Here is a 44,540-nt window from a genome sequence, read left to right as displayed (position 1 = left end):
GGCTTCGGGGCGATGGGGCCGGCGGGGGTGGGGTACGGGGGTGCGCGGGGGCGTGCTTGACGAGTTGGGGCGGGGCGAGGGCAACGCCCGTGCGGAGGAACGGCGCACGGGTGCGCTCGCCCGGTCGGGCCGGCCTCCGGTGCGACGAGATGACCGGAGGCCGCGCAGAACGTGGGCGCGGTCGCGAACCACCGGTCGGGCCGACCCTCGGGGCTGAAGGGGTGGCCGGGGTGTGCGCGGAGGAACGGCGCATCGTTGCGTTCACCCGGCCGGGCCCGCCCCGGGGCGAAGGAGTTGGCGAGCCCCGCCCGCGACGGCCGCACCCGCGATCCGGCGACGGCGGTGGCGCGGTCGGCGGGCGGGCCGTGTGGCCGAGGCGTCGGCTACCCGCCGGCGCGCATCCGTTCGAACAGGTCCGGGTCGTGCGCGGAGACGATCGCCAGGTCGGGGTCGGCCCGCCGGTGGAGTTCGGCGAGGCGGGCGTGGTTGTCGCGGACCCGCGCGCCGTCGAACGCGACGAGGGACTCCATCGCGCGCAGGGCGGCCGGCCCGCGGGAGCGGCCGTCGATCGTTCCGTGGTGGTAGAAGGCGTCGCCGCAGTGCAGCAGCCAGCGGGCGCCGGCGTCGACCGCGACGGCCGCGTGGCCCCGGGTGTGGCCGGGGAGCGAGACGAGGACGATTCCGGGAGCGACGGCGTCGAGTTCCCTGGCCGCCGCGAACCCCCGCCACTTCTCCCCGTCGGGGCGGTGCTCGACGATGACAGGCCCGTGCGCCCACTGCGCCGACCGGAACCGCATACGCTCCCGCCGGGACGGCGCGACCATCGCCCCGAAGACCTCGGCCGCGGTGACGTGGATCGTGGCGTGCGGGAAGTCGGACAGGCCCCCGATGTGATCGGCGTCGAAGTGCGTGACGACGATGTGCCGCACGTCGTCGCGCCGGAAGCCGAGCCGTTCGACCTGGTGGGCGGCGGTCTCCCGGACGTCGAACGCCGGTTTGACGACGTGCCGCATCGCCCCCAACCGCCGCGCGGGTTCCGCGATGTCGTCCAGCCCGTAGCCGGAGTCGACGAGCACCAGACCGCGGTCGGTCTCGACCAGCAGGACGTGGCACACCATGGGGGCGGTGGGCATGCGCATGGTCCCGCAGTTGAGGTGGTGGACTTTCACAGCAGACGTCCTCGCGGGCTCGGCCGGCCGGCGGCGCGGCGCCTCGCGCCGACGTCGTCCGCACCGCTGGGTCGGCGGCGGAATGATCCCGCAGTCTGACACGTCCGCCCGGCGCCTCGGCGGCCCTTCACCGGAACGGGCGGCCGAGGTGTTTCGGGCGGAACGCCGGTCGACGGCCGAGTCGCTCCGACCCGTGCCGACCTCCGGGCGACGCCGCCACCCCGCGCCGTGCGCTTTTCACACCGGGCGCCCCGCTCCCGCCCGGAAGCCGCGCACCCTCCGCACCGGGCGCCCCGCCTCCGCACCGCTCGGAAGCCGCGCCCCCTCCGCACCGGGCCACCCGCACCCGCTCGGGAGCCGTCCACCCTCCCCCACCGGAGCTCCCGCACCCCGCCCGGATCGCGGCACGCCCCGGCCCCTGCGGACGGCGGGGATCACGCCTACCCTGGGCATTGTGTCCGCCGCGTCCACTGTGTGGCGGTCGGCGGTCCGGCGGCCGCAGCGGTCGGCCGAAGGCGTCCGGGGCATCGCCTGGCGAGGACCCCGTGAACGACGTCGCCCCCGCGTGCGGCCCGGGCCTCATCACGACGAGAGGACGATCCATGGAGTTCCCGGAATTCGTTCAGTCGGTCGCCGCGCGCACGGGTCTGTCGCGCGAGGAATCCGCGGACCTCAGCCGGGCCACCGTCGAGTTGCTGGGGCACATGCTCAGCTCCGGCGAGGCGCGGGACCTCGCGCTCGAACTCCCCGCGGAACTGCGGGAGTACGCGCGCCAGGAAGCCGCGCACCGGGAACGGCTCGACTTCCGGGAGGCGGTCCTGCGCGTCCAGCAGCACACCGGACTGTCGGAGGCCGAGAGCGACCGGGGCGTCCGGGCGGTGCTGGCGACCCTCCGCGAGGCGGTCAGCGAACGCGAGTTCAGCGACGCGATGTCGCAGCTCGGCCACCGGTTCCTCCAGAAGATCCCGTAGGACCGGTCGGCGGGCGTCCACCCTGTGCGCCCGGGGCGCCGCTCCGGGGACCCGGTGTGACGCGTTCGGCACGGATCGTGAGAGGTCGGTGCCGGGATGCGCCGGGTGTGCCGGCCGGCACCCGCGGTGACGGTCCGGTCCGCGCGGCGCCCCGGGACCGAGGTCGTGGACGCCCGGCGGACGCCGGAAGGCGGAAGGCAGAAGGCAGAGAGCGGAAGGCAGAAACGCCGGAAGGCGGACCACCGTGATCGGTGGTCCGCCCTCCGGTCAGTGCGCCGCCGGGGTCACCCGGTGGTGTACGCCGCGACGTAGCCGACGCTCATCGTGCCGCCCGAGCTGGTGGAACCGCTCGGCGTGGTGCAACCGCACTGGCCGTTGGGGAAGCCGCCGCCCATCGCCAGGTCGAAGATGATCGACAGGTTGTGGTCGAAAGCCGCCTGCCAGGTGGAAGCGCCGACCTGGCCCTCGCTGACGCTGAAGTACTGGTTGCCGTCGAGGTAGAACGTGATGGACTCGTTCGAGGCGTCCGTACGGTCGAGGATCATCGAGTACGTGTGGAAGCCGGTCTGGCAGCCGCCGCACGCCTGAAGACCACTGCCGATGCCGTTGCCCTCGTTGCACGGGCCGCCCGGGTCGGTGCCGCAGTGGATCGTCCCGGCCACGTCGGAGAGCGAGTTGACGTCCTCCATGATGTCGATCTCGCCGTTCTCGGGCCACTGGCCCGGGCCCAGCATCCAGAACGCCGGCCAGTAGCCGGAGCCGCTGCCGGGGTTGGGCTGCTGGATGGAGGCGGTGACCTCCAGCTTGCCGCCGGCCGGCGCGCCGACGTTGGCGCTGGTGGTCTGGATACGACCCGACGTCCAGGCGCCGCCGTTGTTCAGGGCGGTGATGTTCAGGTGACCGTTGCCGTCGAGGTAGACGTTGCTCGACGAGTTGGTCATCGTCTCGATCTCACCGGTGCCGAAGTTCGAACCGGGGCCGGTGTCGTACATCCACTGGCCGGACGGCGCACTGCCCGACCCGCCGGCGAAGTCGTCACTGAAGACGGTGCTCCAGCCCGCGGGGGGACCGGGCACCGGATCGGCGCTCGCCGCGGTCGGGAAGGCCACGAAGACGGCGAGCAGGCCCACCGTGAGCAGGGCCGCCTGACGGCGGAAGGCTTTGAACGTCGAGCGCGCGCCGCGCAGCGTGCTCTTCATTCTGGGGTTGGACCTCATCTGCGACTCCCAAAAAATCCATCGACCGCCGGGCCGGATCACCACGACGACCGCTGAGTGATGCACCGCCGCCCGAACTGGAAAGCACGGCAACGGTGTTCAGCCTTTCGGGCCCCGGAATTCGCTGCTCGGCGGTGGGGGGAATTCCGGAAGCCGAGTAGCAGAAAGCCGGGAGACTGAGCATGAAGACGGTGGAGCGGTGTGCGCAGGAACGTAACCTTCGTCACAGGGCTTCGTTCCTCGGGAAGTATCGGTCTAGGCCAATGGGGGGTCAAGAGGTCCGCGCGAGCGCCGAATTGGGGTCATTCCCCCCTCGGCGGGCCGCTCCGGCACCGGATCGGAGACTCCACGCGCACCGATCCACCAGCGCGGCAGCCCCCGGGAACCACTCCCGCCCGGCCGAACGTGATCACGCGTGCGGACGTTCGCACGCCGCACGCCCTCCACCGAATCGGCACGGCCCGTGAGCGGAACCCCAAAGATTCCACATTCCATGCCGCGCATTCACCGATTCACCGCGCATTCGGCGCGCGTTTCCGGGTACACGTATGCGCTCGCAACCGTCCGACCGCGCGACCGCGCATTCGAGTCCGACGGGGCTCACGGGAGCACCTTAAGGGCTGCGGCGTCCATCGCGGCGTCGGGGGGCGTCGCGGCGGCGAGCCTCCGGCGGGGAGTTGGGTGGGGCGTCGCGGCGTTGGGCAAGCCTCGCGGGCGTTGAGTTGGGCATCGCGGCGGCGGATGTCAGGCGGAGAGTCGGGCGGATCATCGCGGCGCCGGCCGGGCTCGCGGGCGTTGAGCGGGGCATCGCGGCGAGCGGGCTCATCCGGGGGCTCAACGCCGCCTCCCCGCCGGCCCGGTCCGGCAGCCGCCCCGCGCCGAGCGCCGGCGGACCCCACACCGCACGGCGAGTCTCGCGGCGTGGCGGGCCTCGCACCGCCCGCCACGTCCCGCGACGCCGCAGCCCCTACACCGCCCGGCGAGTCCCGCGGCGCGGCGCCCCCGCCCTGCACCGCCCGGCGAGTCCCCCGGCGCGGCGCCCCCGCCCCGCCCCGCCTCAGTGGCCCCGGTCGATCCACTCCTGGAGGTGGGGGCGTTCGGCGGCGACCGTGGTGGTGTCGCCGTGGCCGGGGCGGACCAGGGTGGCGGACGGGAGGGGGAGCAGGCGCTCGCGGATCGAGTCGACGATGGTCGGGAAGTGGGAGAAGGAGCGCCCGGTGGCGCCGGGGCCGCCCTGGAAGAGGGTGTCTCCGGTGAAGACAGTGCCGAGGGCGGGCGCGTGCAGGCAGACCGCACCGGGGGCGTGGCCCGGGGTGTGCAGCACGGTGAGTTCCGTACCGGCCACCGTGATCACCTGACCGTCGGTCAGGTCGCCGTCGGGGGCGCGGTCCGGATGCGTGCGCTTCCACAGCGGGAGGTCGTCGGCGTGCAGCAGGACGGGCGCGCCGGTGCGGTCGGACAGCTCGGGGGCGGCGTCGATGTGGTCGTTGTGGGCGTGGGTGCACACGATGGCCCGCAGGGTCCGGTCGCCGAGGGCCGCCGCGATGGCGTCGGCGTCGTGCGCCGCGTCGATGACGATCGCCTCGGTGTCGTCTCCGACGAGCCAGACGTTGTTGTCGACGTCCCACGTGCCGCCGTCGAGCGAGAAGGTGCCGGAGGTGACGAGGTGTTCGACGCGCACGGCCATCAGCGCGTCACCGCCGGACGCGACGGGACCGCGGCCGGCCCGCCGGCACCGGCTGCCCGGCCGCCCGCCGCCGTCCGCCGGTGTGCCGGGGCGCAGGTCCGCACCCGCTCGCGTTCGTCCGCGCCCGGGACGGAGGCCCGGCGGCTTTCAGGGATCATCGCTCGGCACTCTTTCGTCGTGGTGTGTCGTTCGGTCGTGATCATCTGTACCAGGTGGTCCGCGCGGCCGTGAACCGGAACGGCCCGTCGGGGCGGCCCGCGCGGGCCCGGATTCGCCGCGTTCCGCCGTCCGGGGAGGGGCGGGGCACACCGCAGCGGGGACGCCTGAAGTATTTCCTGACGATGTGCTCCTCGCAGCATTGCTCTCATTGAGTGGCCTTGGCGGAAAGCTCTCGAAAAATAACGTTCGCAATGCCACTGTCTTGTTACTCCATCCGAGTCCGCTCGGTTCCGTTTGACGGGACCGGAAGGGAATGGCTGTGACCATCGCGCAGTGGCTCAAACAGAATGTGACCATCGACGACAGAGCACTCCGCTGGTACAGCGGACCGGAGTGCGAGGACCGCATTGTCCGCGCCTACCGGGAACTGCTGAGCGGCTATGAGGTGGACGCCTCGAAGATCCTCAAGACGACCTGTCTGGTGGAAGGGGAACACACCGGTGTCGTGCAGGTCCACGACAACAACTTCTTCTCCATCTGCGCCCACCATTTCCTGCCGTTCTTCGGAAAGGTGAGCATCTGGTACGTGCCGGGGGACCGGATTCTGGGTCTGGGGAAGTTCCCCCGCCTGGTCCAGGCGTACAGCCGGCGCTTCCAGATCCAGGAGTACCTGGTGAAGGAGATCGCCGAGGAGATCATGTCCTCCGGCGGCGCGCGGGCGGTGCGGGTGACGTCCAGCGGCAGGCACATGTGCATGTGCAGCCGCGGGCCGTCGGACCAGACCGCGATCACCGACACCTCCTACGTCGCCGGGGACCAGCAGCTCCTGGTCGGCTACGGCCTGGCCGGCTGACCGGGGCCGTCCGGCGGGAGCCGGAGCGCCCTCCCGCCAGACGTGGAGTCCTTGGGACACGGGCCGCCGACGGGGGAAGGCCGCAGGAGGGCCGGGCGGAAGCGACAGCGCCGACGACGGGCCGCTCGACGGCTGGGTGCCCCCGCTGCGCGGGGGTTGGTGAGAGGGAGAACCGAGTGCTCCGCAGGTCCGCAGGAAGCCGCGGCGAGGGCGGTTCCGCCATCGCGTGGCGGCAGGTGGGGGTGACCTGGCTCGCCGGGGTTCAGGCGGCGGTGGGTCTGGGGGCGGTCTCACCGGTGAGTTCCGCCGTCCGCTCGTCGCTGGGCCTGTCGCTCGGCACGGTCGCCTGGGCCACGTCGGGCATGACCGTGGTGGGGGCGGCGTTCGGCATTCCGGCGGGACGGTGGATCAGCCGCTACGCCGCCCGTGACGCGCTGGTCCTCGGCCTGCTGGTGATCGCGGCGGCCGCGGGCGGCAGCGGGCTGTCCGGCTCGTGGCCGGCGCTGCTGGGGTCGCGGGTGCTGGAGGGCGCCGGGTACCTGCTGGTCTTCGTGGCCGGGCCCACCGTGGTCGCCCGGCTGACCCGGGGCCGGGCCAGGACGGCGGCGCTCGCCGCCTGGGGCAGCTGCGTGCCGGTCGGGCTCGCCCTGGCCACCGGGGTGGGCGGCGCCCTGGCCCCCGGACCGGCCTGGCACCGCTGGCTGGCGGTCACCGGCGTCGGTCCGCTGCTGGCGGCCGGTGTGCTCACGTTCGTCCTGCCGCGACTGCCCGCCCCGCCGGTCACCGGGCGGTCGGTGGCCGGCGGCACGCTGACCCGGTCCCTCGGCCCGGCCGGGGCGTATGCCTGCCTGTCGCTGGTCGGTATCGCGGTGCTGGTCCTGCTGCCGGACTTCCTGACCGGGGTCCGGCACACCACCGGCGCCGAGGCGGGCAGCGCCACCGCCCTCGTCTCGCTGCTGAGCGCGCTGGGCGGGCTGTTCGCGACGTGGCTGCTGGGGCGCGGGGTCGCCGTCAAGGCCCTGGTGCCGCTGGCGGTGCTGATGCCGCTCGGCTGCCTGCCCGCCTTCTCCTCGGGGGTGCCGCTCGGCGCGGTGGTGGGGGCGGCGGGCGTCGTCCTGTTCGTCGACGGGCTGCTGATCTCGGCGGTGTTCGCCGTCGTTCCGGACGTGGCCCGGCGGATCGAGGACATCGACCTCGTCAACGGCTCCCTGTCGCAGTTCGGCAGCCTGGGCGTCCTGCTGGGGCCGCCGCTCTTCGGCCTGGCGGTGGGCCGGGCCGGCTGGGAGGCCACGACCGCGCTGGCGTCGCTGTTCACCGGGGCGACCTACGGACTGCTCGTCCTGACCGTCCGCGTCGCCGCCTCGCCGGCACCGGCCCCGCCTCGGCCGACACCGCCGGCGGGCCCCGATCCCGGTCCGGGTACCGGTTCCGACCGGGTGCCGGACGGGCCGCGTTCCCGGGGGACGGAATGAGAATCGATTCCCTCGTCCCTAACGACGAGAGCTATCACGAATACTGCCTGTACTGCCGTGCGGAGGCGGTCGAATGGATCGTCGTGGACGGCAGGAGGAAATGCGTCTGCCACGCGTGCGGCGAACGGGCCGACCGGGCCGTCATCATCGATCCGGGAATCTCCTGGTGGCTGGGGAGGAACGGCGAATACTGGCACGAGAGTTCCGGTGTGTTCGTCCGGGATTCCCTGCACCGGTTCCTGTTCTTCCAGCGGCGTGCTTTTCCGTTCGCCATGACCGTGCCGGCGGGCCATGTCGACCGCGGTGAATCCCCGGCCGCGGCGGCGGTGCGGGAACTCGGCGAAGAGGTCGGAATTCCCGGCGCCGGCGTGCGGCATATCGCCAGCGACCCGCTGCTGGGCGACGGCTGCCGCCGGGGATCGGACGCACACCTGTGGCACGCCTACCTCCTGGAGGTCGCCGCCGCGCCGGAGGTGACGGTCAACGAGGAGGGCGGGGCGCCGGTCTGGCTGACGCTCGACGAGGCCCGGTCCCGCCACCTCACCTACGCCGTCCGGCACGTCATCGACCGGCACGCGGCAGCACTCAGCGCCGAGCACCCGCAGCGCGCCGACCGCTGACCGACGACCGGCGGCCGGTGCCCGGGACTCGCGCCCCGGACACCGGCCGCCGTCAACGGGCCGCGTGCGTGCGGTGGTTCACACTTGCTGACGCCGCGTCAGGGCGACAGCTCGGCGATCCGGGAGAAGCCGTCCTGCGTCCCGGTGACGACCACCCGCACCTGGGTCGTGGTCACCGGTGCGGCGAACGGGACCCAGCGGCTCACCGAGGAGTTGCCGGTGACGCTCGCCCGCGTCGTCCACTGCGTTCCGTCCCACGTCTGGACGGTGAAGTCGGTGGGGACGCCGTCGGACATCGAGACGAAGGCCACGCCCTTGAGGGCCACCGCGGTCGGGGCGGTGACGGTGAGGGTGTCCGGATAGACGTTCTGGCTGTCGTCGTTCCAGAACGTGGCGGTGTTGCCGTCGACCGCGTTCCCCGGGTCGTAGGTGCGGGTCGCGCCGTCGACCTCGTTGGGCGCGTGGAAGCTCGAAGCCGTCGCCGTGGTGCCGGACGGCCAGCTGCCGAAGACCGGGACCCCCATCGTGGTGTCGGCCACCGTGCCGTCCGGCGCCCGCACCTCCACCGGCACCTGGTAGGTACCGCTTGCGGCGTCGGCGGGGACGGTGACGTGCAAGGTGGTGAGGGTGAGGGAGTTCGCCGGGGTCAGCGGGACCTGTGCCGGGGCCGCCGTCACGGTCCAGCCGCTGGGCGCCCGGGCGCTGACCGTGGCCGATCCGGTGCCGGTGGAGGCGGCCCCGACGGCGGCGACGGCGTCCGAGCCGGTGCCGGCCTTGACGGGCGCCGCGTCGTTCGCCGTCACGGTGAGGTGGGTGACCGGGGTGCTCGGCGGGGTGACGGTGAAGGTGTAGTCGCCGGAGCCGGCCGTCAGGGTCAGCGTGGTCCCGCCGGCCGCGCCGGTGGTCAGTCCCGGGTCGGACTGCGCGGCGTGGCCGGCCGTCCAGACGGTGTGTCCGCTCTCGGTGACCGTGGACTGCGCGCCGCCGAGCAGCGGCAGGCGGATCGTCGCGGTCGCGCCGACCGGCACGACGGCGTGGTAGGTGAGGTCGCCGCCGTCGCGCTGCCAGGAGCTCTCCACCGTTCCGCGTACGGTCTGCTGCCGGGCCGAGACGTGGGTGAGGTCGCCGACCACGCTGGGCGCCAGGGTGAGGCTGCTGTACGCGGAGCCGCTGTCACCGGGCTGGATGCCGGCGAGCTGCTGGTAGAACCACTGGCCGATCGAACCGCCGAGACCGATGTGGTCCTTGGAGGAGGTGCCGTCCGGGGCGGCGGAGTCGTCCCACTTCTCCCAGATGGTGCCGGGGCCCTGGTCCACCATGTAGCCGAAGCTCGGGTAGTCCTGGCGTTCGGCGACGGCGAGGGCCACGTCGTTGCGGCCGTACGCGCCGAGTGCCTGGAAGACGTAGGTGGTACCGACGAATCCGGTGGTGACGTGGTCGTCGTGCGCGGCGATGTCCTGGACCAGCCGGTCGAGGGTGGTCTGTTCGTCACCGGCCGGGACGAGGCCCAGCACGAGCGGCATCGCGTAGGACAGCTGCGAGCCGTTGCCGAACACGCCGGTGTCCTGGTCGAAGTAGCGCTTGAGGAATCCCGTGCGCACCTGCTGGGCCAGGTCGTTGTAGTGGCTGGCGTCCGCCGGGTGGCCGGTGACGGTGGCCATCTTCGCCAGCAGGCTCGCGTCGAGGTAGTAGAAGGCGGTCTGGAAGTACTGGTGCGGCGTGCTCACCGTGGACAGCCAGTCGTCGCCCCAGCTCGTCGGGGAGCCGGTCACGACGTGGTCGGCGTCGCTGATGGTGCCCAGGTAGTCGACCCACGCCTTGACGTGCGCGTAGTTGTCGATGATGGGCTGCTCGCTGCCGTACTGGGTGTAGGAGTCCCAGATGATCTGCGGGTACGCCGTGCCCCACGCCGGGTCGGTGTTCCACGAGCTCTGGCCGCCGTTGGCGGGCGCGACGGACGGGATGCTGCCGTCGGGGTTGGCGCTGGTGACGATGTCGCCGAGCCACTTGTCGTAGAAGGACTGCATGTCGTAGTTGCTCATGGCCTCCTGGTCGGAGTCGCCGGCGTCGCCGAGCCAGCCGTGCCGTTCGCGGGTCGGGCAGTCCTCCGGGATGGACTGGAGGTCGTTGAGCTGGGTCTGGGCGACCGCGTCCTGGATCTTGTTCAGCAGCGGGTCGGACGTGCTGAACTGCCCGGTGGTGGCCACGCCGGTGTGCTCGACCTGCGCGGTGACGGTGACCTGCGCGTCGTCGGGCAGGCCGGTCAGCTCGGCGTAGCGGAACCCGGCGTAGGTGAAGTGCGGGGCGTACGTCTGCGTTCCGGCGTCGCTGAAGGTGTAGTGGTTGGTCTGCCGGGAGGGGTCGCTCGCCGAGAAGCTGATGTTGGCGGTGGAGACCTGGCCGTCGGACGCGAGCATCTCGCCCTGCTTGATGACGACCGTGGTGCCGGCCGGCTCGTCGGCCCGGACGGTGACCCAGCCGGTGCGGTTCTGGCCGAAGTCGTAGACGCGTTCACCCGCCGCGGGGCGGGTCTCCTTGACCGGTGCGACCGTCGAGACGACCCGGGTCGGCGGGGTCACGTCGGCCTGCGGTTCGGTCAGGGAGTCGTAGCCGGTCGACGGCGTGGCGCCGTACGCGCCCAGTTCGGCCAGCCGGAAGGTGCAACTGCTGCCCTCGCACTGGAGCTTGGTGGCGGTGACGCGCACGTACCGGCCGGTGGTGTCGGCCGGCAGGACGACCGGCGAGGCGCCGGGGGCGGGCTGGTCGGCGCCGGTCCGGTCGACGACGGTGGTCGCCGTGGCGAACGTCGGGTCGTCGCTGACCTGGACCTTGTACCGCACCGGGAAGCCGACGCCGGGCAGGTCGCCCGCCGGGTCGTTGGTGGGCCGCGCCGGGAAGAGCCGGATGGTGCGCAGGTCGCGGTCGGCGCCGAGGTCGGTCTGGACCCACTCGGTGACGTCGGGGCTCGACTCGATCTTGGAGTGGTAGCCCTCGGAGGAGTCGACCGAGCCGTCGATCCCGTCGGTGAGCGCGGCCGGCGACCAGCCGGCGGTGGTCGTGGTGTCCAGCGCGGTGACCGGCTTGCCCTGGGCCAGGCTCACCGGGTGCGCGACGGGGAACAGCGCGCGGGCCGCCGTCCAGGAGCCGTCGTCGAACCCGGGCGCGTCCCAGCCCGGCTGCGCCTTGCGGGCGTCGTCGCTCTCGCCGTACCAGAAGTCGTCACCGGTCACGGGTCCGGCGGCCGTCCTCCACGACGGGGAGGTGCCGAACGCCGCCGTCGACCCGTCGGTGTAGGTGACGTCGAGCTGCGCGGCGAGCACCGGGTCCCCGCTGTACTGTCCCTTGCCCGCCATGAACGCCAGGGTGTTGGCGCCCTGGCGCAGTTGCCCGGTGACGTCCAGGTCGCGGTAGAGCACCCGCGAGTCGTAGTCGGTCACCGAGGAGTCGAGGACCTCGGTGGGGTCCACCCGCGCGCCGTTCAGGTGCGGTTCCGCGACCCCCTGCGCGCCGAAGTACAGCCGGGCCCTGGCGACGGGCTTGGTCAGGTCGAAGTCGTCGCGGGCCAGCGCGCCGTCGTCCAGCCGCAGCCACCAGGCGGACCAGTCCGACGAGTTGAGCAGGCCGGTGTCGAACGACGCCGGCGCGGACCACGCCGACGCCTCGTCCTGGGTGTTCCAGGTCCTGACCGACCAGGTGTAGGTGTGGTCGCTGACCAGCGCGGGGCCGGTATAGGCCACGTCGGTGGAGTTCGACGACGCCACCTTCCCGGAGTCCCAGCCGGCTTCCCGCCGGCCGGCCGCGCCCTCGGCCGCGGGCTCGACACGGATCTCGTAGCCGGTCTGCGCCTCGGCGCGGCCGTTGTCGCGGACCGTCCAGGCCAGTACCGGCCGCGCCTCGCCGACCAGCGCGTCCGACGCCTGCCCGTCGACGCGCAGCCCCGCCGGGGCGAGCGGGGCGCCGGCGGGCCGCCGGGCGGAGGAGGGCTCGGCCGCGGCCCCCAGGGTGGCCACCAGCGCTGTCACGACCAGCGCGGACAGCACCGCTGTCCGTTTCCGCCGGCCTCTTCGGTTCAAGGACGCAGTCACGGTGGTGCCTCCCGGGGGCTTCCATGGGGATTCATCGAAACGTTTCATGTACCTGCCATGGTCTTACCGGTTGTCCGTGCCACGGACAAGGGCGGAGACAAAGACCGCCTTCTCCCGGGCCGCCCTTTCGCCCCGGTGGGCATCACATACACGGCCATACCAAGACGCAACCGAGCGGACCGGGCCAACGTCCCGATGCGGCACGGCGGTTGAGGTCCGGGCAGGTCACTCACCGTGACGCGCCACGCGATTGAATCATTTCAATCTCCCGCCCCGAGCACCGATGACCTGCGGTGCGTCCACCGGCGCCGGGGCACTCCCGCGCCCGGGGGAAACGTCACCCTGAGCAGGTGCCGGGGTCTGCCGTCCGCCCCGGAGCGCCGGCCGGGACTCCGCCGGGAGCCGGGACTTCCTGATGGCGTGTCAGACGCGGAGGGCGCGGTCGCGGATCGTACGCTGGGGCGGCGGCCCGGGGCACCTGGTGGGCGGCACCGGCGGCAGCCGTCGCCAGCCGGACGCCACCGTCACCGGCGCCGAGCGCGCCCCGGACCCTGCGCCGTCCCCCGTCACGACCCCGGAGGCGACCATCCAGCTCAGCTCACCGACGACTCCGGGCTCCGGGAAGCTCCCGCTGGCGGGCAGCTACCCCGCCGCCGTGGCGCTCGCGCTGCTGGCCCTGAGCCCCTTCCTGGTGCTCACCACGGCCGTCTCGCTCTTCCAGCCGCTGCTGATGCGGGAGCTGGACGCGACCCGGTTCGAGTTGCAGCTGACCTCGGGGCTGTCCAACGCCGGTTACGCGTTCGGCGCGGTCGTGGCGGCCGACCTGACCCTGCGGCTGGCCCGCCGGCACGTCTACCTGGTCTGCGAGGCGGGCTTCGTGGTCAGCTCGGTGCTGGCGCTGAGCGCGCAGGGCATCGCCCAGTTCATGGCCGGCGTCGTGCTTCAGGGGCTGTTCACCGGCATGCTGCTGGTCGTCGCGCTGCCGCCGCTGATCCTCGCGCACGGCATCGACCGGCTGCCGACCACCGCGTCCGTCATCAGCCTCGGGCTGTTCGGCATGGTGACCGCCGGGCCGGTGGTGGGCGGCCTGGTCGGCAGCATGGGCGGCTGGCGGCTGCTGTTCACCTCGGTCGCCGTGCTCGCGGCGACCGGGCTGACCGTCGGCGCGATGACGTTCGAGAAGAACGCTCCGCCCAACCGCCGCGCCGGTTTCGACTGGCTGGCCATCCCGCTCGCCCTCGGCGCCACCGTGCTGCCGTTCTTCGGCGTCTCATGGCTGTCGCGCGGCTCGTTCGAGCACCCCGCCTTCCTGGCGCCGGTCGTCGTCGGCCTGCTGATCGGCGTGTTCCTGGTGGTGGGCCAGTACCACAAGGCCAACCCGCTGATGCCGGTGCGGCCGATCAGCAACACCCTGCCGGTCACCGGCACCGTGAACGCGATGGTCGTCGGCGCCTCCTTCACCACCCTGCTGGAACTGGTGGAGATCTACCTGCTCCAGGTCTCGCACTGCTCGCCGGTGCGCACCGGCCTGCTCGTCGCCCCGCAGATCCTCGGGGTGGTGATCGCCGCCGCGCTGTTCCGCCGGACGGTGTCGACCCGCTTCACCCCCTACCTGGCGCTGTCCGGCCTCGTCAGCGTGTCGGTGGGCGCGGCCGTGCTGCTGTCGGTCACCGCCTCGAACTCCACCACCGTCGTGCCGGTCGCCGCCCTGTTCCTGGGCTACGGCGCCGGTGCCGGGGTGGCGCCGGGGCTGTTCCTGGCCGGTTTCTCGGTGTCGGCGGTGCAGATCGGTCCGACCTTCGCCCTGGTGGAACTGCTGCGGTCGGAGGCGGCGTTCCTGCTGGGGCCGATCCTGCTGCACCTGACGATGACCCGCGACACGATCGACCACGGCTTCCACCTCAGCGTGCTGATCACCCTGGTGGCCACCGTCGCCGTCGGGATCGCGCTGGTCGTGCTCTTCGTGCTCGGCGGTGCCCGCCCGGTCGCGCCCGACCTCGAAGCCTGGATGTCGGGCACCTCCACCGGCTACCACTCCCCCGCGCTGGCCGCCAGGCTCCGCAAACGGCACTGACCCGCCCCGCGCGGTGGACGGCCGGTCGGCCCGCGGTGCCGGTACGCGGCCGGTTCGTGTCTTGACGCGTTCGCCGGGTGGTCGTCTCCCTTGTCCGGCTGTCACGGGCGGCTCTACATTCGCCCGGCTCGGATCGGAAACAGGGACATCATCGGGCTCTGCCAAGGAGACGACCATGATCACTCGATCCACCGCGTCCCGGCTCGCCGTACTGGGAGCCGCCGCACTGCTGACAGCCGCCGGAGCCGGGGTCGCCGCGGCGGCCGTTCCGGACCCGGTGCCCGTCGGCCCGAACCAGTCCTTCAGCGGGACGGTCAACGGCCAGGCCACCTCGGCGGCGATAAGAACCGACTGCGGCGGCCCGATCGTCGTGGGCGAGACCGGGCACCCGGTCGCCGGGCAGTCCGTGGCGGCCGTACTCGGCGGCAGCAGCACCGCGCCCGGCGGCTACACCGGGACCGTGGGCCACTCGCTGCTGGTCACGCTCGACGCGGCGACCAGCACCGCCGACGGGGTGATCGGCACCACGACCAACTACTACGTGCCGCTCGCGATCCCGACCACCTTGACGGTGCCGTGCTCGGGCACCGGCACGGTCGTCTTCACCCCCGGCCCGACCAGTGCGACCGCCAGGGCGGCCACCGTCACGGTGGCCTTCCTCCCGGTGGGTGTGACCGCCGGGAACTGACCCGTGCGCCGCGGTTCCCGGTGCTCCCGCGCCGGGAACCGCGGCGCGTGCGACGTTCCGCGGCCGGCGCCTGTCCCGGCCGGCCGCCTGTGGGGTCACGCGCCCCCGGTCAGAGGCTGACGTCGGGGTGCAGGCGGGCGACGGACCACACGCGCCGGCGGCGCACGGCGAGGGTGGTCAGGCCGAGGAACAGCAGGGCGAAGCCCGCCAGGACGACGGCGTCGCGGACGAGGTGGGCGGGCGGGCCGCCGGAGATCGTGACGCGCAGTCCGTCCACCAGGTAGCTCATCGGCAGCAGGGGATGCAGGGCCTGGAAGAACCCCGGCGTGGTGGGCATCGGGTACAGGCCGCCGGACGCGGTGAGCTGGAGGATGAGCAGGACCAGCGAGACCACGTCGCCCGGCGTGCCCAGCGCGGTGCGCAGGCAGTGGTCGACGGCGGTGAACGTCGCCACCCCCAGGAGCAGCAGCAGGACGGTCGCGGCGGAGTGCACCGGGTTCAGGCCCAGGCACAGGTCGACGACGGTGTAGAGGACAAGGGCGCCGGCGCCGCCGAGGGTGGCGGCGGGCAGCCAGCCGGCGGCCGCGACGGACCAGGCCCTGGTACGGCCGGCCAGGGCGCGGGAGTTGACCGGGCGGAGCATCAGGTAGGCGAAGAGCCCGAAGACCCACAGGGCGATGCCGAAGAAGAACGGCGCCAGGCCCCGGCCGTACACGTTCGCGGGGTGCAGGTTGGACCGGCTGATGGCGACCGGGTTGCCGAGGGTGTGCGCGGCGCGGGCGACCTGGTCGGGATCGGTGGGCGGGATCCGGCCAAGGGCGTGGTCGACGGTGCCGGACAGCGTGTCGGCTGCGGTGTGGGCCTGGTCGGCGGCGCTGTTGAGGCTCTTGGAGCCCTGGTGCAGCGCGGTCATCCCGTTGCTGACCGTGGAGGATCCGGCGGCGACGCTGTGGCTTCCGGAGTCCAGCAGCCGCAGGGGGTCGTCGGCGCCGAGGACCTCGTTCTGCACGGTGGTGACGGAGCTCTGGACGGCCTTGGCCTCCTTCAGCGCCTGGTCGGCGGTGTCGGCTGCGGCGGCCGCGGTGCCGTCGGCCTTGCCCGCCTCGGTGTCGACGGTCTTCGCGTCCTTCAGCGCCTGCTGGTAGGCGGGGTTGCCGGCCAGCGTGCTGTCGCTGTCGCCCAGCGACTCCAGGCTGGCGACCGCCCGGGAGGTGTCGTGCTTGACCTGGGAGGTGCCGTCGTGGACGGAGGTCAGGCCCTGGTCGGCCAGGCTCGCCGCGGTCACCAGGGTGGCCGCGGCGGCGGGCAGTCGCTGGGCGGCCGCCTTGTCGAGGCTGCTGACGGCGCTGTCCAGTTCGCCGGTGGCGCGGGCGACCTGGGTTGCGCCGGAGGCGATCGTGGCGGAGCCGTCGCTGAGGTCGCCGGTGCCCGACACCAGCGCCGAACTGCCCTGCCCGGCGGTCCTCGTGGCCTGGACGAGGCCGTGCGCGCCCTTCGACGCGGTCGTCAACTGACTCTTGACGTCGGAGAGTTCACCGTAGATGGCCCGTACGTAGGCGGCGTGCGCGGCGGAGTCCACCTGGTCCTGGAGCTTGGTCTGCACGACCTCGGTCATGATGCCGGCGATGTAGTTGTTGGCGTCGTTCAGCTTCATCGTGATGCCGGCCCGCCGGGGGTGGTCGGTGCCGGCGGTCGCCAGGTCGGCGCTGAAGTCGTCGGGGATGCTGATGGTGAAGTAGTACTTCCCGCCCTCCAGGCCCTTCCTGGCGCTGTCCGCGTCGACGAAGTGCCAGTCGAAGGTGCCGGCCGCCTTGAGCTGCTGGACGACCTGGGTGCCGGCGTCGACGCGCTGGCCCTGCGGGCCGTGCGCGAGGTGGTCCTGGTCGACGACGGCGACCGGGATGTGGTCGGTCTTGCCGTAGGGGTCCCAGTTGGCCCACAGGTACATGCCGCCGTACAGCAGGGGGATCAGGCACAGCAGCGCGGGCACCAGGCGGCGCACCGGGCCGCGGAAGCGCCGCAGCTCCAGCCAGGCGAGTTTGAGGACGGTCACTGGGCTTCCCCGTTCACCACGTCGTGGCCGGCGGCCGTCGGCAGCCGGTCCCGGCTGAGCCGGGGCAGTTCGACCTCGTCGTCGCAGTCGTCGCACGCGGTGCCGGGGCGGTCGAGGGACCCGGCCAGGACGGTGCATCCGAGGTCCCGCACGGCCAGCACGCTGCGCCAGGCGGCGGTGCGCTGCTCGGCGGTGCACCCGCGGTCCACGTCGTCGACGACGATCGCGGCCGGGCGTTCGGCGGCGGTGAGGGCCAGGGCGAGCCGCAGGCCGTCCAGCGGTGCGAGGTCCTCGGCCAGGACGCGGTCGCGCAGCGTGAGCCCGAGCCGTTCGGCGGTCTCCTCGATGTCCGCCCGGGTCACCCCGCGGGCCAGCCAGCAGCGTTCCGCGACGAGTTCGCCGACCCGGAGCCGGCCTTCGAGCCCGACGGCGGGCTCGGCGCGGGCCACGGCCACCAGCGCCGCCGCCCGGCGCCGGGCGGCGGGTATCTCGTGCGGCCCGACGCGTATCGTGCCGGCGGCCAGCCGCATGCGGCCGGCGAGCGCCAGCAGCAGTGACGTGCGCCCCGAGCCGGCCGGTCCGTGCACCGACAGCAGTCCGCCGGCCGGCACCTGCGCGTCCACACCCTCGAACACCGCGCCGCGCGGCCCGCGTACCGCCAGGCCGCGCGCGGAGATCTCGACACCGTCCACCGTCATCTACCGTTCGCTCTCATCTACTGAACGGTAACCTGATCGTCCGACTTCAATCCCCCCGGGGGCGGGCCGGGTCGTGCGGCGCCCGGGCCAACGCGGTCCGCCGCCCCGGCCGGGGGCCGGGACGGCGGACTTCAGGCGGTGGTGCCGGCCGCCCCGCCGCGCCCGTGCTGTGCGGCGCGGCGGGTGACGGTCACAGGGACTCGGGGTGTCCCGCGAGGCCCGTGCCGTGGACGATGGAGGCGGTTCCGCTGGGGAAGACCTCGAAGTCCGACAGCTGTCCGGCGCTCCACCCGGTGTTGGCGGTGATGTTCAGCCGCAGGTAACGCGCCGTGGTGGCGTTGAAGGTGATGGTGACGGTGTTGTTGTTGGCGCTGGGGTCGAAGGTGTAGCCGGCCGAGCCCACGATGGTCGAGAAGTTCGAACCGTCGGTGGAGCCCTGCACGGACAGGGTCTGGGTGCGGGTGCCCCAGGCGGTGGACGGCGGCAGCTTCAGCGTGACCTTGCCGACGCTGTAGTTCTGGCCGAGGTCGACCTGCGCCCACTGCGGGAAGGAGCCGTTCTGGCTCTCCCAGTAGGTGGAGGGGTCGGAGTCGGTGAAGTTCGAGGCGACGTAGGGGCTGTTGCTCGAACTGGCCGACGCCGGCCTGCCGGCCGCGATGTTGGTGGTGCTGCCGATGCCGCTGCCGCTGAGCGCGGCGGTGGTCGGGCTGTTGTTGGCGTTGCTGGTCACCGTCAGCGTGCCGGTGCGGGCACCGGAGGTGGTCGGCTTGAACGTGACGTTGACCGTGCAGGAGGCGCCGACCGCGATGGTGGAGCAGTTGTTGGTCTGGCTGAAGTCACCGGTCGCCGCGACGCCGGAGACGGTCGCCGAGGCGGTGCCGGAGTTGGTGACCGTGATCTTCTGCGCGGCGGCCGAGGAGCCGACGACCGTGCTGGGGAAGGACAGGCTGGACGGGCCGGCGGTCAGCACCGGGCCGGGCGCGGTGCCGGTTCCGGACAGCGCGACGGTGTCGGTGACCCCGCCGGCGTTGACCGTCAGGCTGCCGCTGCGGGCACCGGTGGTGGTCGGCTTGAAGGTGACGCTGACCGTGCACGAGCCGTTCGCCGCGATGGACGAGCCGCAGGTGTTGGTCTGCGCGAAGTCACCGCTGGCGGCGATGGAGGAGACCGACGCGGCCGAGCCGGTCGGGTTGGAGACGGTCACGGTCTGCGCGGAGCTGGTCGTACCGTTCACGACCGAGCCGAAGTTGAGCGCGCCGGGGTTGGTCGTGACGGAGGACGGCGGGTAGGGCGGGAAGACCGGGGTCGGCCAGGGACCGCAGAACGGGGTGCCGCTGATGCCGGAGTTGCCGCCGCCGTCGGTGACGGTGAAGTTGCCGCCCTCGCAGTTGTAGACGGGCGAGGACGCGCCGACCCCGGTGGCGGTGACGCCGGTGAAGGTCGCCGCGCCGCCGGTCTGCTCCTGAAGGGCGAAGGTGCCGGTGCCGGCGATGGTGACGTTGTTGAGCGAGATGCCGCTGACGGTGCCCTCGACCCACTGGACGCCCTCGTAGGGGCTCTGCTCGATCAGCGCGTTGGACACGTTGACCGGGCCGGTGATGGAGCCCTGGCTGCCGTCGAACCACAGGGCGCCGACGCCGAACTGCCAGTTCGGGTCGAGGTCGCCGTCGCGGATCATGGTGTTGTTGGAGACGGTGGTGAGGCCGACCGGGGTGGAGGTGAAGCGCTGCGCCACCGTGATGCCGCCGCCCTGGTTGATCCCGGTGTCCTCCACCAGGTTGCCCGAGACGGTGTTGTCGTGGCCGCCGTAGATCGCGATGCCGTTGGCGAGCATCTGGAGCTGGACGGTGTTGTTGGAGATGGTGTCGTTGGCGTCGGCGCCCAGGCTGGAGTCGGCCCAGGTGGCGATGCCGTCGTCACCGGTGTTGCGGATGTCGCTGTTGGTGACCTTGGAGTTGGTCACGCCGCCGTGGAAGTTGATGCCGTCCGCGGTGGTGTCACGGATCCGCATGCCGGAGAAGGTCAGGCCGTCCATCGGCCCGTCCATCCAGGCGCCGACCTTGTCGTGCTCGATCCAGATGTTCGAGACGGTCGAGCTGCTCATCGCGCCGCCGATCCCGTTGACCTGGGCGCTGTCGTCCCGCTCCTGGACGTTGCCGAAGATCGCGAAGTTCTGCAGGTGCACGTTGGTGCTCGGCGACGGAGCGGAGTTGCCGTAGAACCCCGGCGCCGCACCGGTCACCGTCGAATACCACATGCCGGCACCGGCGATGGTGACGTTGTTGACCGCGATGTGGCCGGGGATGTTGTACGTGCCCGGCGGAATCCACACCGTGCCGCCCGAACCCGCCGCCGCGATCGCCGCGTTGAACGCGCTCGTGGAGTCGGCCACGCCGCTGGAGTCGGCACCCTTACTGGTCACCGACACCGAGCCCGCGGGCTGCGGCAGCGCCGCGCCGACCTGCTCGAAGTCCGCGAAGTCGATCGTGTACGACGAGGCGGTGTCGCCCGCGTCGACCTGGAGCTTGAACGTCGTACCGGCCGGGTACGTCGTGCTGAACAGCCGGTGCACCTCGTCGAAGAAGTGGTGCTGGGTGCCGCTGCTGGGGGTGTTGGTGAACGGGTAGCTGCCGTAGTACCAGCTGTAGGCGTTCGTCAGGCTGAAGTCGGACTGCTTCGTGCCGTTGACGTACAGCGACAGCGGAGCGTTGTACACCGAGCCGTCCGAGGTGTCCGGGATGCTGTACCGGAAGTCGATCGAGTTGGTGGCGACCGGCGTGGTGAACGTGACGTACTTGCCACTGCCGCTCAGCGTCACCGCCTTGCGGCCCGACGCCTCGTCGGCCAGCTGGCCCTGGGCGTAACTCGGGCCGATGACCGACCCGTTGGTGGCCGCACTCTCCGCCTGAACCTCGACGTAGGGCAGGGACGCGCCGTTGCCGCCGGTGGCGGTGGCGGCGGACGCCGGCTGGCCGGCCAGGGCGAAGGCGCCCCCGGTGACCAGCAGCGCTGCGGTGGCGACCGAGGCGAGTCTTCGCCTGAGGTCTCTCGCGGGCTTGAACACCTACTCCTCCTAGTGAACACGGAATGCCAACCCGCGTCACGGCACGGCCCGTCAGGCCGGGTGCAGCGGAACGAGGACGCGGGGACGGCGAGCGCTACCGGGGTGGAACTCGAACCCTCGCCGCCCCCGGGGGGACGGCGCGGTGGTGCGTCCCGGGCTGTTCGGCTCGGGCGGGCGGGACGGGCGATGCAAGGGGACCGTAGCCTCGTTGACATTGCGGCGCAATATCCTGACAGAAAGATGAGGAATCCCGTCTGTCGTCGCGCAAGATCCACATGACGCCCGAATCGCCGTGATGTGGGTCACGCCCGGCGGAGCGGGTCGGCGTCCCGCCGGGCGGGTCACTGCCGCGGTCGCCCTCAGGGTCGGCGGCACGCCCGCCGCCGCGGTCGGCGAAGCCCGTGATCGCGGTCGGTGGCAGCCCGCCGCCGCGGTCGGCGGCACGTACCGGGCGGGGCAGCGGCACCGGGACGCACCGGCGCACCGGCACCGGCCGGGGACGCCTGCGGCGAGGCCGATCGGCGGGATCGGCGGGGTCGGCGGGGTCGGCGGCCGGAGACGATGGCGGGCACGGTGGCCGCAGCCACGGCAACGGGATGCCGCTCCGCCGCCTCGGCGTCCTCACCGGCCTGCCGGCCGCCGGTGTCGCCAAGACCCCGGATTCCGCCTCCTGACGATCCGTTGCCCCGGTGGCGGTGGTTCTTTCCCGCCACGGTCGACAGCCCTTTTCCGCTGCCGGCCGTTCAGCGCGAAACGATCCACCGACCGACGGCGGGAATCATTTCGAGCGAGGGTCGGCCTTTCGGGCGGCGGCCTGGAACGGGCTTTCGGGCGATGGTCCGGAGCAGTGCCGTCCGCCGGCCCGGGTCGGCGGACGGGCGAATTGCTCCGGGCCGCGACCGGGTTCGGACGGTCACCGCGGCGGCCGGCGCGAAGTTCTTCTGGCGTTGGTGTGCATGCTCCGTGAAAGCCGGGGAAGACGCCTGGTCAGGAGGTTGATAACCATGGGTGCTCTGCTTTTGGTTCTGCTGTTGGCCCTGATTCTCGGGGGCGTCGGTTTCGCGGTACACATTCTGTGGTGGGTCGCGATCATCGTGCTGGTGGTGTGGGTGCTCGGATTCTTCTTCCGTAGCGCCGGATCCGGCGGCTCGCGTGGACGTTGGTACCGATGGTGAACTTATGACGGCGGCAAAGGCTGGGGGCGGTGTCTTTCGGACACCGCCCCCAGCCTTGTGCACGCCCAGCCATATCCGCGCCCGTTTCGGGCAGAAGCACCTTGTGCGGTCGGCGGCCCCGCCCCTTCGGGGGCGCATCACCTCCCGGGGCCCCGACCGCACTCCGCTGCGCCGCCCCGCGATCCCGCCCGGGGTCCGTCCCCGGTCCGTCCCCGGCCGCCCGCAACGTCCCTGCGGCGCGCGCCGCCCCGGACACGCAGGTGCCGCCGGCGGTGGGCAACCGCCGACGGCGTCCGGGGGGCCGGGTCGTCAGGCCGGGATCGTTGTCGTCCGGCCGGGATCGTCGGGCCAGGGTCGTGGTCGTCCGGCCCGCGTCGTCGGACCGGACCGGGGTCGTCCGGCCAGGGCCGGTGTCGTCGGGCCCGGGGGCCGGGGTCGTCAGGCCGGGGTGGGGTCGGGCTCGGGTTCGGCGGTGGGGGTGGGTGCGGGGGTGAGGGAGATGAGTCTGCGGGCGATCATCAGCGCGGTGTCGATGTCACGGGTGCCGGTGGTGACGCAGAGCGTGTAGGCCGCGTCGTTCATCTGCTGGCGGGTCTCGGCGGTACCGGTGGCGGAGTAGGCGGCGCGACGGTCCTCGAAACGCTGGACCAGTCCGCGCAGGATCGTGGGGCGCGGTTGCAGCAGCATGGGGGGCTCCTTGCGTGCGGCTGGAAGTACGGACCGCGACCGGATGTCGCGGCGGCCTTTCGGCGCGGCCCGGTGTCCCGGGCGGGAGCGCGGCCCGGCGTCGGTGGCGGGGCGCGGCAGGGGGCGCGGCGTCGTCGTCGACGGCCGCGGCGGGGTCTCGCGGATGCGGTGGCGGCCCGGCGTCGGTGACGGGGCGCGGCGGGAGCGGGAAGTCGGGGTGGCGGTGCTGCTCAGTCCTTGGGCAGCAGGCCGTTACGCAGTGTACGCAAGGTGTTGCTCAGCAGCCGGGAGATGTGCATCTGGGACAGGCCGAGTTCGGCGCCGATCTCGGCCTGGGTCAGGTCGGCGCTGAACCGCAGGGCGAGGATGCGGCGCTCGCGGTCCGGCAGCTTGTCGATGAGCGGCTTGAGGGCGGTGAGGTTCTCCACGCCCTCGTAGGCGGGGTCGTCGAAGCCGATCCGCTGGGTCCAGGCGGTGCCCTCGTCGTCCTCGTCGCCGACCTGGGCGTCGATGGAACCGGCGGTGTAGGCGTTCGAGGCGACCTGCGCCTCGATGACCGCCTCCTCGTCGATGCCGAGGTGGGCGGCGAGTTCGGCGACGGTCGGGGACCGGTCGAGTTCGGCGGCGAGCAGGTCGGTCGCCTTGGCCAGGTCGATCCGCATCTCCTGAAGGCGGCGCGGCACGTGCACGGCCCAGCTGGTGTCGCGGAAGAAGCGCTTGATCTCACCGACGATCGTCGGCATGGCGAAGGTGACGAACTCGGTGCTGTAGTCCAGGTCGTAGCGGTCGACGGCCTTGATCAGCCCGATGGTGCCGACCTGGAGGATGTCCTCCATCTGCTCCGACCGGTTGCTGAACCGCTTGGCGGCGAACCGCACCAGCGTCATGTTCAGCTCGATCAGCGTGTTGCGGACGTACTGGTACTCCTGCGTGCCCTCCTCCAGGGCCCCGAGCCGCTGGAACAGGGTCCGCGACACCTCGCGGATCTCGGAGACCGGCACCTTGCCGCCGAGCACCGGCGGAACGGGTGGGACCGGCGAACCCGGCGAGACCGTCCGGACCGCTTCGGTACGGGGGGACGACACCGCGTCGAGGTGCAGCGGTTCGGCAGTGGGCTGCGCAGTCTGGATGGACATGATCACTCCCGAGGTTCGCCGGCTGGCAATGCCGCTTCTACCCTCTCTTACGCGCTTAAACATTGTCATACGACAGCTGTCGCTTGTTGTACGACGGAGTGACGCCGCCGGGTGGCCCGGCGTTCACCGTCACGCCGGAGCCACTACCCGGACAGGGCCCCGGCGTCGCACCGGTGGCCCGGGCTGTCCCCGTGCGGCGTAGCGGTGCGGTCGTATCCCGCCGTCCGCGTCGGCGGCGGCGTCCGCGTCGGCGGCGGGCGGCGGTGGCGGGTGGTGGGTGACCGGTGGCGGTGGCGGGCGGGTTGCGGCGCGACCGCGACGCGTACGTGCGTTGCTCGGGGCGGCCCTCGGCCGGGTGCCCGGGAGCGGTGGCGCCGCGGTACGCGGTCCCGAAGCAGGCGGGCGGGTGCTCAACGGAAGACGACCTCCCAAGGCCGCAGGTGATGGGCCAGCTCGCCGGGCGGGAGAACGGCGTCCTCGCCGGGACCGTCGCCGAGCGGCTCGGTCTGCGAGGTGAAGCAGTCGACGGCGGCCCGCTTGCGTTCCCGCAGCGCGGGCGACAGCGGCAGCCGGCACGCGCGGTGCCACGGGACGCGTTCGTCCTGCGGAGCCGCCCAGTGCCACATCCACACCGGGTACTGCACGAGCGGTACGGCGGCGGCCCGGGCGGCCTCGACCGCGGCCCGCCCGGCCGCCTCGTGGTCGGCGTGCACGTCACCGGTCCACGGGGCCGCGCACAGGGCGGCGCCCTCCAGCAGGGGCGTCAGCAGCCGGACGAGTTCCTCCTCGTGCGCCGCCACGCCGGTGTCCGGCAGGGCCAGCCGGGTGACCGTGACCGCCGCCGTCGCGCCGAGCGCGGCCAGGGCGTGCCCGGTCTCGGCGGTCCTGCGGCCGGCCAGCCCGGCCGCCAGCGGGTGGCCGGCCGGGTGGGAGGCCTCACCGTCGGTGACCGCCACCAGGCGCAGGTCCACCCCGCGGTCGGCCAGTTCGGCCATGGCACCGCCGAAGCCCAGCACCTCGTCGTCGGGGTGCGCGGCGACCACGACCACCCGGCCGGCCGCCGGAAGCTCGAACGCGGGCAGCCCGGCGAGCACCGGCCAGGCCCGCCAGACCTCCTCCGGGGTGCCCGGCGCCTGGATGGGGTCACGCGGGGGCGGCGTCATCGCGGCCCGCCGGCGGTGGGGGTACCTCCGGTGGTGCGGCGTGGGGGTCCTGCTGCTTCTCCGGAGGGTCCGTCCACGTCTTCGGGGAGTCCGTCCGCGTCCTCGGGGGGACCGTCCGCGTCCTCGGGGGAACGGCGCGAGCCACTGTCTGCGGCACCGGGGCGGCGGTCCGCACCGCGAGGCAGTCCGTCTGCGGCACCGGCACCGGCACCCACGATGGCGTCGCGCGTGCCGTCCGCGTCAGCCGGGCGGCCGTCCGCGTCACGCCGACCCCCGTCCGCCTCGCCGGTGCCAGTGCCCACTCCGTCCGCGCCGCCGGAGGCACCCGCCTCGAAGGCCGCGCCGGTGCCGTCCGCGGAAGGTGTCGCGCTGGCGGCCAGCAGTCCGCCGAGTTCGGCCAGGTTGCGTTCGGCGTGGTGCTGGCGGATGTAGACGGTCAGGTCGGCGACCCGGGTGGCGTGATCCAGGTCGTGGCACAGCGGTTCGGCGCCCAGGGCCCGTCCGACCCGGGTCAGCACGCTCGCGCACGCCTCCTCCACCAGGCCGCGCACCCGCAGGCTCCGCAGTCGCGCACCGCCCTCGCGGTCGAGCGGGTCGGCGTCGATGTCGGCCGCGGCGCGTTCCAGGATCACCCCGATGGCGTACAGGTCCAGGTCCACGTGCCCCAGGTGGGCCGCGGCGTGCGGGTCGGGCCGGCGGGTCCGGGCCGCGGCGAGCAGGGGGTCGGCGACACCCCGGGCGCCGCCGTACCAGCAGGCCGCCACGCCGATGCCGCCGTGCTGGAAACCGGGCCGCCGCAGGTACGCCTCCACCTCGCCGACCGCCTCGGCCGGTGCCCGGTCGAACCGCACGTCCGGCGTGTCGCTGCCGGCCATCCCGATCGCCTGCCAGGTCCCCGGCACCGGTTCGCAGCCGCCGGCGTCCACCGCCACCCGGAACAGCCGGCGGCCGTCCGGCGCGGACGCGGTCACCAGGGCGTGCGTGCAACTGGAGGCGCCGGAGCAGTACCGCTTGACCCCGTCGAGCCGCCAGCCGCCGGGCACCGGTGCGGCGGTCAGGGTGTGCCCCGGGGGCTCGGCCGCCCACACCCCCCACCGCTCCCCCGGCGCGGGCGGCGGGTGGCCCAGTTCGGCCAGGATCGCCGCCGCGTCGACGTGCCCCTCGTACAGCCGGGCGAGCGACAGGTCCCCGCGCGCGATCTCGGCGAGCCGCCCGAACCGGGTCCCCGTCCGGCCTCCGCCCGGCAGGGGCAGCGTTCCCCCGTCGCCGGACACCAGGGCGGCGAACCGCTCACCGGTCCGCCGCCGGAGCGCCGCCGGGTCGAAACCGCCGACCGTCGCGAGTGCGGACGGCGGATCAGTGGGTCGCGTCATCAGCCACTCCTGCGGCAGGGATGTCGGGACGTCGGAATCGGGAGGCGCGAGTGCGCCGTGCGGAACACCGGACGAACCACTCTTACCCCGGCTTCGCCTCTGCGCACGTCAGGGAGGGCGAAGCCGGATTCACGACGGGAGCCGGACACCGCGCGAACCCGGAGCCGGTACGGGGATCGGACCCGGTGCGGGGGCCGGCCCGGGTGCGGGCGCGCGGCCCGGCGCGGGAGAAGCCCCGGCGCGGGAGGGGCCGCCCCTACAGGAGTCGGACCCGGCGCGGGCACGCGGCCCGGGGCGGGGAGGCGCCCCGTACCCGGGAAAGGGCCCCCGGACAGGAGCCGGGCTCAGTGCAGGATGCTGACGGCGCGGGCGATCACCAGGAGTGAGGTGAGCAGGGCCGCGACGCTCTGGACGCTCATCATCAGTTTGGCGCGGGTGGACAGCGGCATGGTGTCGGTCGGGCTGAAAGCGGTGGAGTTGGTCACCGACACGTACAGGTAGTCCACCAGCGTGGGGACCCAGTCGGAACGGCCGCTGGAGCCGTCGGCCACCTCCTGCACGGCGTCGTCGTTCTCGTCCTGCGAGAAACGGAAGTCGGCCAGCGGCAGGTCCTCACGGGAGGTCTGGGTACGGCTGACCGGACCGCCCCGGTCGAGTTCCCAGTAGGCCAGGCCGAAGACGATGACGTTGGTGAGCCAGACCTGGAGGGCGGCCGTCAGCAGCGAGTGCCCGTCCTTGACCTGGGCGGAGACCAGTTCGTGGATCAGGATGCCCAGGGCGACGAGATTGCTCGCGGCGATGATCAGCACGAGCGCCAGCGACAGCGTGCGGGAGGCCCGGGTCTGGCGGGTCAGCCGCCTGGGGTTGATCGCGATCAGCGGCACCAGCAGCAGCACCTCCAGCGCGGGCAGCAGATAGCGCGGCGCGATCAGCAGCCGCTGCGGCAGGGCCAGGTAGAGCAGGACGGCGACCAGGACCGCGAGCACCGCTGGCAGCCGGGGCTCCCCGCGCCGGGCGTACCGCGGGTGTCTGAACCGGGCGTCCGTGCCGCGGCTGGTCGTCATATCCTCTGTCTCCCTCTCCGGCTGCCCCGGACGCGTACGGACCGGGGCCCGGGGTGACCGGCGCCGTCGGCCTTCGTCGACGGACCCGAAGCGTTGCGTCGGCCTTTGCCGACGCACCACAGTGTTCACCGCCCGCCTGCCCCGCGAGCGGCGACATAGCGGGGGCGGGGCGGCCGGTCCCGCTCGTGCCGGTTCCGCCGGGAAAGCCCGGGTAGCCGTCACCGGGTGACGACAGATGACGAGACGACCGACGGCCCCGCCCAGGAGCGGGACGGTGAGACGCGCAAGACGGTGTGGGTGGCGCTCGGCGCCAACCTGCTGATCGCCGTCGCCAAGCTGGCCGGCGGCCTGATCGCCGGCTCCCCCGCCCTGCTGTCGGAGGCCGCGCACTCGGTGGCCGACAGCCTCAACGAGGTCTTCCTGCTGGCGTCGCTGAAACGCAGCCGGCGGCCGGCCGACGCGATTCACCCGTTCGGCTACGGCAAGGAGCGTTTCTTCTGGTCGCTGATCGCCGCCGTCGGGATCTTCGTCACCGGTGGCTGCTTCTCGTTCTTCCAGGGCGTCCAGGCGCTGCGCTCCGGCAGCGAGGAGTCGACCACCGGCTACGTGGTGGGGCTCGCGGTGCTGGTGGCCGCGCTGTTCGCCGAGGGCACCTCGCTCGCCCGGGCGCTGACGCAGGTCGCCGCGGAGGCCCGGGCCGGCGGCCGGAGCCTGCTCGCCGCGGTCCGGGCGGGCGACGACCCCGCGCTGCGGACCGTGGTGGCCGAGGACAGCGCCGCGTGCGTCGGCGTGCTGCTGGCGATCGCGGGCATGGCGCTGCACATGGCCACCGGTGACTCGGTGTTCGAGGCGGTGGCCTCGCTGCTGATCGGCGTCCTGCTGGTGTACGTCGCGTACACCCTGGGCCGCAGCGCCAAGGACCAGCTCATCGGCGAGGCGGCCGACCCGGAACTGCAACGGCGCATCCGGGACTTCCTCGACGAGCAGCCGGAGATAGACGCCGTCGCCGCCGCCCTGACGATGCGGCTGGCCCCCGACTCCCTGATGCTGGCCGCCCGCGTCGACCTGGTACCGGGCGTCGACAGCGAGGACGTGGAGGACGCGCTGGTACGGATCAAGCGGGCGCTGCGTGCGGAGTGCCCGACCGTGGACCAGATCTTCCTGGACGTTACCGACGCCTCCGAGGAGGACCGGTCCCACGCCGCGAAGGTCCGCGCGAACCTCGACCGCGCGGTGGAGGAACAGCGCTGAGCGGGGAGGGTAGGCGCTGAGCGGGGGTGCCGGCGCTCAGCGGGAGGTGCCGGGGACCAGCGGGAGGTGCCGGCGCCGAGCGGTACGAGCGGCCGGGTAGCGGTCGCGGCCGGGTCGTGTCCTGCGCGGCGGCGCTCCCACCCCGTTCAATGCCCGGCGGGCTCCGGGCCGGACGGACGCGGCGCCGGTCACGCCACCGTCACCCTCACCGTCGCGTCCCCACGACCACGCCGGACGGACGCGGCGCCGCTCACGCCACCGTCACATCAGCACGACCACGCCGGACGGACGGCGCCGCGATCGCCGCGGGCCCCGCAACCCCGCAACCCCGCAGCCCCGCCGGCAGCCACGTCCAAGCCGCGCCGCGCTCCCCCGGCGGAACCGAGCACCTCGGGGCGTCACGGACAATGGAGCGGTGGACGAGTTCGAGCAGGCGTACGCGCGGGCGCTGGGCGCCGGGGGCGGTGAGGCGGAGGTGGACGCGGCGGCGTCGGTGCTGGCCGCCGGGGGCGACGGGTGGGACGCGGTCGCGGAACGGACCGCCGGACGCGTCACGCGGGAGTGCGCGGCGCGCGGCTGGGGCGCGGCGGATCTGGTGCGGATGGCCGGGCGGGAGTTGACCGTAAGGCACCAGCGGCTGGCCGAGGAGCTCGAACGCGGCGGCGCCCTCGGGGAGTTCGCGCGGCACGAGCGGCTGGACCGGTTCTCCGCGGCCGGCGTCCTGGTGGAGTTGCTGTGCCTGTACGGCCGGCTCCCGCGCATCACCGCCCCCACCCCGCCGAGGACGGCACCGGCCGGCGAGGGGTCGAAGGTGCTCGGCCGCATCCGGGCGCTGCTGGCCAAGGCGGAGTCGACCGGCTTCCCGGAGGAGGCCGAGGCGCTGTCGGCCAAGGCCCAGCAGCTCATGGCCCGGCACAGCATCGACGAGGCGCTGCTCGGCGCGGACCGGCCCGGCGGCGGTCCCGGCACCCGCCGGATCGGGGTGGACCGCCCGTACGAGGGACCGAAGGCGTTGCTGCTCGACGCGGTGGCCTCGGCGAACCGGTGCGAGACGGTCTGGTCCGCCGATTTCGGCTTCTCCACGGTCGTCGGCCACGAGCCCGACCTGGACGCCGTCGAACTGCTCTACACCTCGCTGCTCGTCCAGGCCGACCACGCCCTGCACCGCGGCCCGTCGCGGCGCCGGGACTTCCGCGAGTCGTTCCTGATCGCCTACGCCGCCCGGATCCGCGACCGCCTGACCGCCGCGGCCGGCGCCGAGGTGGCCGCCCGCGACGACACCGACGCGCTGCTGCCCGCGCTGGCCGCCCGCGACCTCGCCGTCCGCGACACCACGCGCCGCCTGTTCCCGGCCACGACGACCTCCCGCCTCAAGGGCCGCGACGCGCAGGGCTGGCAGGAGGGCGAGACGGCCGCCGACGGCGCACGGCTGTGAGCGACCGCCGGGCGGGCCGGCGGCGCCGCGCCGAACGGGCGGTGCCCGGCGCGGCCCAGCGGAACGAACCCGCGCCGGGCCGTCGTGCTCGACGGGACGCGGAACGGGCGGGCCGGCCGGACGGACCTCCCCGGCCGGCCTACTGAACGCCCTCCGGGGTGGCGCCCACGACGGGCACCGCGTCGAGGGTGATGCGTTCGATCCCGGCGATGTCGTCCGCGCTCAGCTCGATGTCCGCCGCGGCGGCGCTGGCCTCGATGTTGGCGCTGCTGCGGGCGCCGACGATGGCCACGTGGACGCCGGGCCGGGCGAGCACCCAGGCGATGGCCAACTGGCTGACGGTGATGCCGCGCTCCTCGGCGAACTCCGTCAGCCGGCGCACGACCGCGAGGTTCCGCTTCAGGTCGTCACCGGTGAACGCGCTGGCCCTGCCGCGCCAGTCGCCGTCCTCGAAGACGGTCGTCTCGTCGAAGCGGCCGGTCAGCAGTCCGCTGGCCAGCGGACTGTACGCGAGCACGCCGATGCCGTGCTCGACGGTGTACGGCAGGACCTCGTCCTCGATGCCGCGCCGCAGCAGGTGGTACGGCGGCTGGAGCGTCTCGACCGGGCGCACGGCGGCGAACTCGGCCATCTGCCGGGCGTCGTAGTTGGAGACGCCGACGTGCCGGATCTTGCCGGCGTCGACGAGTGCCTGAAGGGCGCCGGCGGTCTCGGCGGCCGGGACGTTCGCGTCGGGCCAGTGCACCTGGTACAGGTCGATCGTCTCGACGCCCAGCGCGCGCAGACTCTGCTCCACCCCGTCCCGCAGGTAACGCGCCGAGGCGTCGCGGCCCTGTCCGCCGGGCAGGATACCGCCCTTGGTGGCGATGACGACGCTGTCGCGGTCCCCGGTGATCTCCGGGCGCAGCGCCATGCCGAGCACGCGTTCCGAGACACCGAAGCCGTAACCCTGGGCGGTGTCGAAGAAGTTGATGCCCAGCTCACGGGCGTGCCGGATCGCGGTGATGGCGGCGTCCTCGTCGAACGAGCCCCAGTCCCCGCCCAGTTGCCAGGTGCCGAAGGCGATCCGGGAGACGTCGAGACCGGTCATGCCGAGGGCGATGTGCTTCATGGTGTGGTGTTCCCTCCACCGACGGTGTGCTGTGATGCGTCTGCGCGTCGCGGGGCGAGACCGTCGCGGCGCCACGCTGCCCCCAGCCTGGTCCGTCGGCGGCCGGACGTCCAACAGAAGAATGCGAAGGCATTGAGCGCTTCGACTTCTGGATCCCGGAACAGCGGCCCTTCGGGCCCTCCGCGTCCGTGAATCGGCCACCGTCCCCCGGTCGGGATCGGCGGAGTTCCACCCGTCCGGGCGAGGGGGGTTGTTCCGCGGGGCGCGGGCGGGTGGCGTTCCGGCGTGGTGGGCGCGGCGTCCTGGGCGCCGGTGCGGTGCGGCGCGGCGGCAACGGGGCGCCCGGTGGGTGGCGGCTGGCGGCGCGGCGGCTGGCGGCGCGGCTTCCTGGGCACGGGTGGCGGACGGCGGCGCGGTACGGCGCGGCGCGGCGCGGTGGCTGACGGTGGCGCGGATCACGGACGCGGCCCCCGCCAGGGAAGAATCGTTTCCCGTCGGCGAAAGTGATTGATCCGGCAACCGCTGAGGCGTGAGACTCGGGCCATGACCGATGACGACCCGTACGCGTGGCTGGAAGACGTGACCGGTGAGACCGCACTGGCGTGGGTGCGGGCCCGGAGCGAGGAGACGACCGGCGCGCTCGCCACCGGCGACGCGTTCGACGCGATGCGGGAGCGGCTGCGGGAGGTGCTCGACGCCGAGGGCAAGATCCCGTACGTCACCCGGCGCGCCGGGTACCTGTACAACTTCTGGCGGGACGCGGCCCACCCGCGGGGCCTGTGGCGGCGCACCACGCTGGCGGAGTACCGCAAGGCCGAGCCGGCGTGGGACGTGGTGATCGACGTCGGCGAACTCGCCCGCGAGGACGGCGAGAACTGGGTGTGGCAGGGCGCGAGGACACTGCGTCCGGACCACCGGCGCGCGCTCGTCCACCTGTCGCGCGGCGGGTCCGACGCCGCCGTGGTCCGCGAGTACGACATGGACGAACGGCGTTTCGTGAGCGCCGCGGACGGCGGGTTCCGGCTTGAGGAGGCGGACAGCCGGGTGGCGTGGATCGACGCCGACCACCTCTACGTCGCCACCGACTTCGGCCCCGGCACCCTGACCGACTCCGGGTACCCCCGCGTGGTCAAGATGTGGACCCGCGGCACCCCGCTGGAGAAGGCCGAGACGGTCTTCGAGGGGCGGTCGACCGACATCATGGTGGTCGCCCACCACGACGCCACCCCCGGTTTCGAACGCGACTTCGTCAACCGTTCCACCGACTTCTGGCGCCGGGACCGCTACCTGCGCACGCCCGAGGGCCTGACCCGGGTCGACGTGCCCGAGGACGCGTCGGTGTCCGTGCACCGCGAATGGCTGCTGGTGCGCACCTGTTCGCCGTGGGCGACCGGCGGCACCGAGTACCCGGCCGGGGTGCTGCTGGCCACCGGATTCGACGCGTTCATGGCCGGTGAACGGGACTTCACCACCCTGTTCGCACCGGACGGCCGCAGTTCGCTGGAGGCCTACGGCTGGACCCGCGGCCATCTGCTGCTCACCGTGCTGCGGGACGTGCGCACCGAACTGATCGCCTTCACCCCGGCCGACGGCACCTGGAGCAGTGAGCCCCTGCCGGGCGCGCCGGGCCTGGACACGGCGACGATCACCGGTACCAGCCCCGACGAGGACGACGAGTTCCACCTCGTCACCAGCGGTTTCACCACCCCGCCCACCCTCAGCCGCGGCGTCGTCGGCGGGCAGACCGAGGTACTCAAGCGCGCCCCGGCGTTCTTCGACGCGAACGGGATCACCGTCGAGCAGCACTTCGCCACCTCCGACGACGGCACCCGCGTGCCGTACTTCGTGGTCGGCCCGCGCGACGGGCGGAGCGGCCGGACGCTGATGACCGGCTACGGCGGCTTCGAGGTATCCCGGCAGCCGGAGTACAACGCGGTCTTCGGCCGCGGCTGGCTGGAGCGCGGCGGAACCTTCGTCCTGGCCAACATCCGCGGCGGCGGCGAATACGGTCCCGAATGGCACACCCGGGCCATCAAGGCCGACCGCCACAAGGTCTACGAGGACTTCGCCGCCGTCGCCCGCGACCTCGTGCGGCGCGGCGTCTGCACCGCGAGCGAACTCGCCATCCAGGGCGGCAGCAACGGCGGACTGCTGATGGGCGTCATGCTCACCCGCTACCCGGAACTGTTCGGCGCCATCGCCTGCCAGGTGCCGCTGCTCGACATGAAGCGCTACCACAAGCTGCTGGCCGGCGCCTCCTGGACGGCCGAGTACGGCAACCCCGACATCCCGGAGGAGTGGGAGTGGCTGCGCGCCTACTCGCCGTACCACAACCTCGATCCCCAACGCGCCTACCCGCCCGTCCTGTTCGCCACCTCCACCCGCGACGACCGCGTCCACCCCGGCCACGCCCGCAAGATGGCCGCCGCGATGCTCGAACAGGGCCACCCCGTCCACTACTACGAGAACACCGAGGGCGGCCACAGCGGAGCGTCCAACAACGCCCAGAACGCGTTCCGTTGGGCTATGGTGCTTGATTTCCTCTGGCAGCGGACCGGGGCGTCCACCGGCGAAACGGGGGCCGCGTCCGCGGAAACGGGGGCCGCGTCCGCGGAAACCGGGTCCAAGGGGTGAGGGTGAGGGCGTCCTCGCTGTGAGTGCGGTGCCGGTGTTGCTGGCGGGGGCGGGGGCGGCGTCCCGGACGGGGGCGCGAGTGCTGCTGGCGGGGGCGGGGTCGGCGACCCGGGCGGGGGCGGCGTCGGCGTTGCTGGCGGGGGCGGGGTCGGCGACCCGGACGGGGGCGTTGCTGGCGGGGACGAGGGCGGCGTCCCGGGCGGGGTCGGCGTCGGCGTTGCTGGCGGGGGCGCCGTCGGAGGCGCGTCGGCGTGGACACGCGGGCACCCGGCGATCACGGAACGTCCGGGGCCGCCGGACGGCGCGCGGGGGTCGGCGCGATCCGGCCGGGTGATCCGGCGGCGGTCCGGCGGGGCTGCTGCCGTCGGGCGGTCCGGCGGGGCGGTCCGGCGGGACTGCTGCCGTGGCGCGAACCGGCGCCGCTGTCGTGGGGCTGTCCGCACGCCCGGGCCGGAGCGCACCGCCAGCTTCCGGAAGCGGCGCGGCCGAGGGGCGCGGCCAAGGGGCGCGGCGCGACCCAGGGGCAGAGGGGGCTGAAGGGCCCCGGGGCACGTTTCCGCGCCGCCGGTCTGCGGGGCGGGGCGCGGCGGCATAGCGTGGAGGGAGTGGTCCGGTCGGGACGGGTCTCCCGCCCGGTCGGGCGACGGGGGCCGGGGCCGCCCGGGCCGGCGAGAACGCGTCGGCGCACAGTCCCGGTAATCGCGGCGACGAAAGGCGGTGAGCGCGTGCGGGAAGCGGACCTACTGGTACGGCTGACCGGTGAACACCGCCGGACGGAGGCCCTGTTCGACCTCATGGCGGACTTCCCGCCGGGTGATCCCCGGCGCCGGGACCTGCTCGACGACATCCTGCTCGTCCTCGCCCGGCACGCCGAGGCGGAGGAGGGCTTCCTGTACCCGGCGGTACGCGCCTACCTGGACGACGGTGACCGGCTCGCCGACGCCAAACTGGCCGAGCATGCCGTGCTCAAGCGCCGGCTGGCCGACCTGGCGGTGCGCACGGACGGCGACCAGGCGTTCGACGACCTGACCGGCCAGCTGCGTACCTTCCTGGCCGCGCACACCGCGGACGAGGAGAACGAACTCTTCCCCCGCCTCGCCGCCGCCTGCCCGCCCGACCGGCTCGACGAGATCGGCCGCAAGGCCCGAGCGGCCGAGGCCGACGCCGACCGCGACCGCGGCTGACCAGCACCGACCGGCAGAGTACGCCGGGCCCGCCGAGCACGCCCCAGCAGCCGGAAGGCGGTCGGCCGATCGCCCCAGCGACAGAGCGTCCAACGCCTGCCGAGTACCCCATGCTCAAGCACCCCCGCCGACCGAGCCCCCGGACGGCAGCCGGGCCTCGCATGCCGACCGAGCCACGCAAGGCGGTGGTGCCCCGCACGGCGTCGAGCCCCACACGGCGGCCAAGCCCCGTACCGCGTCAGCCGCGGGCCAGGAAATTCTCCCGGGCGCGGACCACCAGCGCGGCGAAGTCGTCGTACGGCTCGGGGTCCTGGCCGTCGCCCGCCATCCACCAGTACGCGGTCCACTCATCGTTGCCCGCTATGTCGTCCGGGCTCAGCAGCCAGTAATCGCCGTCGGCCGGTCCCGAGATCAGCAAAGCCCGCTCGAGCATCTCGCTGTGCTCGGCGAAGTGGTCCATGTCCGGCATCGACCAGCTGGCCAGGAGCTCGGGCTCAAGGTCGCGGAACCACCCGATCCGCCCGACCGCAAGCAGTTCGGCCAGCGAGTCGGCGATCACGCCCCAGCCATCGCTGACCAGCAGGAAGTTCCGGTAACTCGGCGGCAGCCGTATCCCGAGGCGCCGCTCGGCGGCCAGGACCGCCGCCTCACCGGCCGGCCCGCCGCCCAGCCACCCGGTCTCCCGCTGGACGTCCGTGACGGACGAACGCCCCTCCTCCGTCGCCCTGCGCAGGTCGTCGGAGTTCAGGTACTCGCAGCTGTAGGCACGCAGGAATTCGCGCCACTCCAGGTCCGTCAACGGCGGGGCCGAGTTCATGACAGCGCTCCTTCAACGGGGGTCGATTTCAGCTGGGTCGATTTCAACCGAGCCGATGTCGACCAGGTCGATTCTCCAGGTCGATACGTTTCGATCGTACGGACGAGCACTGACATATCACCCCGACCCCGAGACCAGGTCGTCCGACCCCGAGACGCGGGAGTCGTCGGATCTCGAGACGCGGGAGTCGTCGGACCCGGCAGCCCGGGCGGTACGGGAACGGCACCGGGCTCGCCCGGAGCCGTCAGCGCTGCCGGGAGCACCCGGCGCCGCCCGAACAAGACCCTGACATCCAGCCCCGAATCCACTACGGGGACGTCCCCGACGAGCCCCTGAGGAAGATCGTGCGGCGGCTCGTTCGCACGGGCGATGAAGGGCCGCACGGCGGGACGGATGCTGGTTGCAGGCTTCCGGAAGGCGGGAGCCGACACGAGGTTCACGCCGTCGTCTTCGGCGTCCACGGCGCCCTGGTGACCGGACGAGCGGCGACGGTACGGCGACGAGAGCACGACAGACCAGAAGCACCATAAGAGACAAGAAGGGATTGGACCGTCATGAACACCCGTAGCCCGCACCCCGTCGTGCTGTCCGAGGAGAGCCTGAACCACCCGGGCGGTCCGGCTGCGTTCCGGAGCGCGAAACTGCTCGTCGGCGCCTACCTCGCCGTCAGTGTGCTCACCATGGCGGCCATCGTCGCGCTGCGCTCCGACGCGTCGCTGGTGAACAGCGCGGTGTGGATCAGGGGAAGCATCGTCGTCGTCAGCGCCTTGCTGCTGCTCGTCAGCGCCGTCCGCGCGGCCGCCGGTTCGCCCGGGGCGTACCGCAGACTGCGGGTTCTGTCCGCTGTCATGGTGGCGGCGATCGTGGCCGTCATCACGCTCCCCGGCGCCTTCCCGCTGTGGATGAAGATCGAACAGGGCGTCTGCGGACTCCTCCTCATATGCGTCGCCGTGATCGCCAACGGCAGGCAACTGCGATCGGCGTTCGCCACGAAGTAAGGACTCGCCCTGCGGAAACGGCTCGGCACGAGGTAAGAAGCTCACCAGAAGTGGGGGATCGTCCCGGCGCAGAGGTACGGATACGGGTTACGGGTACGCGACGGCGTTGGAGCGGGCTGCGGCGGCCCGGGCGCGGTGGTCGGGCGGGGCGCGGCGGTCGGGCGGGGCGCGGCGGTCGGGCGGGGTGCGGCGGTCGGGCGTCGCTGCCGCTTGGCTACCTGGTCGGGGCGGCCCGGCCGACCCAACCCCGCCCGGACGCCCCCAACGCGGCCCGGTCGCCCCCGGCCCGGCCCGGTCGGACCTACGCGGTCGCACCGGCCGACGGAGTCCGTCCCACCGGCCGGCGGATCACCGCTGGACGGACGGTGACGCGTCGCGCGTCCGGCGGGCCGGAACGGAATCCGGGGAGCCGAAGCGGGCCAGACAGTGCCAGACCTTCTTGAGGTCCTGGGGATCGTGGCGGGCGGTGCGAACGGCGTCGCCGATCACGCGCGGGTCGAGGCGGCCGTCGCGGGCGATGGCGGCGCCCAGGTCGACGATGTGCCGATCGCGGACGTCCCCCTGGCGGCGCAACCGGTCCACGGTCAGGTGGAAACCGGTGTGCCACTCGACGGGACAAGGCAGTTCGCCGGCGGCGGTCTCGACGGGCGTGCCGCGATAGCTCGGGTCGAGGACCAGTGCGTCCACGTCGCGGTCCAGCAGCACCGGGCCGTGGATCTGCGCCTCGACGTGGCCGTCCAGGGGGTCCAGCCCGTCGGCGTCGGCGAGCGCGACCAGGGCGCAGCGGTTCGCGACGCCGAACGCCGTCGGTCCGGTCGAGCTGTCCGGATAGCAGAACGTGGCCCGGGTGAGAGTCGAGGCGTTGAGCCGAAAGTACGACGACCCGAACCGGGGAGCTCCGCCGGCCGTGGCGGCGCGGTGGTTCAACGCGCCGTAGACAGAGCGCTCGTGAGGGGAGGCATGGTCATAGGCGCCGCCGAAGATGCGGGACTCCCACCGGTGGCGATCGCCGCCCGGGTGAGCGGTCAGACCGCCGTTGCCGGTACCCGTGACGAACTGCGAGTAGGAGACACCGTCCCGGGCCATCCGCCGCAGAACGGGCACACCGCCGGCCGCCCGGTCCGGATGGAAGTTCATGGTCAGCCGCCACCGGGGGTCGAGCGGTTCCCCGGACGATACGGCCGCGACGTAACGCATCGCCCTGTCCCGCGCCGAGCGACCGACGCCGTCGTCATCCGTCCCCGCCATTCCCGTCAACTCCGGCCTCCGCCATCTCCGCAGTCTGCACGAGCCCGCCGCGGATCGTGGACCACTTTTTTCGCCCCCGGCTTCCCTGTCCACAGGTGGCCCGTCAACGGATTCCAGCCCCGCCCCAGGTCCGGTGTGGGCACACGGCCGGCCTCTCCAACCCTCGATTTCACCCCGGCGCGTCACCCCGGCCCGTCACCCGCCCCGGGGAACCTTGACCTTGACCTCGGGTGAAGCCGGAGCATCGGTGGCACCGGGCGGACCGCCCGCGCGACGGTCGACGTCGCCGCCCTGACCTGGGATTACGGCTTCGTTCCGTCGGACGCTGCTGCTGGAAGGACGACACCGCCATGACCTGTCCGCTCACCCCTCCCCCGGGCATGCGCCGCGCCGCGCTGTCCGACGCGGGACTCCGGCGCGACGGCAACCAGGACGTCGCGTTCGCCGGGTGCCGTCTGCTCGTGGTCGCCGACGGGTTCGGGCTCGACGGTGCCCGGGCGGCGGCCGCCGCGGTCGGGGCGCTGACGCCGTTGGAGGACGATGGCGTGCCGACCGCGGACCCGCTCGGCGCGCTCTCCGGTGCCGTCGATCGTGCCGGACGGGCGGTGGACGAGGTCGCCGGCTCCAGCGCGGACCCGGACGGCGTCGGAACCACCCTGACGGCGTTGCTGTGGACGGGCTCGCGGCTGGCGTTGGCACACGTCGGCGACACGCGGGCCTACCTGCTGCGGGACGGACTGCTGACGCGGCTCACCGAGGACCACTCGATGGTGCGGGAGCTGACGGACGCCGGCCGCCTCACTCCGGAGGAAGCGCTCGCCCATCCTCAACGCGCCCTGCTGACAAAGGCGTTGACCCGTAACGTGCGCAACACCCCTGACACGGTCGACGTCCGCGCGTTGGACGTCCGGTCCGGGGACCGTTACCTGCTGTGCTCCGACGGCCTGTGGGCGGCGGTGCCGGAAGCGGGCATCAGTCGCGTGCTGTCCACCACCGCAGACCCGAGGGAGGCGGTCCGCTCGCTGGTCGACCTGGCCAACGCCGCCGGCGGACCGGACAACGTCAGCTGCGTGGTCGCCGACTTCGGTGATCGGACATCGTAAGGACAGCTTGAACCATGTCGCGTGCCGCCGGTTCCGGGTGGGAGCGGACGGCGGAGGTCGGCGAAGGGGAACGGTGTCGGGCGCGGCCCCAACGTCTCGGTACATCCGTGCGGACGGGGGTGTGCCCCCGGAAGGGATCGTTCCGGCGGATCGTCGTCCGCCCGCACGGATGGCGCGTCACGCGTCGTCACATGCGGCGGCCGTGGTGGGGTACGGGAACGACAGTGACACCCTCTCAACCGAAAGGCCCTATCCCGTGGTCAAGACGCTGCTCATCCTGCTCTGCCTCGTGCTGCCGTGGCTGGCTGTGCTGATCAAGGAAGGCCCGAGCCTGCGAGTGCTGTGGGCCTTCCTCCTCCAGTTGTGCGGCCACGTTCCCGGCGTCATCTACGGCATCTACCGCGTCGTCCAGGACTGAGGCCGGGTCGTCCGGGCGGCGCCCGCCGACGAGCGGGTCGCGATCCGGGCGTCCGGTCCGCCGACGGCCGGGTACAACGCGCGGACATGGCGGCCGTTCGGTGAGGCGCGGAGGCGCAGCCCCGCCGCCGAAGGCATCCCTCACCCGACGGGCTGACCGTCCCCCGAGGCGCCCGTTCACCGCGAACCGCCCCCCGGATCACCCCCGGGAACACCGTTCCCCGCCCCCGCCAGCCGTCACTGACCCGTCACTCGCTCAGCCGCCGCCCGCCCCGCCATCCACCACTCACGCACTCGTCGACTCGCTCAGCTCGCGCCAGCGGGCGTCGGATTCGGCGCGGGCGGTTTCCGCTGCGGCGGCGTGGGCCACGGCGTCGCGGCCGAGGAGCAGGCGGCGCGGGGGCTCGGGCAGGTCGAGCAGGGACAGCAGGACCTGGGCGACCTTGGCCGGGTCGCTGCTGCCGGGGGTGGCGACGCCGCCCCGGAGCATCCCGGCGACGCGGCCCACCGTCTGCTCGTAGGGGGCGCTGACCGGCGGGATGTCCATCGAGGAGCCGGCCCAGTCGGTGGGCATGCCGCCGGGTTCGATCGTGGTGACGTGGATGCCGAGCGGCGCGACCTCCGTGGCGAGGACGTCGGAGAATCCGCCGACGGCCCACTTCGCCGCCTGGTACGCCGAAAGGCCCGGGGTGGCGACGCGGCCGCCGACGGAGGAGATCTGGATGATGTGGCCCTTTCCGCTCTCCCGCAGGACGGGCAGAGCGGCCTTGGTCACGTTGACGACGCCGAACAGGTTGGTGTCCACCTGGGCGCGGAAGTCGTCCAGGGTGACGTCCTCGACGGAGGCGGTGTTGGCGTAGCCGGCGTTGTTGACGACGGTGTCGAGTCCGCCGAAGGCGTCGACGGCGAGCCGGACGGCGGCGCGGGCGGCCTCGGGATCGGTCACGTCGAGGACGGCGGTGCGCAGGGTGTCGGGGTGGCGGGCGGCGAGGTCCGCGAGGGCGTCGGTCCTGCGGGCGGTGGCCACCACGCGGTGCCCGGCCGCCAGCGCGGCCTCGGTGACGGCACGGCCGAGGCCGCGCGAGCTGCCGGTGACGAGCAGGATGTGGCTCATACGATCCCACTTTCTGGCTGATTCGGGTGAGGTACGGCTGATTCGGGTGACGATGGGCGCCCGCGCTTTCTAACCGTTTAGTTGACAGTAGGAGCAGCCGTCAGCGCTGTCAACTATCTGGTTAGTCGGCCGTTCGGTACGATGTCGGCATGGCCGGAGACGCAAGCGCGACGCGACGGCGGCTGCTGGACGCGGCCGCGGCGGAGTTCGCCACGTACGGGATCGCCGGGGCGCGGGTGGACCGGATCGCGGCAGCAGCCCGCAGCAACAAGGCGCAGATCTACCACTACTACGGCAGCAAGGACGGCCTGTTCGAGGCGGTCTTCGACGAACTCGTGGTCGAGACCGTCGCCAACGCGCCGATCGACGCGCACGACCTGCCGGAGTACGCGGGCCGGCTCTTCGACGGTTACGCGGCCGACCCGACCACGGTGCGGCTGGCGACCTGGTACCGCCTGGAGCACCCGTCCGGCGAGCCGCCGGCCACCGTGACGCGCAGCATGCGGCACAAGATCGACGCCATCGCCCGCGCCCAGGCGGACGGCGTGCTGCCGACCCGGTTCACCGCCGCCGAACTGCTGGCGCTGGTTCTCAACACCGCCTGCCTGTGGGCCGCCGCCGGCCCGGAACTGACCGCGCACGTCGACGACGTCACCACCGCCCGCCGCCGCCAGGTCGTCGTGGACGCCGTCCGCCTGCTGCTCGCGGATTGACGCGACGGGGTTTGACGCGACGGGCTCTGGCACGACGGGCGTTGACGTGAGAAGTGCTGGCGCGACGGGCGTTCAGGTGGCGAGGGCCAGCAGGACGAACGCGGCGGCCCACGCCCGGTACCCCGCGGGTTGCGGGCCGCGACCCCGCCCGCTCCCGTCAACCGGCCCGCGCTCCGTCACCCGAACCGGTGCCAGCCAGCCGTCCCCGCTCGCCGACACCCGCTCCCCGGCCCCCGCTGCCCGCCGGCCGGCCCGGCGCCTATCAGCCGAACAGCGACTGGGCCAGGGCGACGCCCACGTAGGCCGTGCCGAGGCCGGCGACGACGCTGACGACGGCGTTGGCGGCGGCGAAGTACTTGGCGCCGGTCTCGGCCAGCCGGAGGGTCTCGAAGGAGAACGTGGAGTAGGTGCTCAAGGTGGCGCACAGCCCGGGACCGATGAGGTGCTGGACGGCCTGCGGCACGGTGGTGGCCGTGGCCGCGCCGGTGAGCAGCCCGAGCCCGGCGCAGGCGGCCAGGTTGACCCCGAACGTGCCCCAGGGGAAGACGGTGTCGTGGCGGGACTGCACGGCGCGGTCGGTCAGATAGCGCAGCGGCGCGCCGACGACGGCACCGATCAGAACCATGACCCAGGTCATGCCCGGCCCTCCTGTCCGGTGGGGCTTCCGGTCGCCGGTTCGCCGGCGGTGCCCGCGGACCGCGGGCGGACCACGAGGCGGGTGAGGCCGACGGTGGTCCATATCGCGGCCAGCGCGGCGGTGAGCGTGGCGGCCAGGTAGAGCAGCGCGGTGCCGCCGTGGCCGTTCTCCAGCAGGCGGTGGGCGTCGAGGATGTAGGAGGAGAAGGTGGTGTAACCGCCCAGGACGCCGGTGCCGAGGAAGGGCCTGACCAGCGGGTGGACGGTGAGGCGTTCGGTGATCAGCACCATCAGCACGCCCATCGCGGCGCAGCCGGTGACGTTGATCAGGAACGTGGTCCACGGGAAGCCGGTCGCCGGGGTCGGCCAGATCAACGTGGCGCCGTAGCGGGCGAACGCGCCGAGGACGCCGCCGGCGGCGATGACGAGCAGGATGTCGGCCTGTTCGCGGCGCGGAGTGCGGCCGGGCTTGTGCGGCAGGGGTGCCACCGCGGTGTCCGGGTCGGCCGGCTCCGCCTTCCACCCGGTCGGCGGACTGTCCCCGGCGGGCGGGTTCTTCGGGTCTTCGCAGGCCATACGTCAGGCTCCTACCTGATCGTCCGGAACCGCGCGCAGGCGCGCGGAAAGGTCAGGTAGGGACCGTTGGCGGCGTTGCTGCCGCGGTTCGGGGACGGCGGGCCCCACCGCCGCACGGCCGCCCAGCGGGCCACCGTACGGTCAGCCTAACGGGTCGGGCGCGTTCCCCCGCCCGTTGCCCCGCCGCAGCGAGGCAACGGGCAACCGGATCAGAGGTGTTGGCGTTTCAGCCGGTGGTCGTGAGCCGTTCGTGCGGGATGCGTTCGCCGGCCTCGACGGCGACGGGGAGGCGGTTGCCGTCGGGGGGCAGGGGGCAGGTGGCCAGGTCGGTGTAGGCGCAGGGCAGGTTGGTGGCGCGGTTGAAGTCGATCAGGACCCGGCCGGAGTCGTCGGGGGCGGCGATGGACACCGAACGGTTGGCCGCGTAGGTCGTGACGCCGGAGGTGGCGTCGGTGAACAGCACGTGGAGGCTGCCGGGTGCGGCGCCATTGAAGGCGGATAGCCGGTACGTGGCACCCTCCAGCTCGAACTCGACCTGGCCCGGCGCGTCGTAGACGTGCTGGAGTCCTTCGACGGCGGCGCCCACCGTGACCGCGCGGGGCGTGTCGAACGGGACGTAGCGGCCGGTCACCGCCCAGCGCGGGTCGGGGGCGTAGGCGGGGGTGGCCGGGTGCTCCAGGCGCAGGGCGTTGTCGGGGTGCCGGGGGCGGAGGATGTCATGGCCGCCGCGCCGGGCGACCTCGACGACCGCCCGGCCGGCCACCGCGTTGACGCCGGACCGCTCGGGCAGGACGCCGAAGGCGTGGCGGCCGCTGACCTCGGTGCCGTCGACGGTCAGCCGTTCGCCGTCGGCGAGTTCGACCACGACGCCGTCATCTCCGGTGGACCAGGCGCCGGGCGCGTCGGGGAAACGGGTGGGCTCCGCGTCGAGCCAGCGCAGGCTGGTGACGGCGAGGAAGCCGTGCGGGTCGGTGAGGGCGGCCTCACGTCGCGCGTGCCATTCCTCCCACTGCCGGGTGAACTCCGCGGGGTCGGTGTCCTGGACGGTCATCTGGAAAACGTCCTTTCGCTGCCGGGCGGCCGGCGCGGTCAGAGGGTGGGGCGGTCAGAGGGTGGCGGCCGGGTTGACCCGGGAGGTGGTGATCCCGATGTCGCCGACGCCCCACTTGTCGAAGATCTTCCGGTAGTCCCCGTCGGCGATGAGCTTGTTGACCGCGTCGCTCAGCGGCTTGCTCAGCGGCGAGCCCTTCCTGGTCACGAAGCCGACCGGCGTCGAGCTGATCTGGCCGAGGAAGGTGGTGTTCGGCACGTGCGTGGAGTCGTACTTCAGGCTGAGCGTGGGGCCGAAGTAGACGTCGACCTTGCCGTTGGCCAGGCCGAGGAAGATCGGCGCGCTGTCGGTGAAGTACTGCACGGTGTACGGGCGTTTGCCGGCCCTGGCGCACCGGGCGGCGCCCCGGGTGAGGATCTGCTGGAACGTCGAGCCGGGCGAGGTGGCCACCGTCAGGCCGCACAGGTCGGTGAGGTCGCGGACGGCCTTCAGCTTGAGGCCGCTCGCGCCGAGGAAGGCCTGCCCGTCGTTGAGGTACGTGGCGAAGTCGACGACCTTCTCACGGTCCGCGGTGACGCCGAAGTTGTCCTGCCCGACGTCGTAACGGCCGTTCTGCACACCGGGAATGACGGTGGGAAAGGTGCCGTTCTGCACCTTCCAGGTGATGCCGAGCACCTTGGCGACGGCGTTGCGCAGGTCGACGTCGAGGCCGACGGTCCGGCCGTCCGGGGTCTCGCCGGAGTGCGGGAGGGTGGAGGTGCCGGGGCTGAGCGTGGTGCCGAGGGTCAGGGCGCCGGCCGCGCGGACGGACGCGGGCAGTTCGGCCCGCAGCGCGGGGTCGGCG

The 44,540-nt window shown here is 73.1% G+C and carries 34 protein-coding genes and 1 pseudogene (1 of these 35 only partly in view); 15 read left to right on the top strand and 20 right to left on the bottom strand.

The features are described 5' to 3' along the window. Positions 1-383 precede the first annotated feature (383 nt). Positions 384-1,169 (bottom strand): MBL fold metallo-hydrolase, encoded by a 786-nt coding sequence (locus POF43_RS12020; RefSeq protein ID WP_271317514.1) that lies wholly within the window; start codon positions 1,167-1,169, stop codon positions 384-386. A 602-nt stretch (positions 1,170-1,771) separates the two neighbouring features. On the opposite strand from POF43_RS12020, the gene POF43_RS12015 reads away from it, so the two are divergent. Next, a complete protein-coding gene (locus tag POF43_RS12015; RefSeq protein ID WP_271317513.1) occupies positions 1,772-2,140 on the top strand; it encodes a DUF2267 domain-containing protein in 369 nt (122 codons plus the stop codon). 284 nt (positions 2,141-2,424) lie between these two features. Here the strand turns inward: POF43_RS12015 and POF43_RS12010 are convergent, their stop codons facing one another. Both POF43_RS12010 and POF43_RS12005 read right to left on the bottom strand, forming a co-directional pair. Further along, complete coding sequence (locus POF43_RS12010) at positions 2,425-3,339, bottom strand: glycoside hydrolase family 16 protein (protein ID WP_271325591.1); 915 nt, start codon at positions 3,337-3,339, stop codon at positions 2,425-2,427. Between the two features lie 1,075 nt (positions 3,340-4,414). Further along, positions 4,415-5,044 (bottom strand): MBL fold metallo-hydrolase, encoded by a 630-nt coding sequence (locus tag POF43_RS12005; RefSeq protein WP_282704548.1) that lies wholly within the window; start codon positions 5,042-5,044, stop codon positions 4,415-4,417. Positions 5,045-5,522: 478 nt separating this feature from the next. Between POF43_RS12005 and folE the strand changes: the two genes are divergently transcribed. From folE to POF43_RS11990, 3 genes are all read left to right on the top strand, one after another. Then, positions 5,523-6,056, top strand: a complete 534-nt coding sequence (gene folE, locus POF43_RS12000; RefSeq protein WP_271314040.1) for a GTP cyclohydrolase I — start codon at positions 5,523-5,525, stop codon at positions 6,054-6,056. Between the two features lie 176 nt (positions 6,057-6,232). Beyond that, positions 6,233-7,528, top strand: coding sequence for an MFS transporter (locus tag POF43_RS11995; protein WP_271323170.1), 1,296 nt, complete (start codon positions 6,233-6,235; stop codon positions 7,526-7,528). Continuing rightward, positions 7,525-8,148, top strand: a complete 624-nt coding sequence (locus POF43_RS11990) for an NUDIX hydrolase (RefSeq protein WP_271323169.1) — start codon at positions 7,525-7,527, stop codon at positions 8,146-8,148. The genes POF43_RS11995 and POF43_RS11990 overlap by 4 nt, the downstream gene beginning before the upstream one ends. 98 nt (positions 8,149-8,246) lie before the next feature. Here the strand turns inward: POF43_RS11990 and POF43_RS11985 are convergent, their stop codons facing one another. Next, positions 8,247-12,188, bottom strand: coding sequence for a family 78 glycoside hydrolase catalytic domain (locus POF43_RS11985; RefSeq protein WP_271323168.1), 3,942 nt, complete (start codon positions 12,186-12,188; stop codon positions 8,247-8,249). Between the two features lie 460 nt (positions 12,189-12,648). On the opposite strand from POF43_RS11985, the gene POF43_RS11980 reads away from it, so the two are divergent. Beyond that, positions 12,649-14,307, top strand: a complete 1,659-nt coding sequence (locus tag POF43_RS11980) for an MFS transporter (protein WP_271323167.1) — start codon at positions 12,649-12,651, stop codon at positions 14,305-14,307. Positions 14,308-14,482: 175 nt separating this feature from the next. Continuing rightward, on the top strand, positions 14,483-14,995 hold the full coding sequence (locus POF43_RS11975) for a hypothetical protein (RefSeq protein WP_271314035.1): 513 nt from the start codon (positions 14,483-14,485) through the stop codon (positions 14,993-14,995). A 109-nt stretch (positions 14,996-15,104) separates the two neighbouring features. On the opposite strand, the gene POF43_RS11970 is transcribed toward POF43_RS11975, so the two are convergent. The 3 genes from POF43_RS11970 to POF43_RS34865 all read right to left on the bottom strand — a co-directional run bounded on the left by POF43_RS11970 (position 15,105) and on the right by POF43_RS34865 (position 20,810). Beyond that, positions 15,105-17,048: a YhgE/Pip family protein gene (locus POF43_RS11970; protein WP_271323166.1), complete on the bottom strand. Its 1,944-nt coding sequence runs from the start codon at positions 17,046-17,048 to the stop codon at positions 15,105-15,107. Continuing rightward, a complete protein-coding gene (locus POF43_RS11965) occupies positions 17,045-17,746 on the bottom strand; it encodes an ATP-binding cassette domain-containing protein (protein WP_271314033.1) in 702 nt (233 codons plus the stop codon). Before POF43_RS11965 ends, POF43_RS11970 begins: the two co-directional genes overlap by 4 nt. A gap of 190 nt (positions 17,747-17,936) precedes the next feature. Then, positions 17,937-20,810 carry a choice-of-anchor D domain-containing protein gene (locus tag POF43_RS34865; RefSeq protein WP_282704547.1) on the bottom strand — a complete coding sequence of 958 codons (2,874 nt, stop codon included), beginning with the start codon at positions 20,808-20,810 and terminating at the stop codon, positions 17,937-17,939. 1,004 nt (positions 20,811-21,814) lie between these two features. Between POF43_RS34865 and POF43_RS11955 the strand changes: the two genes are divergently transcribed. Continuing rightward, positions 21,815-21,985, top strand: coding sequence for a DUF5670 family protein (locus POF43_RS11955; protein WP_271318784.1), 171 nt, complete (start codon positions 21,815-21,817; stop codon positions 21,983-21,985). A 438-nt stretch (positions 21,986-22,423) separates the two neighbouring features. On the opposite strand, the gene POF43_RS11950 is transcribed toward POF43_RS11955, so the two are convergent. The 5 genes and pseudogenes from POF43_RS11950 to POF43_RS11930 all read right to left on the bottom strand — a co-directional run bounded on the left by POF43_RS11950 (position 22,424) and on the right by POF43_RS11930 (position 27,408). After that, positions 22,424-22,672, bottom strand: coding sequence for a DUF5133 domain-containing protein (locus POF43_RS11950; RefSeq protein WP_308217246.1), 249 nt, complete (start codon positions 22,670-22,672; stop codon positions 22,424-22,426). Between the two features lie 230 nt (positions 22,673-22,902). After that, the gene (locus POF43_RS11945; RefSeq protein ID WP_271325911.1) at positions 22,903-23,808 is read right to left on the bottom strand and encodes an RNA polymerase sigma factor SigF; all 906 of its coding nucleotides are present in this window, start codon (positions 23,806-23,808) and stop codon (positions 22,903-22,905) included. Positions 23,809-24,218: 410 nt separating this feature from the next. Continuing rightward, on the bottom strand, positions 24,219-24,971 hold the full coding sequence (locus tag POF43_RS11940) for a PIG-L deacetylase family protein (RefSeq protein ID WP_271315476.1): 753 nt from the start codon (positions 24,969-24,971) through the stop codon (positions 24,219-24,221). Between the two features lie 368 nt (positions 24,972-25,339). Next, positions 25,340-26,344, bottom strand: a pseudogene (locus POF43_RS11935) (acyl-CoA dehydrogenase family protein); the annotation flags it as partial. Between the two features lie 344 nt (positions 26,345-26,688). Further along, positions 26,689-27,408 carry a hypothetical protein gene (locus POF43_RS11930; protein WP_271323971.1) on the bottom strand — a complete coding sequence of 240 codons (720 nt, stop codon included), beginning with the start codon at positions 27,406-27,408 and terminating at the stop codon, positions 26,689-26,691. Between the two features lie 225 nt (positions 27,409-27,633). Between POF43_RS11930 and POF43_RS11925 the strand changes: the two genes are divergently transcribed. Together POF43_RS11925 and POF43_RS11920 are read left to right on the top strand one after the other, a co-directional pair. Continuing rightward, positions 27,634-28,659, top strand: a complete 1,026-nt coding sequence (locus POF43_RS11925; protein ID WP_271315474.1) for a cation diffusion facilitator family transporter — start codon at positions 27,634-27,636, stop codon at positions 28,657-28,659. A gap of 415 nt (positions 28,660-29,074) precedes the next feature. Next, positions 29,075-30,094 (top strand): DUF2786 domain-containing protein, encoded by a 1,020-nt coding sequence (locus POF43_RS11920; RefSeq protein WP_271323970.1) that lies wholly within the window; start codon positions 29,075-29,077, stop codon positions 30,092-30,094. A 139-nt stretch (positions 30,095-30,233) separates the two neighbouring features. Here the strand turns inward: POF43_RS11920 and POF43_RS11915 are convergent, their stop codons facing one another. Continuing rightward, a complete protein-coding gene (locus POF43_RS11915) occupies positions 30,234-31,205 on the bottom strand; it encodes an aldo/keto reductase (protein ID WP_271323969.1) in 972 nt (323 codons plus the stop codon). A gap of 543 nt (positions 31,206-31,748) precedes the next feature. Here POF43_RS11915 and POF43_RS11910 point away from each other — a divergent pair. Beyond that, positions 31,749-33,839, top strand: a complete 2,091-nt coding sequence (locus POF43_RS11910) for a prolyl oligopeptidase family serine peptidase (protein ID WP_271323968.1) — start codon at positions 31,749-31,751, stop codon at positions 33,837-33,839. Positions 33,840-34,564: 725 nt separating this feature from the next. Next, positions 34,565-35,023 carry a hemerythrin domain-containing protein gene (locus tag POF43_RS11905; RefSeq protein ID WP_271325546.1) on the top strand — a complete coding sequence of 153 codons (459 nt, stop codon included), beginning with the start codon at positions 34,565-34,567 and terminating at the stop codon, positions 35,021-35,023. A 238-nt stretch (positions 35,024-35,261) separates the two neighbouring features. On the opposite strand, the gene POF43_RS11900 is transcribed toward POF43_RS11905, so the two are convergent. Next, entirely contained in the window at positions 35,262-35,840 is a 579-nt protein-coding gene (locus POF43_RS11900) for an SMI1/KNR4 family protein (RefSeq protein WP_271325547.1), read from the bottom strand. 554 nt (positions 35,841-36,394) lie between these two features. Here POF43_RS11900 and POF43_RS11895 point away from each other — a divergent pair. Beyond that, complete coding sequence (locus POF43_RS11895; RefSeq protein WP_271325548.1) at positions 36,395-36,838, top strand: hypothetical protein; 444 nt, start codon at positions 36,395-36,397, stop codon at positions 36,836-36,838. 348 nt (positions 36,839-37,186) lie between these two features. On the opposite strand, the gene POF43_RS11890 is transcribed toward POF43_RS11895, so the two are convergent. Beyond that, positions 37,187-38,035, bottom strand: a complete 849-nt coding sequence (locus POF43_RS11890; protein ID WP_271325598.1) for a DUF3626 domain-containing protein — start codon at positions 38,033-38,035, stop codon at positions 37,187-37,189. A gap of 401 nt (positions 38,036-38,436) precedes the next feature. On the opposite strand from POF43_RS11890, the gene POF43_RS11885 reads away from it, so the two are divergent. Together POF43_RS11885 and POF43_RS11880 are read left to right on the top strand one after the other, a co-directional pair. Next, the gene (locus POF43_RS11885) at positions 38,437-39,189 is read left to right on the top strand and encodes a PP2C family protein-serine/threonine phosphatase (RefSeq protein ID WP_271325597.1); all 753 of its coding nucleotides are present in this window, start codon (positions 38,437-38,439) and stop codon (positions 39,187-39,189) included. Between the two features lie 256 nt (positions 39,190-39,445). Continuing rightward, the gene (locus tag POF43_RS11880) at positions 39,446-39,607 is read left to right on the top strand and encodes a YqaE/Pmp3 family membrane protein (protein ID WP_271318595.1); all 162 of its coding nucleotides are present in this window, start codon (positions 39,446-39,448) and stop codon (positions 39,605-39,607) included. Positions 39,608-39,892: 285 nt separating this feature from the next. On the opposite strand, the gene POF43_RS11875 is transcribed toward POF43_RS11880, so the two are convergent. Continuing rightward, positions 39,893-40,720, bottom strand: coding sequence for an SDR family NAD(P)-dependent oxidoreductase (locus POF43_RS11875; RefSeq protein WP_271325445.1), 828 nt, complete (start codon positions 40,718-40,720; stop codon positions 39,893-39,895). A gap of 149 nt (positions 40,721-40,869) precedes the next feature. Here POF43_RS11875 and POF43_RS11870 point away from each other — a divergent pair, with 149 nt between their 5' ends. Next, the gene (locus tag POF43_RS11870) at positions 40,870-41,433 is read left to right on the top strand and encodes a TetR/AcrR family transcriptional regulator (protein ID WP_271316907.1); all 564 of its coding nucleotides are present in this window, start codon (positions 40,870-40,872) and stop codon (positions 41,431-41,433) included. A gap of 262 nt (positions 41,434-41,695) precedes the next feature. On the opposite strand, the gene POF43_RS11865 is transcribed toward POF43_RS11870, so the two are convergent. The 4 genes from POF43_RS11865 to POF43_RS11850 all read right to left on the bottom strand — a co-directional run. Further along, the gene (locus tag POF43_RS11865) at positions 41,696-42,070 is read right to left on the bottom strand and encodes a fluoride efflux transporter FluC (RefSeq protein WP_271316906.1); all 375 of its coding nucleotides are present in this window, start codon (positions 42,068-42,070) and stop codon (positions 41,696-41,698) included. Continuing rightward, a complete protein-coding gene (locus POF43_RS11860; protein WP_271325444.1) occupies positions 42,067-42,645 on the bottom strand; it encodes a fluoride efflux transporter FluC in 579 nt (192 codons plus the stop codon). Before POF43_RS11860 ends, POF43_RS11865 begins: the two co-directional genes overlap by 4 nt. A 226-nt stretch (positions 42,646-42,871) precedes the next feature. Beyond that, positions 42,872-43,696 carry a DUF1684 domain-containing protein gene (locus POF43_RS11855; protein WP_282704546.1) on the bottom strand — a complete coding sequence of 275 codons (825 nt, stop codon included), beginning with the start codon at positions 43,694-43,696 and terminating at the stop codon, positions 42,872-42,874. Positions 43,697-43,750: 54 nt separating this feature from the next. Continuing rightward, positions 43,751-44,540, bottom strand: partial view of an ABC transporter substrate-binding protein gene (locus POF43_RS11850; protein WP_271325403.1) — the 3' portion only. Its footprint extends 191 nt past the window's final position; 790 of the gene's 981 nt are visible here — the last part of the coding sequence; its start codon lies beyond the right edge, outside the window; its stop codon occupies positions 43,751-43,753.

The sequence above is a fragment of the Streptantibioticus silvisoli genome (genome assembly GCF_027947535.2).
In the GTDB taxonomy this organism is placed as follows: Bacteria; Actinomycetota; Actinomycetes; order Streptomycetales; family Streptomycetaceae; genus Streptantibioticus_C; species Streptantibioticus_C silvisoli.
This window is presented reverse-complemented; position numbering and strand designations above follow the sequence as displayed.

Coding starts and splice junctions, on each gene's coding strand:
- POF43_RS11950 (WP_308217246.1), bottom strand. CDS start 22,672: ATGCTGCTGCAACCGCGCCCCACGATCCTGCGCGGACTGGTCCAGCGT.
- POF43_RS12010 (WP_271325591.1), bottom strand. CDS start 3,339: ATGAAGAGCACGCTGCGCGGCGCGCGCTCGACGTTCAAAGCCTTCCGC.
- POF43_RS11865 (WP_271316906.1), bottom strand. CDS start 42,070: ATGACCTGGGTCATGGTTCTGATCGGTGCCGTCGTCGGCGCGCCGCTG.
- POF43_RS11855 (WP_282704546.1), bottom strand. CDS start 43,696: ATGACCGTCCAGGACACCGACCCCGCGGAGTTCACCCGGCAGTGGGAG.
- POF43_RS12015 (WP_271317513.1), top strand. CDS start 1,772: ATGGAGTTCCCGGAATTCGTTCAGTCGGTCGCCGCGCGCACGGGTCTG.
- POF43_RS11955 (WP_271318784.1), top strand. CDS start 21,815: ATGGGTGCTCTGCTTTTGGTTCTGCTGTTGGCCCTGATTCTCGGGGGC.
- POF43_RS11965 (WP_271314033.1), bottom strand. CDS start 17,746: ATGACGGTGGACGGTGTCGAGATCTCCGCGCGCGGCCTGGCGGTACGC.
- POF43_RS11975 (WP_271314035.1), top strand. CDS start 14,483: ATGATCACTCGATCCACCGCGTCCCGGCTCGCCGTACTGGGAGCCGCC.
- POF43_RS11915 (WP_271323969.1), bottom strand. CDS start 31,205: ATGAAGCACATCGCCCTCGGCATGACCGGTCTCGACGTCTCCCGGATC.
- POF43_RS11890 (WP_271325598.1), bottom strand. CDS start 38,035: ATGCGTTACGTCGCGGCCGTATCGTCCGGGGAACCGCTCGACCCCCGG.
- POF43_RS11980 (WP_271323167.1), top strand. CDS start 12,649: ATGGCGTGTCAGACGCGGAGGGCGCGGTCGCGGATCGTACGCTGGGGC.
- POF43_RS11860 (WP_271325444.1), bottom strand. CDS start 42,645: ATGGCCTGCGAAGACCCGAAGAACCCGCCCGCCGGGGACAGTCCGCCG.
- POF43_RS11945 (WP_271325911.1), bottom strand. CDS start 23,808: ATGTCCATCCAGACTGCGCAGCCCACTGCCGAACCGCTGCACCTCGAC.
- POF43_RS11940 (WP_271315476.1), bottom strand. CDS start 24,971: ATGACGCCGCCCCCGCGTGACCCCATCCAGGCGCCGGGCACCCCGGAG.
- POF43_RS11875 (WP_271325445.1), bottom strand. CDS start 40,720: ATGAGCCACATCCTGCTCGTCACCGGCAGCTCGCGCGGCCTCGGCCGT.
- POF43_RS11990 (WP_271323169.1), top strand. CDS start 7,525: ATGAGAATCGATTCCCTCGTCCCTAACGACGAGAGCTATCACGAATAC.
- POF43_RS11870 (WP_271316907.1), top strand. CDS start 40,870: ATGGCCGGAGACGCAAGCGCGACGCGACGGCGGCTGCTGGACGCGGCC.
- POF43_RS12005 (WP_282704548.1), bottom strand. CDS start 5,044: ATGGCCGTGCGCGTCGAACACCTCGTCACCTCCGGCACCTTCTCGCTC.
- POF43_RS11885 (WP_271325597.1), top strand. CDS start 38,437: ATGACCTGTCCGCTCACCCCTCCCCCGGGCATGCGCCGCGCCGCGCTG.
- POF43_RS11900 (WP_271325547.1), bottom strand. CDS start 35,840: ATGAACTCGGCCCCGCCGTTGACGGACCTGGAGTGGCGCGAATTCCTG.
- POF43_RS11930 (WP_271323971.1), bottom strand. CDS start 27,408: ATGACGACCAGCCGCGGCACGGACGCCCGGTTCAGACACCCGCGGTAC.
- POF43_RS11910 (WP_271323968.1), top strand. CDS start 31,749: ATGACCGATGACGACCCGTACGCGTGGCTGGAAGACGTGACCGGTGAG.
- POF43_RS11895 (WP_271325548.1), top strand. CDS start 36,395: ATGAACACCCGTAGCCCGCACCCCGTCGTGCTGTCCGAGGAGAGCCTG.